This window comes from Nocardia takedensis NBRC 100417, assembly GCF_000308695.1.
Taxonomy (GTDB): Bacteria; Actinomycetota; Actinomycetes; order Mycobacteriales; family Mycobacteriaceae; genus Nocardia; species Nocardia takedensis.
This window is the reverse complement of the sequence record NZ_BAGG01000261.1, coordinates 1-57,036: the sequence shown is the minus strand read 5'-3', so window position 1 is coordinate 57,036 and position 57,036 is coordinate 1. Positions and strand designations below refer to the sequence as shown.

Here is a 57,036-nt window from a genome sequence, read left to right as displayed (position 1 = left end):
GGGACCGGATTCCTCGCTCGCGCCGCTGGTGGCCGCCGCCGTGTTGCCGCTGGCCGTGGCCGACGACCCGGACTCCGCGCTCGCGCTGGCCGGTGTGCTCGCGCTGCTGGTCGGCGCGATCCTGTTGCTCGGCGGTTTCCTGAACCTCGGATTCGTCACCGAGTTGCTGTCCAAGCCGATCCGTCTCGGCTATCTCAACGCGATCGCGCTGGTCGTGCTCATCGGGCAATTGCCGAAACTGCTCGGCTTCTCCGTCGACGCGTCCGGCCTGCTCGGCGAGATCGCCGCGATCGGCCGGGCGCTCGCGGCCGGTGAGATCGTTCCCCTCGCCGCCGCGATCGGCCTGGGTTCCCTGCTGGTCATCGTGGGGTTGCGGTGGTGGCTGCCGATGATCCCCGGCGTGCTGGTCGCGGTCGTCGCGGCCACCGCGCTCGTGGCGGCGGCGGGCTGGTCCGACGCCATCGGCATGGTCGGCGCGCTGCCCAGCGGAGTGCCGCTGCCCTCCTTCGGCGGGGTGGACTGGGGCGAGGTCGGGCGACTGGTCGGCCCCGCCGCGGGCATCGCGCTGATCGCCTTCGCCGACACCGGAGTCCTGTCCCGCACCTTCGCCGCGCGCCGCGGCGAGAACGTCGACGGCAGCACCGAGATGAAAGCGATCGGCGTCGCCAACGTGGCGAGCGGACTGTTCGGCGGGTTCCCGATCTCGGCGAGCGGATCACGCACGCCCGTCGCCGAACAGAGCGGCGCGCACACGCAGGTGGCCGGTGTCGTCGGCGCGCTGGCCGTGCTGGTGTTCGTCCTGGTCGCCCCCGGCGTGACCGCCTACCTGCCGGACGCGGCGCTGGGCGCGGTCGTCATCGTCGCGGCCACCGCACTGGTCGACGTGCGCGGAGTCGTGCGCCTGTGGCGGATGAGCCGTGTCGAATTCGGACTCGCGGTCGCGGCGTTCCTCGGTGTCGCGCTGGTCGGTGTGCTGCAAGGGATCCTGGTCGCCATCGGCTTGTCGTTCGTGGCCGTGATCGCGCGGGCCTGGCAACCGCACCGCGCGGAACTGGTGCGCACCCCCGAACGCGCCGGATTCCACGACATCGAACGCCATCCCGACGGACAGCGGATTCCCGGTCTGGTGCTGGTGCGTTTCGACGCGCCGCTGTTCTTCGCCAACGGCGAGATCTTCGACTCCTACGTCCGTTCGGTGGTCGACCGCGCGCCCACGCCGACCGAATGGGTGGTCATCGCCGCCGAACCCATCACGGGATTGGACACCACCGCCGTCGACGAACTCGTCGACCTCGACACCTATCTGGAGGGCCGGGGCATCCGGTTGGCGTTCGCGGAGATGAAAGGCCCCATCAAGGACAGTCTGATCCGTTTCGGCCTCGGCGACCGTTTCGACGCGGGGCATTTCTTCCCCACCGTCGAAGCCGCGGTCGAGGCATTCGAGCACCGCCACGATGCCGCGCCGGAACACCGAGGAGACGAGAACCGATGACCGAGACACCCGACACCGACCGCCGACCCGTCTCCGCCGCACGGACCTGGTGGGCGCGCGCGGCGTTGCTGTGCGTCGTGGGCGCGGTGGCGATCCCGGTGGTCGCCGCGGGTCTGCGCGGCACGCTCGGCCTGCTGATCGTCGGCATCGGCGGCGTCGCGGTCACCGTCGCCGCCCTGTACTGGACGTTGGCCCATCACGGGCCGCGACGCTGGCTGGCCGTGTGCGCGGTCGTGATCGCGCCCCTCGCCGCCGCCGCGATGTTCATTCGCGCGAATCTGCTGTGGGTGGTGCTGATCTCGCTCGCCCTGGCACTGCTCGCGCTCGCCTGCGCGCGTCGGGCGGTCACCGAACCCGCCCTCGCGACACCGGCGGTCGAACATCCCGCCGCCCCGGCGAAGCGACCGTTCCTGATCATGAACCCGCACTCCGGCGGCGGCAAGGTCGAGAAGTTCGACCTGCGTCGCCGGGCCGAAGCGCTGGGCGCGGAGGTCTTCCTGCTCGAAGGGGCCGAGACCATCGATGTCGAGGCCGTCGCGCGCGAGGCGGTCGACCGCGGCGCGGACCTGCTCGGCGTGGCGGGCGGCGACGGCACCCAGGCGCTGGTGGCGGGCGTGGCCGCCGAACACGACCTGCCGTTCCTGGTGATCAGCGCGGGCACCCGCAACCACTTCGCCATGGACCTCGGACTGGACCGCGCCGACCCCGCCGCGTCGCTGTCGGCTCTCACCGACGGCGTCGAACTGCGCGTCGACCTCGCCTCGATCAACGGCCGACCCTTTGTCAACAACGCCTCCTTCGGCGTCTACGCCGAGATCGTGCGCGACCCCGCCTACCGCGACGACAAGACCGCCACCGTCCTGCGCCTGCTGCCCGACCTGCTCTCCGAACAGACCGGCGCCACCCTCACCGCGCGCATCGGCGACACCGAAATCCCTGGCCCGCAAGCGATCCTGGTGAGCAACAACCCCTACGGCACCGGCGACCTCGCCGGTCTCAGCCGCCGCGCGCGCCTGGACCTCGGCGTCCTCGGCGTCGTCACCGTGCAGGTCCCCAACGCCGCGGCGGCGGTCGGCCTGCTCCGCAGCACCCGCACCCGCGGCCTGACCCAGCACGCGGCGACCACCGTCACCATCGAGGCCGACACCCCGACCATCCCGGTCGGCGTCGACGGCGAATCACTGGAACTCGACACCCCGGTCCGCTGCGTCATCACGCCGGGCGCTCTCCGCGTCCGCGTGCCCAGGGAAAGGCCGGATGTCCGCCCCGCCCAACCACCGCTGACCTGGGCGCGGATCGCCGAACTCGCGGGGTTACGGCGTGGGCGCGCCACCGAGGCGTCGTTCGACTGAGCCGGAGCGCGAGACCTCCCCTGCTCGGCCGCCCCGACCCGCGTCCGTGATCGGTCGGCCACCTCCCCCCCCGTGATGAATCGAAACCCCGCTTGACGGCAGGATCTCCGTGCTACGGTCCAGGACAGATGTCCAAACAGGTATCTCGATGCCGGGTGCCGTCGAGCGTCGAATCACCCGCGCGTGCGGTTTCGGCGGTCGGTGCGCCGCGGCGGGGATCGTCGCGAGCGAAAGAGGCGCGCAGCAATGTCAGAGGATTCGGCCGGCCTATCCCCGCACACACCGGTGCTGGTGGGAGTCGGTCAGGCTTCCGAACGCCTCGGTGAGCCCGGCTACCGGGCGCTGTCGGCGGCCGACCTGGCGGCCGAGGCCGTGCGCGCCGCGTTCGCCGACAGCGGCGGCGACCTCGACGCCCTGGCCGCGATCGTCGACACCTTCGCGGCGGTCCGCGCCTTCGACGACTCCAGCCCCTACGCGTTCGCCGCGCTCGGCGCGCCCGACAACGTGCCCCGCGCGATCGCTTCCCGTCTCGGCATCGACCCGCGCCGAGCCGTCCTCGGACCGACCGGCGGCCAGAGCCCCCAGCAACTGCTCAACGAACTGAGCCGCGACATCGCCGCGGGACGTTGCGAAGCCGCGGTGATCGCGGGCGCGGAGACCATCTCGACCGTCCGTCACCTGGCGGGCCGCCCACGCGAGGAACGCCCCGATCTGACCGAGCGCCACCCCGGCGGACTCGAGGATCGCGGCTACGCGGTCAAGGGCCTGACCACCGCCTACGCGGCCCGACACAACCTGGTGGACCCGGTGGTGGTCTACTCCGCGATGGAGAACGCCCGGCGCGCGCGACTCGGCGTCTCCCGCGCCGACTACGCCACCACCATGGGCGCGCTGTTCGAGCCGTTCACCGCCGTCGCCGCCCGCAACCCGCACGCCGCCGCCCCCACCGAACGCTCCCGCGAGGAACTGGTCCGGGTCGACGACCGCAACCGCCTGGTCACCGACGTCTATCCACGGTTCCTCGTCGCCCGCGACCAGGTCAACCAGGCGGCGGCCCTGCTGCTCACCTCGCTCGGCGCCGCCCGGAGCCTGGGCATCCCCGCCGACCGGATGGTCTTCCTGCACGGCCACGCCGACCTCGCCGAACTGGGCCTGCTCGACCGCCCGGACCTGGATCGCAGCCCCGCCGCCGTCGCCGCCGTGCGCCACGGCCTCGACATGGCCGACATCGCCCTGTCCGACCTGACCACCCTCGACCTCTACAGTTGCTTCCCGATCGCCGTCCTCAACCTGTGCGACGGTCTCGAGTTGGCCCCGGACGACCCGCGCGGCCTCACCGTCACCGGCGGCCTGCCCTTCTTCGGCGGCCCCGGCAACAACTACAGCACCCACGCCATCGCCGAGACCGCGCGCCGCCTGCGCGCGCATCCGGGCAGTTTCGGGCTGGTCGCGGGCAACGGCGGTGTGCTGAGCAAACATTCGGTCGGCGTCTACTCCACCACGCCGAAAGCCTGGCGCGACAGCGACACCTCCGCACTCCAGGCGGAACTGGCCGCCGCGCCCACCGTTCCCGTCGCCCACCGCGCCGACGGGTGGGGCGTGATCGAGACCCACGTGGTCGAATTCGCGCGCGACGGCGCCGCCCGCGGCATCGTCATCGGCCGACTCGCCGACGGCCGCCGCTTCGTCGCGAATCCCGACGACGCCCTGACCACACTGCTGACCGAACACGACCAACCCATCGGGCAGCGCGTCTTCGTCCGCTCCACCGACGCGGGCAACCGCGCCACCCGCACCCGCCCCGCGAACGGCTCAGCGCCCGCCCTGCGCGCCGACTACGACAGCTTCCGGGTCACCGCGTCCGACCACATCCTCGAAGTGCTCATCGACCGCGCCGAGGCGGGAAACACCCTGCACGACAACGCCCGTCGCGAACTGGACGAGATCCTGGCTGCCTTCGACGCCGACGACGACCTCTGGGTGGCGATCCTCGCAGGCGCGGGCGAGCGGACCTTCTGCCTGGGAATGGATCTCGGCGACGTCCGCTCCCCGTTGCAGATTCTTTTCGCGCCGCGCGCGGGGGAGTGGGCGGGCGCGCCGATCCGGTCGCGCACCAAACCGATGATCGCCGCCGTGAACGGACCCGCCGAAGGCGCGGGCCTGGCCCTCGCGCTCACCTGCGATCTCGTCGTCGCCGACGACCGCGCCAGTTTCGCCGTCACCGAACCCGCGCTCGGACTCCCACCCCACGTCGACGTCCTCATCCACCTGCCCCGCCTGGCGGGCGTCGCGCTGGCCAACGACATGATCCTGTCCGGCAGGCGGATCGACCGCGCCGAAGCGCTCGCCGCCGGACTCGTCGCGCGGGAAGCGCCGCGCGGCAAGGCCCTCGACCTGGCCCGGCAGGTCGCCGCCGACATCGTCGCCCGCTCACCGATCGCCCTGCGCGCCGCCCTGGCCTTCCTCGACCCCGCCTCCGCCGCCGATCCGGAACAGCGCAACGCCGCCCTGGCGGACGAGATCATCGCCCGCCGCGACCCTTCCGAAGGCTTCGCCGCCCATCTCGCAGGCAGGCAACCGGATTGGCGCATCGAATGACCGTCGAGACACACTGAGGAACACGATGGGATTCTGGAACCGAGACGTACCCGTCCTCGATTTCGACGAGTGGAGCAAAGGCACCCGCGCGCAGAAACTCGTCCCGATGGCCCGCCACTGGGCCGAAGTCGGCTTCGGCACCCCGGTGGCACTGAACCTGTTCTACGTCGCGAAGATCGCGGTGTATGTGCTCGCGGCCTGGCTGATCGCCGTATCCACCTCGGGCATAGACGGATTCACCGCCGTCACCGACTGGTACGACGAACCGATCGTGTTCCAGAAGGTCGTCCTGTTCACGATGCTGTTCGAGGTCGTCGGCCTCGGCTGCGGCTTCGGCCCGCTCAACAACCGCTACTACCCGCCCATGGGTTCGATCCTGTATTGGTTGCGCCCCAAGACCATTCGCCTCCCACCGTGGCCGAACCGCGTGCCGCTCACCCGCGGCGACACCCGCACCCCCGTCGACGCCGCCCTCTACGCCGCCCTGCTCCTCGCCCTCGTGCTCGCGCTGGCCTCCGACGGCACCGGCCCGCGCCCCGGACTCGGCACCGAGGTCGGCGTCCTGCCGATGTGGCAGATCTGGACCGTGCTCGGCCTGCTGGCGGTGCTCGGCCTGCGCGACAAGGTCATCTTCCTGGCCGCCCGCGGCGAGGTCTACGCGGCGCTGACCGTGACATTCCTGTTCGCGGGCCACGGCGTCGACATGATCGTCGCCGCGAAACTGGTGTGCGTGGTGATCTGGGTGGGCGCGGCCACCTCCAAACTCACCAAACACTTCCCGTTCGTCATCTCCACGATGATGAGCAACAACCCGGTCATCCGCTCCCGCGCCGCCAAACGCAAATTCTTCGAGCACTTCCCCGACGACCTGCGCCCCGGCCGCCGCTCCCGCGTCATCGCCCACACCTCCACCCTCATCGAGGGCCTGGTACCGCTGGTCCTGCTGTTCACCCACGGCGGTTGGCCCACCGCGATCGCCGCCGCGGTGATGCTCTGCTTCCACTTCGCGATCCTGTCCGCCATCCCGATGGGCGTGCCGCTGGAATGGAACGTCTTCATGATGTTCGCCATCCTCGCCCTGTTCGTCGGCCATCCCGAAGCCGGCCTCACCGACCTCGAAACCCCCTGGCCGATAGTCCTGTTCGCGGCCTCCGCTGGAGTCGTCGTCCTGGGCAACCTCTACCCCCGCAAGGTCTCCTTCCTCGCCGGAATGCGCTACTACGCCGGCAACTGGGACACCTCCCTCTGGTGCCTGAAACCCTCCGCCAACGCCAAGATCGCCAACGGCATCGTCGCCGTCGCCACCATGCCCGCCGCCCAACTCGAAAAGTTCTACGGCAGCCCCCAAGCCGCCCAGATCCCCCTCTACCTCGGCTACGCGTTCCGCTCCTTCAACTCCCACGGCCGAGCCCTGTTCACCCTCGCCCACCGCGCCATGACCGGCCACGACGAAAACGACTACATCCTCACCGACGGCGAACGCATGGTCAGCACCGCCCTCGGCTGGAACTTCGGCGACGGCCACATGAGCAACGAACAACTCCTCACCGCCCTACAAAGCCGCTGCCACTTCGCCCCCGGCGAAGTCCGCGTAGTCATCCTCGACGCCCAACCCATCCACCACCAACGCCAGCACTACCGTTTGGTCGACGCCGCCACGGGCGAATTCGAATCCGGATATCTCGAGGTCGCCGACATGGTCACCCGACAACCTTGGGACGACACCGTTCCGGTCCATGTAGACGTCTCCCACTGACCGCGGCGCCGGCGTTCCGAAGCGTCGCGAGGGGGCGCGAGAGGGTGGGGTCATCTGGCGGACAACATCGAACGAACAGGTCGCACTCACGTCGGAGAGTCCCGACCATCCTGCTGATCAGTCCGATCGAGATCGACGCCGAGCTTGTACCCGACCACCGGGCATCGGCCTGGCTGTTTCGCTCCGTGAGGAACGGGCACCACTCGGTCAGCGCGCGAGTCGACATCGTCGCGTGTCGGTACGCGATGATTCCGGGAGGCGATTCGGCATGGCTACGCAGAGCGAGGGATCGCAGCGCCCCGAGGTGACCGATACCGGAGCCCGACCCGATCTCGATCCCGACGATCCCGGCAGCCCCGCCGACCTGTCACGGCCTTCGCTGATCGCGGTGGTCAAACGCGCCGCCCAGCAATTCCAGCGAGACAATCTGACCGACCTGGCCGCGGCGCTCACCTACTATTCGGTGCTGGCGATCGTGCCCGGGCTGATAGTTCTCGTCTCTCTGCTCGGCTTGGTCGGCCCGAACACGGCCGACGAATTGATGAACCAGGCCCAGCAACTCGCGCCGGGTTCGAGCGCAGATTTCGTGCACACGCTCATCACCCAGGCACAGGACAACAAACAGGGAGCGGGTCTCGGCGCGATTCTGGGTCTGGCGATCGCGTTGTGGTCGGCGTCCGGCTATGTCGCGGCTTTCATGCGTGCGTCCAACGTCGTATACGGCATCGGCGAGGGGCGTCCGATCTGGAAGACCGCGCCGATCCGCGTCGGCGTCACCGTCGTCGCGGTGGTTCTGCTGCTGGTCAGCACCGTCATCGTGATCGCCAGCGGTCCGGTCGCGCAGCAACTCGGTGACCTGCTCGGGCTCGGGAGCACTACGGTCACCGTCTGGAACATCGCGAAGTGGCCGGTGCTGTTCGTCCTGCTGTCGATTCTGCTCGCGATCCTTTTCTGGGCATCGCCGAACGCCAAACAGGGCGGCGTGAAATGGATCAGCCCCGGCGGCGTGATCGCGGTCCTGATCTGGGTGGTCATCTCGGTGGGATTCGCGATCTACATCGCGAATTTCTCCTCCTACGACAAGACCTATGGTTCCCTCGCCGGCGTGGTGATCTTCCTGGTCTGGCTGTGGTTGACCAATATCGCCCTGCTGCTGGGCGCGGAGATCAATGCCGAACTCGATCACGGCCGGGCAATCGCCCAGGGCCTGCCGGAGGACGTCCAACCTTTCGCCGAGCCCCGCGACATCCGCAAACTGGACGACTCCGAGAAGAAGGCCGCCGAAGCCGCCCGCGCCGCGCGGCGGGGATGACGCCGATCGCGGCGCACGGCGGTCGATCATCCGTTACTCACACGCGATGCCGTCACGGTCCCGATCCAGATGCGTCCCGTAACCCGGCTCACCACGCCGGATCGGTGCCGCGCCCGCTGACCGCACCGCCGCGCAGTTGGCGTAGTGGACTTCGGGCGCGCGCGTGGGTTCGGGCGCGGGCGGCGTTTGCGGAGCGGGGACGAACGGCACGAGATCGGGTACCCGTGTCGGTGTCGGCATCGGATCGGGAACTCGCGTCTGTGCAAGTACGGAGGTACGGGCGATCGTGGGAGTTGGCGGGGTGGGTATCGAACTCGGCGGCGCGGACGTGGTGGAGGTGGGTGCGACCGATGTCGAACTGGGCGTCGGCGAGGTCCGAGGTGCGACCGTCGTGTTGACGACAGGCTGGGTAACGGAGTCCTCGTCACTTTGTTCGGGTGCGACAACGCCGATCAGGATGAGCACGACGAACGAGGCGGCGAGCCATCCCGCGGCATGCTTGCGGTTTCGTAGCCGCGCCCACTCGACCCGCCCTCGGATCAGACCGATCAGGGCGATAACGACCATCGCAAGCAAAATGAAGAAGAGCAGTACCGCGAACGGCATGGAAGGCTCCCTGGAATTTCATGAGTTGTCGCGCACGCGTGTTTCCGATGGACGGACCCGCTCACTTGTCCTTCCTGTATCGGGCTGGAGCGCGATGTGTTTCATCTATGAAAGCAGGGCGGTCTGTTTTCTGAACTGCGCATACGCACGCGACGATTTCATGCCGATTCGTCGGGAGCGTAGTCGCCCTCGCGTAGTCGGCGGAGTCCGGCGTCCTCGCCGAGTTCGGCGCGTGCCGAGGGGGTGCGCAGGTAGTAGCGCAGCAAGTGGTAGACGAGGGTGGGATCGGTGGCGAGTTGCTTGTGGGTGATCTCGAAGGCGAGATGACCGATGTCGCCGAAGCGTTCGGCACCGGGTACGGCTTGCGGGTTGTCAACGAAAATGGCGATGGTGTTGACACGGGGGTTGGCGACGATGTTGCCGCGGCCTCGATGACTTGCGGCGCGGATATCGGTGATGTAGTCCCAATCGGTCACTGTGGGACCACCGCCGAAATCGGTGGTGATGCCGTCGGCCGAGAGATGGATTCCGGTGGCGGTGCCACGGCTCGACTGGAAACCGAGGTAGGCGAGGAAGATCGCGATGCCGCCGAGGATCGCCGCACCCGCGAAGAGCAGGAACCCGGTCTGTGGATTCGTGCCGGCCATCGCGACCAGCGCGAACACTCCCAGCCCGACGATGTACAAGCCGCCTACGAATGCCGCTACGGAGCCGAGAGCGGACTGGCGATACACCGGTAGCGACAGCGCGCGCCGGTCGTCGGTTGCCGTCGAGGTGGCGGCGACCGGCGCGGTGCGGGGCCACAGCAGCCATCCGTTGATCAGCAACGCCGCGCTGAGCGCTGCGAGCAGTGGCAGGACAACGATGTAGACCGCCACGGGTGGGCGCTCGTCGGCGAACAGGACCGCGCCTGTCCCCACGACCCACAGCAGCAGCGGAACGACCGCCGCGGCGAACGTCGCTATCGCGTATCGGTATCCGTGAAACGCGGCGCGACTCCACTCCGATGGCATCGCCAGGTCCGACGAACTCCGGTAGCTACCCACCCGGCACCCCCTTCACCGTCGGCATCTTAGCGCCGTCGCGATGAGCTGCACCGCGGCGACCATGGGCCGCTCGGACTCGGCCGGTGCGGAGACGATCAGGAGTCGCGTGCCACGGCGATCGAAACGGCTTCGGGAATGGTCGATTCGCAGAATCCGAGGTCGGCGAGCGTGGCGCTTTACGCCACGTCCGCCGAGACGTCGCCAGAAGTCGATCCTGCCGAGGGTTTCCTCGACGCCCCGCGCACGACCCGCTTGAGGCAGTTTGATGGTGGACATGTACATCTCTAGCGGCGGCCGGTAGAGGTCGACGTCGTTATGGTCACCCGCCGACCTCGGGACGACACCGACCCGGTCCACGTGAGTGGCTCCGATTGACCTCCGCGGGCGTTCCGGACTTCTCTTTCTGCGCCGAAAGCTTCTGAGTCAGAACAGGATATGAACCGGAGCATCGTATGCTGGCCCTTCTCGATGGGGTCGTTGGTGCGGCGGCATCTACATCGGGCATCGGGACACTGTGCATTTCAGAGCCTGACGCGGGCGCGAGGTACGGTTGCCGCATGCGTCTGTCGCCTGCCCGAGTGATGGTGCGGCGGGGCGGACGATCATCTGAACGATGGCCTCGGTTTGCCGGAGGCCGTCGGCTCGCCGGTCCGACTCGCTTCGGAACCTGTAGTGCGTGTGAAATCCCCGGTAGGTTCCGAACCGGCGACCTGGGAGAATGTAGTTGCGATGGCTGGCAGATTCCGCATTCTGTGATAGCTGAGTCGAATAATAGCTGGTCATCGAGCGCGCAGCGTCGGGCCGCGAGGTCCGACGAGAATCTCAACTTCGATGACCGCGTAGTCGTCCCCCAGCAACCGCTGCTGGCGCCAGATGGTCGCGTCCGGCGAGAGTCTCAACCACAGCGGATCGATGTAGGCGCAGGCAGATTCGTGGTCCAGCGCCGGACCGCCGCATCCGGCGAGAATCTCAAGGACAGCGACCCTCGTCCGAAGCCTCCTGTCGAACTCTGCGGGACGCCCCCTCAGGGCAGTTTGATGGTGGACATGTACATCTCCAGCGCCGGCCGGTAGAGGTCGACGTCGTCCAACCGTGTGCCGAGGACGATCGAGTCGGTGGTGGCGATCAGTAGTCGGGCGAAGTTCGCGGGCGGGATCAGCGCGGTCGCTCCGAGTCGTTCGAGTCCGCCCGAGATGAATTCGGTCAACGCTTCCACCACTTCCGCCCGCCGGGGCGCGACCCGTTCGCGGGCTTCGGGGTTGCGGAGCAGGTAGAGGGTGAATTCGTAGCCGAGTGCCGCGTGGTCGGCGCCGCGGTCGGCGCCGAGTTGGCGCCAGCGTTCGGCGACGCGGTCCAGGACGTCGGCGCCGACCTCGCTGACGGCGGCGAGGACGTCGGCGAAGGTGTCGAAGTAGCGCTTCCAGTACCAGTCGCTGACGGCTAGGAAGAGGTCTTCCTTGGTGGCGAAGTGTTTGTAGATGGCGCCTTTGGTGTAGCCGGCTTTGTTCGCGATGTCGTCGAGTGTGGCTGCGGTGAAGCCTTTTTCGGAGAAGACCTCTTCGGCGGCTTCCAGTAGGAGCGACCGGGTGTGCTCGAGGCGCCGCTGCACCGTCCATCGCTCAACCATGCTCCGAGTGTATCCGAGGATCTTCAAAACCTATTGGATGACGAGATACTCGGTGGTATCTTGAGTGGGCAGGCCCTCGAAACCCGGGGGAGCAGACGGCTTTTCGTTGATCACCATCGGCGGCGAGCGTGTCCCCACTCGTATGTCCTCTCCCCGTCGAATGCGTGCCGTCCCGGAATCCGATCCGGACGCGCCCGCCTCGGCCGACCCGACGCGTCGACCGACGACCCCTAAGGAGACAGTCGTGACCGAACTGTCCAGTAAGAAGGCGGCCACCGTCACCGAGCCGCTCGGCGCTGCCGCCGGCCTCGGAGCCCAGGTCAAATCGCCGAGTAGACCGGTGCTGATCTGGGCGATCATCGGTGGCGTGATCCTGGCGTTCCAGATGTACATCTGGATCCGCTGGGCGACCGGGCCGCATTTCGAGCGGGTGCCGACGGGGCCGAGCGACCCGCCGACCTGGATGAAGACGGTCCTGATCACCTGGACCTCGGTGATCCTGATCGGCTGGCCGATCGGCGTCTATTACTTCATCGTCCGGCCGTGGCGGCGCGAGCGGCGCATCACCACCGACGGCATGCTGCTGGTCGCGTGCGGTCTGCTGTTCTTCCAGGACCCGCTGCTGAACTATTTCAACACCTGGAGCACCTACAACAGTTGGATGCTGAACCGGGGTTCGTGGGTGGCCGAGATTCCCGGCTGGCGCTCCTACGCCGAACCCGGCGCGATGATGGCCGAACCGTTGCTGATGAACGCGGCCGGCTACTCCTACGGCGTGCTGCTGTGCACGATCCTGGGTTGCTGGATCATGCGGATGGCCAAGAAGAAGTGGCCCAACATCAGCAATGTCGGACTGATCGGCGTGCTGATCCTGTGGACGATCTTCTTCGATCTGGTCATCGAGGGCCTGTTCCTGATGCCGATGGGGCTGTTCACCTACCCGGGCGCGATCCAGTCGCTGTCGATCAACGCGGGCACCTACTACCAGTGGCCGATCTACGAAGGGCTGATGTGGGGCGGTGTGCAGGCGGGGTTGTGCGCGCTGCGCTACTTCACCGACGATCGCGGCCGCACCTTCGTCGAACGCGGCTCCGAGCACATCCGCGGCGGTTTCGTGAAGCAGCAGAGCATCCGCTTCCTGGCCATTTTCGCCGCGTGCAGCGCGTTCTTCTTCTGCTTCTACAACCTGCCCGCCCAGTGGTTCGCGATGAACGCCGACCCGTGGCCCGAGGACATCCAGAAGCGCTCCTACTTCAACATGGGCATCTGCGGGGAGGACACCGGGCGACTGTGCCCCGATCCCGCGTTGCCGCTGCCGGGTCCGAATACGGGCTACGTCACGCCGGACGGCAAGTTCGTGCTCCCCGAGGGCGTCGAACTGCCGAAGGTCGTGCCGCTCGAGCAAGGGAACTGATCATGTCGAGTAATTCATCCGCCACTCTGCTGCCTCCCGTGGAAGCGCCCTACTACCGGGCGGTCGGTGACGAGGCGCGGATCTTCCGCGCCGCCGCCCGCCGCGGACTGCCCGTGTTGCTGAAGGGGCCGACGGGGTGCGGGAAGACCCGGTTCGTGGAGGCGATGGCGCACGAGACGGGCCGGGAACTGATCACCGCGGCGGGCCACGAGGACATGACCTCGGCCGACCTGGTGGGCCGCTTCCTGCTCAAAGGCGGCGAAACCGTCTGGGTGGACGGGCCTTTGACGCGCGCGGTCCGCGAAGGGGCCATCTGCTACCTGGACGAGGTGGTGGAGGCCCGCCAGGACACCACGGTGGTCATCCACCCGCTGGCCGACCACCGTCGCGAACTGCCCATCGACCGACTCGCGACCACCTTGCGGGCGGCTCCGGGATTCCAGTTGGTGATCTCCTACAACCCCGGCTACCAGAGCGTGTTGAAGAGTCTGAAGGAGTCGACCCGGCAGCGGTTCGTGTCGATCGAACTGGACTTCCCGCCGCCGGAGATCGAGATCGACGTGGTCGCCCACGAAGCGGGCATCAACGCCGAAACCGCCGGTGTGCTGGTGAAACTGGGCAACGCGATTCGGAAGTTGGACGGCTCGCCGCTGGGGGAGGCGTCCTCCACACGCCTGCTGATCCTGGCGGGCGGACTGGCGGCGGAGGGGTTGAGTCTGCGCAGCGCGGTCCAGTCGGCGATCGTCGAGACGCTCTCCGACGACCCCGACGTGGTGCGGGCGCTGGGCGAGTTGGCCGACGCGATCCTGCCGCGGTCGTGAACGCCGTGGACCAGCACGGTCTCGAGCGGTTCCGGTTGCTCGCCGCCTTCGTGGCGGGCCGGTCGCTCGAGGTGGTGCGGGTGCGCGCGGGCGAGGCGGCGCACACCAACGGCCGCGCGGTGTTCGTCTCGGCGGACACCGTGGACGGGCAGCGCCGCGAAGTGCTGGTCCAGAGCTCCCTGCTGGGCGCGGGCAGTCTGGATCAGCACCTGGTCAAGGCGCTGCGCGCCCGGCCGGTGATCGCGCGCCGCTACCTGTCGCTGGAAGGGCGTCGGGTCCTCGCCGACCTGGCCCCGCGGATTCCGCTCGCCGCCGACCTGGCGGAACCGCCGACGACGGCCACGGCCGAGGAGTCCCTCGCGCTGGCCCGCGGTCGCACGGCGGTGCCCGACCCGCCGGAGTGGTTCGGCGTGGTGAAACCGTCGCTGCTGCTGCGGTCCGACCCGGGGACGGGCGGTCGCGCCACCGATGCCGAATTGCGTTTGGAATTCGACCTTCTCGACACTCCAGACCCGGAAGAGGAGGACGACGGCGACGACCAGGGGCGCTCCGGGCAGAGCCGGATCATGAAGCTGTTCGAGAATCCGCTGTTCAACTCGAAGACGCTGTCGGACCAGTTGCGCAAGATCCTGGGCACCTCGCGCGGCCCCGGCGACGGCAGCGCGGGCGCGGACACCCCCGCGCGGGCCGTGCGCCGGGCTCGCGAACCCGGGCCGAACGCGCGGCCCGTGCCGACGCGGATCCGGTTCACCGACAACGGAACTCCCGGTGCGGCGACCGGGGTCGGCGGGGCGCTGTTCCCGGAGTGGGACGTGCACAACAACCGGTATCGGGCGGACTGGTGCCGGGTGATCGACTTCCCGTTGACGGTCGCGGCCGATATCGCCGCGGCCGGGGTCGCCCACGACGAGGTACTGCGGCGCAGACTGTCGCGGGTCGGGCTGGGGCCGAAGGTGCTGCGCGGGCGGCCCGACGGCGACGACCTCGACATCGAGGCGCTCATCGACCTGGTCGTGGACCTGCGATCGGGGTATTCGCCGCCGGACAACGTCTACCTGGAACGGCGCAAGCTCTCGCGCAACCTCGGTGTGCTGATCCTGATCGACGCCTCCGGTTCGGCCACCGACACCGATCCAGAGGGGCTGGCCGTGCACGATCACCAGCGCCGCGCCGCCGCGACGTTGGCGCTGACCCTCGAGGAACTCGGGGATCGCGTCGCGGTCTACGCCTTCCGTTCGCAGGGGCGGCACGCCGTGCACCTGCCCGCGATCAAGACCTTCGACCAACGGTTCGGCGCGGTGGGCCGGGCGCGACTCAATCAACTGCAACCCTCGAACTACACCCGGCTGGGCGCGGGCATCCGCGGCGCGGGCGAGATCCTGAAAAACGAAGCGGGAACGCAGAACCGGCTGCTGCTGGTGCTGTCGGACGGCTTCCCCTACGACGACGGCTACGAGGGCCGTTACGCCGAGGCCGACGCCAACAAGGCACTCGAGGAACTGCGCGGTGACGGCGTGGCCTGCCTGTGCCTGACGGTGGGCGCGGCCACCGGGGCCGACGCGCTGGAACGAGTGTTCGGCGCGGCGGGCTACGCGGGCGCGGCGACACTGGCCGAACTCAGCCCGCGCATGGACGAACTGTTCCTGGGACCGCTGCGCGAACTCGCGGCCCCACCCCACGGTCACGATGAGACAGCCGAAGCGACGGCGCGCGCGGTTTCCCTGAGCCCGCCGTCCCGCAGAGAAGAGGTTCGCGGTGACAATGGAGCACCCGACCCCAGCCCCCACGACTCCCACCCCCGGCGCCGAGATCAAACAGTGGTCCAAGGGCTACGCGGACCGACATCCGCTGGCGGCGCTGCGGACGGTCGGCCGACAGGTCGTGCTAGGCCGCGACGCCGTGCGCTACCTGGTCACCGACAGCGCGGCGGGGAAGTTTCCCTTCGGTGAGTTCGTCACCCAGGCCGCGTTCATGGTCAAGACCTCGCTGCTGCCCACGGTGGCGGTGGCGCTGCCGATCAGCGCGACGCTCTCGATCCAGTTCGGGTTGTTGGCCGGACAGGTCGGCGCCACGGCGCTGGCGGGCGCGGCCAGCGGACTGGCCGTGATCCGGCAGTCCGCGCCGTTGGTCACCGCGATCCTGCTCGCCGCGGCGGTGGGGTCGGCGCTGTGCGCGGATCTGGGGTCGCGCAAGATCCGCGAGGAGATCGACGCCATGGAGGTCATGGGCGTGTCGGTGCTGCGGCGGTTGGTGGTGCCGAGACTGGCCGCGGGCATCGTGGTCGCCATGGCGTTGACCGGCGTCAGTTGTTTCGTCGGGTTCCTCGCGGGCTATCTGTTCAACGTCTACGTCCAGGACGGGACGCCCGGCAGCTACCTGGCCACCTTCTCCTCGTTCGCGACCGCGGGCGACCTGTATCTGGCGATGGTCAAAGCCGCGGTGTTCGGGGTGATCGTCACCGTCATCGCCTGCGAGAAAGGGTTGAGCGCCCGGGGCGGACCGGGCGGCGTCGCGAATTCGGTGAACGCCGCGGTGGTGGCCTCGATCGTCGTGCTGATGGTGGTCAACCTCGGGTTCACCGAGTTGTACACGATCCTGTTCCCGAGAACGACACTGTGATGGCCACCGTTCATCGTCCGCGCGTGGTGCGCCCCGTGATCGCGGTGGGGCGGCCGCCGTGGCTGGGCGTCATCCGCCTCGGCCACATGATGACCTTCTTCGTGCGGACCGTGGTCTCGATTCCGTTGGCGCTGCGGCACTATCGCACGGAGACGTTGCGCATCCTGTCCGATGTCACCTGGGGCAACGGTTCGCTGATCGTCGGCGGCGGCACCGCGGGGGTGATGATCATCCTGGGGGCCGCGGCAGGCGGCATCGTCGGCATCGAGGGCTTCAACGCGTTGAAACTGCTCGGCATGGAACCCGCGACGGGCATGATCGCCGCGACCGCCGCGACGCGGGAGTTGGCTCCCATCATGGCCTCGATCGCCTTCGCCGCCCAAGCGGGCTGCCGGTTCACCGCGCAGTTGGGGGCCATGCGGATCGCCGAGGAGATCGACGCGCTCGACGCGATCGCGATCCGTCCGATCCCGTTCCTGGTCTCGACGCGGTTGATCGCGGCGGTGGTGGCCGTGATCCCGTTGTTCCTGGCGGGATTGGCCGCGGACTACATCGCGGTGGAGTTGTTCGTCGGGGTGATCGGCGGCCAGTCCTTCGGCACCTACGAACACTATTTCGATCTGGTGCTCAGCGGCACCGACATCTTGTATTCGCTGGTCAAGGCCATCGTCTTCGTCATCGTCACGACCATGATCCAGTGCTACTACGGCTATTACGCGCGCGGCGGACCGCAGGGCGTCGGCGTGGCGGCCGGGCGGGCGATGCGCGCGAGCATCACCGTGATGATCTCGGTGAATCTGCTGATGACCTTGGCGCTGTGGGGATTCGACGCCGGTTCGAGGATAAGCGGGTGAAGCCATGTCGATAGTCTTCGAGGCCGAGGACCGGAACCTTTCCAACGCGGGCCTTTTCGTGCGGGGTCTGGCGGTGCTGGCGGTGCTGACCGCCACCGTCTCCGCGATGATCGCGCGTTCGGAGGGCGCGTTCGCGCCGACGGTGGAGGTCACCGCCCTGCTGGTCGACGTCGGCGACGGACTGCCGAAGCGCTCGGACGTGAAATACCGGGGCGTGCTGGTGGGCAGTGTGGCCGAGGTCGTGCCCGCGACGGCGGGACGGCCGAACGAGGTGCGCATCGATCTGGTCCCGGCGCACGCGTCGGGGATTCCGGCGACGGTGACCGCGCGGGTGGTGCCCAGCAACGTGTTCGCGGTGCCGTCGGTGCAGTTGATCGACAACGGTCCCGGTCCGGCGTTGACCTCGGGCGCGTCGATCTCCGAGGACCACAGTCGGGCGTCCGTGCAACTGCAGACGTCGTTGACCGCGCTGAGCCGTCTGGTCGCCGCCGTGGGCCGCCCCGACTCCGACCCCACCGTCGGCATCCTGGAGACCGTCGAACGCGCCACCCGCGGTCGGGGCGAGGACGCGCTGCTGGCGGCGAGCCAACTCGACCGGATCGTGCGCGCCTTCAACGCCGAAGCCGACTCCGGCGCGGAATCCTCCCTGCTGGTGGACCTGGCCGACGCGGTGACCGGACTCCAGCAGTCGACCCCCGACCTGCTCTCCGCGCTGCACAGCGCGGTGGGCCCGATGCGCAGCGTGGCCGAACAGCGCCAACGCCTGGCCGACCTGTTGACCGGGAGCATCGCCACCACCACGACCGTGGGCGGGGCGCTGAACAACCGGACCGACACCCTCATCGACCTGAACAGCAGACTCGGACCGGTGCTGGGGGTGCTCGCGGCGGGCAGCGACAACTTCGTGCAGATGACCACCTCCCAGACCCGGGTCGCCCACGTGTTCGCCACCGATTTCTGGAAGGCCGAGACCCAGAGCGGCGCGGCGAAGGTGATCCTCGAGCTCACCCCGCACAAGCAGTACACCCGCACCGACTGTCCCCGCTACGGCGAATTGGCCGGGGCCAGTTGCGCGAACGGTCCCGCGGCGGGTCCGTCGGTGATCGACAGTCTCGACCGGTCGCCCGGCACCGAGGAACAGCGCAGGCGTTTCGCCGAACTGCTCGGCACACCCGTCGAAACCGTCGACCTCGCACAGCTTCTCGGCCTCGCACCGCCCGAAGCCGATCCGACGGGAGAACCGCGATGAAGTACGGACGCGACCTGATCGGCCTGACGGCGTTCCTGCTCGTCGCCGCGCTGCTGACCTGGATGGTGCACGTGACGCTGCAACGTGACGTGACCGGCGACACCGACACCTATTACGCGACCTTCACCGACGTGTCGGGCCTGCGCGTCGGGGATGACGTGCGGGTGGCGGGCGTGCAGGTGGGGCGAGTGGACGCGATCGACATCGACGGCCCGAACGCCCGGGTCGCCTTCCGGCTGCGCCGCGACCAGACCGTGTTCGGCAACACGCTGGCTTCGGTCACGTATCAGAACCTGATCGGCCAGCGCTATCTCGGCCTGAGTCTGGGCGACTTCGGCGATCCCACGCCGCTGCCGCCGGGCGCGCGGATTCCGCTCGAACACACGCAACCCTCCTTCGACATCTCCTCGCTGCTCAACGGTTTCCAACCGTTGTTCAGCACCCTCGACCCCGCCGATGTCGACAACTTGACCTCGGCGCTGATCCGGGCGCTGCAAGGCGACGACGGTGCGGTGGCCGCGCTGATCACCGAGACCGCCACCCTGGCGCAGACTTTCGCGGGACCGGACAAGATCCTCGGCACGCTCATCGACAACTTGGCCGCGGTGATGACCGCGCTGGCAGGCCAGAGTTCGGCGATGGGGGCCACGATCACCCAGACCCGCAAGATCTTCGACGGGCTCGAGGAACGTCGCGACACCCTGATCGAGCAGACCACCGGGATTGCCGCGGTGCTCTCCGACGCCGCCGAAGTGGTCGACGGCGCATCCCCTTCGCTGAACGAATTCGTCCGGCGCGAACCGGGTTTCGCGAACCACTTCGTCGAGGGGCGGGAGAAGTTCGCGTTCCTGGGCTTCAACATCCCGCTGCTGATGCAAGCCATGGTGCGCGCCACCGACAGCGGCGCGTGGGTCAACGCCTACGTCTGCGACATCGGCTTCAGCGTCGTCCCCGGCATCGATTCGATGATCTCGCAGATCCTCGGCGCCTCCTCGCCGACCGGTCGGCCGCAGCACTCCGCGATCTGTAGGTAGGTGGACGATGAGACGACCGAAATCCCTGCTGCCCCGCCGCGCGGCCCCGGCCGGTCGGCCGTCGGAGGTGGACACCTCGCTGCGGATCGGGCTGATCGCGGTGGCCCTGCTGGTCCTGATCACCCTGGTGACGGTCGGTATCCAGTCGCTGCACCTGGGTGAGCGCACCCTGCGCGCCGATTTCGCCCAGGCCGCCGGGATCGGTCCGGGCGACGCGGTCACCTGGGCGGGCATCCCCGTCGGCACGGTGACCGACGTCCGACTGGCGGGCGATCACGTCGAGGTCACCATGAAGATCGGTGACGACGCCGTCGCGCTGGGGGCCGACACCGAGGCCGCCATCAAACTCACCACCCTGCTCGGCTCGCGGTATGTCGAACTGCGCTCGGGCGGGGCGGGGGAGTTGCCCGACGGGCGGATCGCGTTGTCCCGCACCACCGTTCCCTACGATCTTGAGACGGCGTTGCAGGACGCCACCGCCACCTTCGACCAGATCGACGCCGACCGGATCGCCGATTCGATGACCGCGCTGTCACAGGGCCTCGGCGGCGTGCCGACCCTGGTCCCGGGCATCCTGCGCGACGTGCGGTCGCTCTCGGCCGTCATCGCCCAGCGCCGCGAGCAGATCGGCGCGCTGTTGACCAGCACCGGACATCTCACCGACGTGGTCGACGGTCAGCAGGCCGATCTCGCGGCGGTGGTCGGGCGCGGGCGCACCCTGCTCCAGCAGATCAACGCCCGCCGCGACGCCTTGCGGCGACTGCTGGAGGCGACCACGGCCCTGGTCCGGCAACTGGAACCGATCGTGGTCGGCGAGCACGCCGAGATCGAACAGCTTCTGGTCGACCTGCACGACATGACCGCGATGATCGCCCGGCACGACGACCTGCTGCGCAACACCTTGCAGATCCTGCCGGTGCCGTGGCGACTGTTCGCCAACGCCACCGGCACGGGCGTCGAACTCGACGCCAACGCCCCCGACGGGGCCTTCTTCGACTCCTGGATGTGCGCGCTGAGCGCCACCGCCGTCTCGGCGGGCCGAGCCCCCTACCTCGAGGACTGCCGATGAGCGTCAGCCTGCACACCCTCAAACTCGCCGCTCTAGCCCTGGGCGCCGCCTGCCTGGCGGGGTGCGCGGGTGGTCCCGGCGCGGACACCACCACCGTGACCGCCCATTTCGCGACCGCCAACGGCCTCTACGAGGGCAACGCGGTCTCGGTGCTCGGGATGCGCGTGGGGAAGATCGTGCGCATCCAGACGCGCGGCGCGGACGTCGAGGTCGAGATGCGCGTGGACGGCGCGATCCGTCTGCCCGCCGACGTGCAGGCGGTCTCGGTGTCGGATTCGGTGCTCACCGACCGCCACATCGAATTGACGCCCGTCTATCGCGACGGCCCGACCCTGGCCGACGGCGCGGTCCTGGACACCGCGCACACCAAGACCCCGGTCGAATTCGACGCGTTGCTGTCGATGACCCAGAAACTGGCGACCTCGTTGGGCGGCGACGGTGACGGCGCGGGTCCGGTCGCGGACCTGATGAACCTGGGCGCGGCCGCCGTCGAGGGCAACGGCGCGGATATGCGCACCGCCCTCGGCGAACTCTCCACCGCTCTGCGGCAGGGGCCCGACGGGGGTGCGGCCACCCGCGACGCGATCACCGAAGTCGTGACCAACCTCGACTCGCTCACCGCGACCGCCGCCCGCAACGACCGGACGTTGCGCGAATTCGGCTCCGCGGTGGCCTCGTTGAGCGATTTCCTGGGGGAGCAGGGGTTGGGCTCCGGCGATACCGGCGCGGCGCTGAACCGGATCATCGCCCAGGTCACCGACCTGCTGCGCCGCCACCAGCCCACCATCGCCGGCCTGCTGGGCAACGCCGACACCGTGACCTCCTCGTTGGCCGCCTACGACTACAACCTCGCCGAATTCCTCGACATATTCCCGATGGTCACCGACAACGCCTACAACGCCATCGATCACGAGGTCGGCGCGCTGCGCGCCTCGGTGGACCTCAACCGCGTCCTGCTCGACGGTCAGATGCTCAAGGAGGTCTGCAATCTGTTGCAGCTCACCAGCATGGGCTGCGCGACCGGCGACATGCGCGACATGGGGCCGGATTACGGACTCACCGCGATCCTGATGGGTCTGGCGCAGAAGGCGGGGCGATGAGAAACCGAAACCTGGTGGCCGCGAGCGTCGTCCTCGCGCTGTCGTGCACCGGATGCGCTACCGGTCTGGACCAACTGCCGCTGCCCGCACCGGGACTCGGCGGCGACACCTACACCCTGACGGCCACCTTCGGCAACGCGCTGAACCTGCCCGCCGAGGCGAAGGTCAAACTCAACGGCGCCGACATCGGCCAGGTCGAGGCCATGTCCGCGCGCGACTACACCGCCGTGGTCACCCTGCGCATCACCGCGCAGGTCCGCCTGCCGGTCGGCACCGCGGCGCAACTGCGTTCGGCCACGCCGATGGGCGATGTGTTCGTCGCGATGAAACCGCCGCCGGAACCGCCGCCGGGCGGTGCGCTGTTGGCCGACGGCGGCACGATCCCGCTGGAGTCGACCTCGGCCGCCTCGACCATCGAGGAGATGCTCACCCGCGCCTCGCTGCTGGTCAACGGCGGCGCGATCGAGCACCTCACCGCCGTCATCTCCGCACTCGGCGAACACGTCGGCGGGCGCGGCGACCGACTGGCCGAACTGCTCGCCGAGACCCGCGCGCTGCTGGGCACGCTCACCGCCCGCTCCAACCGGATCGACCAGGTGCTGAACTCCGCCGCCGACCTCAGCGGCGTCCTGGCCACGCAGAAGACCACGCTCACCGACACCGTCACCGCCGCGGGCCCCGCCTTGGCGGTGCTGGCCGAGGAGACCGACTCCTTCGCCACCCTGACCGACCGCCTGCACACCATCACCACCCAGGTGGCGCGGTTCCCCAGCGTCGCGGGCGCCAACGATCAGAGCATGGCGGCCAACGTGAATCGGCTCGCGGCCGGACTCAACGCCGCCGCGATCAATCCCGAAGCCGATCTGGACGAACTCAACACCATGCTGAAGGTGGTGCTGAAGATGATCAGCGGCCCCAACGGGCACGTCCAGGTCGATCTGGCGCAGCTCGCCGTCGGCGCGGTTCCCGATCCCGGATTCCCGGGAACGCCCGGCGGCCGACTGCCCGACGCCAACGACTGGACGGCTTTCGTCGGTTCGCTGCAGCACATGCTCGCCCGTCTCGGCGACCGATGGCAAGGAGCGCCGCGATGAACGGTCCACTCGGTCTGCTCGTGGGCGCGGTGCGCCGCGTGCACCGGCACCGCACGGCGGCCTCGCTGCTCGGCTTGGTGGTGATCCTCGTCGTCGGCAGCGGCTACCTGCTGATCGGCATCCTCGATATCGACCCGCTGGACCGGCCCTACCGGGTGCGGGTGGAACTGGCGGCCTCGGGCGGACTGCTGCCCGGTCAGGACGTCACGCTGCGCGGCGTGCGGGTCGGCCGGGTGGAGAGCGTCGAGGTCGCCGGGGACCGGGTGGTGGCGGTGGCCGCGATCGAGCAGCGCGTGCGCATCCCGGTCGCCGGGCAGGTCCGCGCCGCCGCCCTGTCCGCGGCGGGGGAGCAGTACCTGGATTTCCTGCCGTCCTCCGGCGCGGGCCCCTACCTCGCCGACGGCGCGGTGATCACCGCCGACCGCACCTCGACGCCGGTCCCGCTCTCGGACATGCTCGAAAGTCTCAGCGCCACACTGGTCCAGATCGATCCCGTCCGCCTGGCCGCCATCTCGCGCGAACTCGGCGTCGGTCAGGCGGGGCCGGACAAACTCGCCACGATCATCGACGGCGGCACGTTCCTGATCTCGACGCTGGACTCCGTGCTGCCGCAGACGGTGAGCCTGCTGCACAACAGCAGGGTCGTGATGAACACCCTCGACGACGGGCAGGACGCGCTGCGCGCCACGGGCGCCGACCTCTCGGCCACTCTCGCGGGCGTGTCCGCCATGACTGGCGGCTACGAACAACTGCTGGCCCGGACCCCGCCGATGCTGGCGGGCTTCGACGCCGTGCTCGCCGAGAACTCCCCGACCATGGTCCAATTGCTCGGCAACCTCGTCACCATCTCCCAGGTCGCCTATTCCCGGATTCCGGCGTTGAACGAATTCTTTTTCCCCCAGCAGCGCGCGGGTTCGGCGCTCGACGCCGTGACCTCGGCGTTCCACGACGGCGGCGTCTGGGCGCTGGCCAGCATCTACCCCCGCTACTCCTGCGATTACAACCTGCCGCGCCGCCCCGGTTCGGTTCCCGACTACGCCGAACCGTATCTGCACGCCGACTGCGCGGACCCGGACACCTCCCTGGTGCCGCGCGGCGCTCGCAACGCCCCGCGCCCGCCGAACGATCCCGTTCCCCGTCCGCCCGAACCGGATCCGCTCCAGACCGCCGATCCGGCGCCCGTCGGTCCGTATTCGGTTCCGCGCCCCTACGGCGGCCCCTACGTCCCCGGCGCACCGCGCTGAAGCCTTCGCGTCGGGCGGGAATCAGGGCAGCGGCATCAGGGCAGCGGCCCGCGCAGCCCTTCGAGCACCGCCCGGCGCACGGCATGATCCTCGGGTAGTCGTTTGGCGATGCGTCGCCAGGCATTGCGCCCGGCGATGGGCGCGGCGCGCACCGATTCGGCGATCGCCGTCGCGTCGGCGGCCGCGAGCGCCGACACCTCGGTCGCCGCGCAGTCCAGTTCGTCCCACATGGCGATCCGCGTCGTGATGACCTGCCCGGACACGCCCTCGCCCGCCCCGCCCGACAGCGGGATCAACAGGTCCGCGGCGGTGTCCTGACCGACCGGGTGGACCCGGACGAAGTCGACGGCCGACGGATGACCCGGCAGGCCGCGCACCGCGATCCTCGTCTCGAACCGGCCGCTGGGCATCCGGGTGTATTCCAGGCCGCCGTCACGATCGGTCACCTTCTGGATCGGGGCCGAGCGCGCCGAGGCCGCGGCGCGAACCGTGGTCGTCCAGGCGGGAATTCGGGTCCGCAGTCGGACGGGCCGTGCGGCGGATTCGGCCCACAGACCCGTCAGGCGCGCGGCGATGCGGTCGCCCGCCGCCCGCGCCCGGTCGTCGAGGTCGTCGTCGAGCGCGTCGTGCAGCACGGCCACCGGGATCGGCCCGCCGCGGTTCGGGGAGTCCGTGCTCATGTGTCACCGTGCCTCTCGATGCCGGACCCGTCCGGGTCGAGGGTCCGCCGAAGGATCGACACGCCCGCGGCCCGCAGACGTTTGACCTTGGACCGGCTCATCCCGAGCAGTTCGGCGACCTCGCCCGTGGTACGGACATCGTACTCGTCGGAGGAAGTCGGGATGACGAACGTCGCCACCAGCACATCGCGGGTCTCGGCGTCGGCGACGCTGCCGATCGCCGAGCGCAGTTCCTCGCGCGCCACGACGCGCTCGTGCTCGTCGACCGGCGGATACGCGCCGACCTGCTCGGCGAGATCGTCGTAGGGCACCGGCCGCCCGGGATAGCGCTTCTGCGCCAGGCGTTCCCGGCGCAGGTGTTTGACCCGCCATTCGACCAGTCGCAGAATGAGCCCGCGCCAGTGGCGGATCGGCTCGTCGGGCAGGCGTTCGGTCAGCGCGAGCAGCACGTCCTGCGCGATGTCCTCGGAGGTGCACGACATCTCGGGGTCCAGCGCGGCGATCGCGTAGCGGGCCTTGAGTTCCGCGTAGGCGGCGGCCTCGGCCAGGCCGACGCCGAGCACGTGCTCGAACAGGAGATGGTGCAGTTCGCTCGGCGCCTGGGTCAGCGGTCGTCCGAGCCACTCGTCGTACGAGGTCGCTGTCGTCACGAGACTGACCCTCCAACCGGCGTTCGTGCGAATGCAAGTACATCTGCACGAACAGACTTGTATATCCAGAGGATTCGCCCCACCGGCGAACGACCGTGGAATCCGGCGGGACCGCGCGGTAGAGTCGGCGTCGCGATCGGCGACCGGAAGTGACGGGGAAGTCTGTGGGGCGGTATTCCTCGAGCTCCGATGCTACCGCCGTCGGGGACGAAGAGCTGCTCGCGGCGCTGACCGGCGTCGAACAGCGCTGGTTGGCGCTGTGTCGCGCGGCCGTCGAATCGGGGGACACCGCCGACCTGCTCGACACGCGGGCTGCGGAAGTCCTGGCAACCCAGTCGCGTTCGCGTTGGCAACGCGACTCCGAGGATCTGCTGCTGGACGAGGAGGGCGACGGCTCCGCCGACTCCGACCGGTTGGCAGCCGACTTCTCGGCCGCGCGGGCGATGGCCGCGATGGCGGGCGCGGTCGCGGCGGCGACGCCTGTCGAGGACGCCTGCGCGATCTTCCTCGACCACGGCGACCGCGCCGGCCTGCATTCCACGGGCTCCCAACTGGTCTCGGCCGACAGCCCGATCATCCGAGGCGATGCGCGGACGCGCGAGATCGCCCTGCACCTGCTGGCGGCGGTGTCCTCCCCGTCGCGCGGTCACTGCATCCTGCTCGCGCTGGAACTGGCCGACCGTCGCCCGCCCACCCGACGGGTCGCGCACGCCCCGGTCCTGTTCGCCGGTTACACCGCGGGCGCGCCGCACGGGGAGATGGGTTGGCTGCGGGTCGAACTGCTCGGGCACGGACCCTCCGGCCTGCACCCCGACCCGGCGCGCATGGGGTTCCTGCAATCGGACGCCGAGTTCACCGACGGGCTCGCCGAGGCGTGGAACAGCAGTCGCCTCGCCGAATCCGACGCCTGCGCCGTGTGGTCGATCGCCCTGGAACAGGGCGCGCCCGCCAACGCGATCGTCGGCGGGTCCATCGCCGCGGCGCTGGCCGTCCTGCTGGACGACCTCGCGCCGCGCTACCGCATGCTGCGCCCGGTGCGCCCGCGCAAACTCGACCCGCGCTGCGCGGTCACGGCTGGTCTGGTCGACGGCGACCTGCGCCCGGTGCGCGGTTACGCGGCCAAACTGGAGGTGGCCCGGCGTCACTCGCTGCGCGTGGTCGTGGCGGCCGACGCCCACGAGACGGCCACCCGGGAGGCCCCGCACGATTTCGCCGATCGCGTCGCCGCCGCCGCGACGCTCGCGGACGCGATCCGGGCGGCGCGCACCGGGATCAACCACCGGCTGTGGTTGATCTTGGCGGCCGTCGCGGTCGTGGTGGACACGGTCGTCGGGATCGGCGTGCAGTCCGCCCGGGTCCGCGCGGCGCACCAGATCGAGCGGGCCGAATCGGCGTCCTGGTTCTACGCCAGCGTCTCCCGCCTGGTCGAGGGCCGCGATCCGGCTTTCGCCCAACAACTCGCGCTGACCGCCCTGCACACCCACGACACCCTGCCCGCGCGCTCGGCGCTGCTCGATTCGACGGCCAGGAACACCCCGCTGCGCATCGTCCCGCCGGGTCTGCGCGCCCCCGTGGCCTTCGAGGAGGCCTCGCAGTTGGCGGCCGGCGCGAACGGTGACCTGTTCGCCGTCGGCGCGGCCGACGGCACGGTCCAGATACCCGCATCGACGATGTCGGCGCGCGCGGGTTGCCGCGCGTGGACACCGGTTTGGGACATCTGCGTGGTCTGGCGGCAACCGCGCAGGACCGGCTGCTGCTGGCCGCGGGCGACGCGGGCGTCGGGCTGTGGAGTATGGCCGATCCCGCGGGAGCGACGCGTCTGCGCGACCTGTCCGTGGACGGTCACGCGCCGTGGAGCGCCGCGATCTCGCCGAGCGGCCGTTTCCTCGCGGTCGGCTGTCGCGACGGCGCGCTGTTCGTCTGGGAGCTCACCGACGACGCGCAGGTGGTGCGGCGGACCGAATTCACGGTCGAGGGCGGCGTGGAACCGATCGTCGCGCTGAGTGATCGGATGCTCGCGGCCTATGACAACCGCGTCGGCCGGGACGGTTTCGGCACCAGGGTGTGGGGCTGGCGGCTCGACGACCCCGAGCGAGGCGAACCGGTCCTGCGGTCGTCGGTCGAACGCGGCGACCGCAGCGTGGGCCGCGCCCTGAGTTTCGGACCGGACGGCCGCACGCTCGCCTTCGCCGTCGACCCGCCCGAGATCCTGCGCTGGCATGTCGAGGACCCGGCCGCGCCCGCGCCGATGCCGTCGGTTCCGGGATTCGGTGTGCGACTGCGACACCTGTCGTTCAGCGCCGACGGGAAATATCTCGCCACCGTGGACGACGAGCAGCGGGCCGGGTCGGCTGGGATCTGTTGCGCCGCTGGCGCGGTTTCGGGCACGCCTCACCGACCGAACAGGTCGGCCGCGATTTCGATCCGGCCTCGATCCGGCGCATGGTGCTGGCCTCGCCCGATCTGACCCGCGCGGTCACCCTGGACACGACCGGCATCCAGGTGTGGGCGATCGAAGGCCCCGACCGCCTGCGCGAGCTCGGCCCGCCGATCGCGGATTTCTCCCTACTGGACTGCGCGGCGGTCGAATTCCACCCCGACGGGCGACTGGCGCTCGCGCGCGACCGATCCGGCCAGGTCGAACTGTGGAACATCGCGGGCGAGACGGCCCGCCGAACGCATCACTGTGATGTCGGCGCGGGTCGGTCGACGCACGCTGGAGGGGAGCGGGCGAGACCGGCCCGCGACGGCCCGCACCGGCACACGACAGGAGATTTTCGGTGACAGCTCTGTTGCCCATCGGCCGCTCACTCGGTCGCCTCGACCGCGACGATCGGTGGCTGGTACAGGCAGGCGGCCGCGAGCACACCCTCGACTCGCGCGAATATCGGCTCTGGACATGGGCGTTGACCGGCGGCGGCCCCTGCGAACCGTCCACGGGAGCCGACTCCGGGCCGCTCGTCCGCTCGATGATCGGCCGAGGTCTGCTCCTGGACTTCCACGAGACCGACCGCGGACACGTCTTCGACACCCACACCCTCGCGCCGGAGGGGTCCGGCCACGGCAACCGCCACGGCGCTCCCGACGAATTCGTGCTCACCGACCCGGCGGGCCGATCCACCGTCGTCGTGTCCGGCGCGACCTATTTCGTCTGGGCCCACGCCGATCCCGCGCGCTCGCTGAGCGCGTCCTGCCGCGCGGCCGCCGCCCATCTCGGCCGGACCGTCACCTCCGTCGCCGCCGCTTTCGCCGCCGACCTGGCCTCGCTGCTCCGTTAGGGCTGCGTGACACTCGATCTCGTCGGTGGCGACGATGCTTGACACCGTCGTGCCGGTCGGGCGCGCGCTGGGCACCTTGGACGAAGGCGCGAGTTTCACCATCAGGGTCGGCGCGCGACTGGTCGCCACCACCCGCGCCGACTACAGCCACTGGCTCGCGGTCTGCGCGGGCGCGGCGGGCGACACCGCCGGATTCACACCGGTGATCCCGGCGTCGCTGCGCCGCGCCGGACTGGTCCTGCGCCTCACCGAAACCGACGCTCCCGCGGTGCTGTCGCGTCACCACCTGCTCGCCCAGGGCCACGGCCTCGGCTACGACAGTCGCACCGACACCTTCGTCATCGGCGACAGTCGCGGCGAACCCCGCGCCCGCGTCTCCGAAGCCGCCTACCGCCTGTGGTCGCGCCCGTCGACCGCCACCCTGTGGGAGCACTGCCGCCCGCTGGTCCCCGCCCACTCCGCCTCCGCCACGGACGCGCTGATCACCACGATCACCGACCTGCGCGCCCTGCTCACCGCCCGCGTGGCCGTCCTCGATCGACGCTGAGACTCAGTCCAGGCGTTGGACGGCGAGCCGGGCCGCCGCCGCGACCAAGGCGTTGTCCGCGGTGGCGTCGCGGTCCGGTTTGGTGGTGAGCACCGTGAGGACCAGGGGTGCGCGGCCGGGCGGCCAGGTCACGGCGACGTCGAGCGCGGAACCGTAGGCGGGCGAGCCGGTCTTGTCGCCGACGCGCCACTCGGCGGGCAGGCCGGCGCGGATGCGTTTGTCGCCGGTGGTGTTGGCGACCAGCCAGGAAGTCAGCCGCTCGCGTTCGGGTGCGCCGAGGACATCGCCCACCACCAGCGCCCGGTAGTCGGCGGTGAGCGCGGCGGCGGTGGTGGTGTCGCGCTCGTCGCCCGGGACGGCGGTGTTCAATTCGGTCTCCCAGCGATCCAGCCGCGAGACCTGGTCGCCCAGCGAGCGCAGGAACGCGGTGAAACCGGCGGGGCCGCCGAGCAGTTTCAGCAGTTGATTCCCGGCGGTGTTGTCGGACAACGTGATCGCCGCCTCGCACAGTTCGGCGACGGTCATCCCGGAGTCGAGGTGTCGCGAGGTGGCGGGCGAGGCGTCGACGATCTCGTCCGCGCCGTAGCGGATCACCTGGTCGAAATAGCCCGAGGACAGCGGGTGTTCGCGCAACAGCGCCCCGCACGCGAGCCCCTTGAACGTCGAGGCCATCGGGAAACGTTCGTGTTCGCGGTAGGCGAGGACCTGCCCGTCGGCCGTGTCGACCGCGTGGACGCCGAGACGCGCGCCCGCACTCGTCTCCAGATCCGCGAAGGCCGCGGCGGCGTCGGTGGTCGGCGGGTGAGTGGCGGCCGATTCGGTGTCGGTCCCGCACGCGGTCAGTACGGCGGTCGAGACCGCGAGCACCGCGAGGAACTGTCGGGGGCGGATCGCTGCTGAGGAAGTCACCGTCGCACGACACCACCGCGACCAGGTCCGGCGCCAATACCGCACGGCCTCGCGCGCGAGTCGCATCGGATATCGCTCCACCCAGACCGCCCCGCATCCGTCACCTTGCCGGTCGCCGCGCACCGGGCCGAATCCCGAGCCCGCCTCGCCTTGGTTCAATGGCCCGATGGACCTGATCCGCCACCTGCGCTTCTTCGTCGCCGTCGCCGACGAACGCCATTTCGGCAGGGCGGCGGCCGCGCTGGAGATGACCCAACCGCCGCTGTCCCAGGGTTTGCGCAGGTTGGAACGTCATCTGGGCGTCGATCTGGTCCATCGCACCCGGCAGGGCGCGGTGCTCACCCCGGCGGGCGCGCACCTGCTGCCGCGTGCCCGACTGCTGGTGGACGACGCGGCGCGTCTGGTCGCCGAATCCCAGCGCCTCGCCGAAGCGCGCGGAACGGTCCACTGGGGCGCGACGGCGGCGCTGCCCGACCGACTGGTCACCGCCTGCGTGGCCGAACTGCGCGCGACCGGCGCGACGGTCTCCACCGTCGTGGACACCACCGTCGACCTCGTCGCGCGGGTGCGCGAAGGACTGTGCGACGTGGCGGTGATCGACCATCCGGCCCTGACCGACGGCGTGCGGGCGGGCCCGGTGGTGAAGGTGCCGCGATGGCTGGTCGTGCCGTCGGACCATCGCGCCGCGCTCACCGAACGCTCCACCTTTCCGATGCTGGCCGGACTCGCCTTCGCCCACCCGCCGCGCTCCGCGAACCCGCCCGCCCACGACACCGTCGTCGACCTGCTGCGCGAACGCGGACTCGACGCGCGGATCGTCACGGTACGCGACGACCGGGCGCTCTTCGCCGCGGTCGCGGCGGGCGGCGCCTTCGGCCTCACCACCGCACCGCCGACACCGACCCCGGGCGTGCGCTGGTTACGTCTGGCCCCGCAAGCCCTGGCCCTGCGCGTGCGCGTCCTGCGCGGGCCCGGAGCCGACACCGCCGCGGCGGCCGTGGACCGGGTCCTGTTCAAGGAGCGCGTCCGGTGACCGTCGAGCAGCGGATTCGCGCGGTCTTCGCCGACGCGGGCTGCACCGGGTGGCTGCACGCGCGCCGATGCGACGGGTCCCCGGAGGAGATCACGGTCGAGGGCCGTTCCCGCGTGGTGACCGCCTCGGTCTACAAACTGCCGCTGTTCGTCGCCTTCTGCCGCCTGGTCGACGTGGGCCGCCTCGACCCGCGCGCCCCGCTGACCGTCGTGCCCGCCGAGTGCACGCCCGGACCGACCGGCTTGGCGGTCCTGCGCGATCCGGTGACGATGAGTCGCCGCGACCTGGCGACCTCGATGATGACCGTCTCCGACAACGCCGCCGCCGACGTCCTGCTCGGCGAGGTCGGCCTGGGCGCGGTCGAGGACCTGCTCGCCGATCTCGGACTCACCGAGACCCGGGTGGTCGGCGGCACCGCGGACCAGCATCGAAGTCTGGTGCGCGACACCGACACCCACAGCACCGCCGAGGCGTTCGCCGCGCTCGCCGACAACGACGAAGCCTGGTCGGTGTCGGCCTACGACCCCTCCTACACCAGCGCCACCACGCCCGAGGAGATGACCCGCCTGCTGCGCGCGCTGTGGTCCGGGGCCGTCCTGTCCGTCGACCAGACCGAATTCCTCGCCTCGGTCATGCGCAGACAACCCTGGGCGCACCGCATCTCCTCCGCCTTCCCGCATCGCGGCGTGAGTGTCGCGGGCAAGACCGGCACCATCGGCGTCATCCGCAACGAGGTCGCGGTGATCGAATTCCCCGACGAACATCCGGTGGCCGTCGCCGTCTTCACCCGCGCGGCCCGCGCCGACCCTGTCCTGCCCGCCGTCGACGCCGCCATCGCCGAAGCCGCCCGCCTGGCCGTCACCGACTTGCGCCGCCCTCGCGACAACTGACCGTTGCGGCCCCGTCACCGTGCACGAGGTCGGCTATGACGTTCGGGCTCACGTTCGGCGGCGGTGCGCAATCGTGCTGTTCCTGACATCCCGGCATTGACATCACCGGTGTCCGGCGTCACAATTCGCTAGTTGACATGACTGTCACGTCAAGAAAAGCGGTAGGCCGGAGGAGGCACGATGACGACAGGCGGGACCGATATGCGCGAGTTGGGGCGTCGGTTGAGCAATTGGGGGCGGTGGGGGCCCGACGACGAGCGGGGCACCACCAACCTGATCACCCCCGAGCGCATCGCGGCCGCGGCGTCGCTGATCCGTACCGGCGCCGTCTACGAATTGGGCATCCCGCTCGACGCCGACGGACCGCAACCCGGCGGCAACCGGATCAACCCGATCCGCCTGATGGCCGAGAACGGCCAGGAGCAGGTGCTGCCCGGCGGCTTCAAATGGGCCGACGACTACGTGTTCATGCCCTTGCAGGCCGGCTCCCAGTACGACGCGCTGTGCCACGTGCACTACGATGGTCAGCTCTACAACGGGCACCCCGGCGACGGCGTGACGGTCAAGGGCGCGGACAAGTGCGGCATCCAGACCCAGTCCAACGGGATCGCCGGTCGCGGCGTCCTGCTCGACGTGGCGCGGGCTCGGGGCGTGCCGTGGCTGGAATCCGGCTCGGTGATCACCCCCGAGGAACTCGACGCCGTGGCCGCGGGCCAGGGCGTCGAGGTCGGTCCCGGCGACATCCTGCTCATCCGCACCGGGTACCGTGCGAAATTCCTCGAAGAACGCGATCCGGCCGCGTTCATGGCGGGCGAACCAGGTCTGGGGCTGGCCTGCGCGCAGTGGCTGCGTGAACGCGACGTCGCGGTGGTCGGCTCGGACAACTGGGCCGTGGAGGTGCTGCCGGGGGAGAACCCGGGCGCGCTGTTCGAGTTGCACATGATCCTCATCCGCGACATGGGGATGACCCTGGCCGAACTGCTCGACTTCGAGGAACTGGCCGTCGCGTGCGCCGGCGACGGCGTCTACGACTTCTTCTACGCGGGCCCGCCGTTGCAGTTCACCCGCGGCGTCGGGTCCCCGATCAACCCGCTCGCCATCCGATGAGCACCGCTCGCACACTGTCGTCGAGGAGAAATTGACATGCTGGTCAGCGATATCGTCGAGTTCGGCGCGCGCAAACACCCGGACCGGATCGCGCTGCGTTTCGAGGACGAGACCCTCACCTACGCCGACCTGCGCGACCGCAGCCGTCGCCTGGCCCGCGCGCTGCACGGCGTCGCCGCGCCGGGGGACCGGGTGGCGATCCTGTCGGCCAACCGCACCGAGTACTTCGACTGCTACTACGGCGTCCCGATGGCCGGGATGGCGTTGACCATCCTGAACTTCCGCCTGCACCCCGACCAGATCGCGGCGCTGATCGAGCACTCCGGCGCGACGGTGCTGGTCGCGGCCGCCGAGTACGCCGACGTCGTCGCGCGCATCCGGGACCGGATTCCGTCGGTGCGCACGGTGGTCTGGCTCGGGGACGCGCCCGACGGGGTCGCCTACGCGGATTTCGTCGCGGGCGACGCGCCCGTGCCGGCCCACCGCCCCGCCGTGGACGACACCGCCTGGCTGGTCTACACCAGCGGCACCACGGGCATGCCCAAGGGCGTGATGATCAGCCACCGCAACCTGGTCGCGGGCATCACCTCCTCGGCCCTGCACTGGTCGCTGCCCGAGGACGCCTTCTTCCTGTTCTGCTTCCCGCTGTGCCACGTGGGCGGTTACGTGACGCTGTTGAACCACCTGGTCGGCAGCACCGTCGGCATCCTGCGCGGCTACGACAACGCGACCTTCCTGCGCCTGGTCGAACAGTGGGGCGTCACCCAGACCGGTCTCGCGCCGACCATGATCAACCTGCTGTTGCAGGACCCGACGCTGGACGACCACGACCTGAGCTCGTTGCAGGCCATCGGCTACGGTTCCTCCGCCATCCCGACCCAGGTGCTGCGCACCGGCCTGCAACGCCTCGGCTGCGATTTCTACCAGGGCATGGGCATGACCGAACTCGCGGGCAACGTCCTGCACCTGGACGAGGCCGCGCACCGCCGCGCCGCCGCGGGGGAGAGCGGACTGCTGGCCGCGGCGGGCAAACCCATGCGGTTGGCCGATCTGCGCATCGTCGACGAGGATCTGCGCGACGTCGGCCCCGGCGAGGTCGGTGAGATGGTGGTGCGCGGCGATCAGGTCATGTCGGGCTACTGGCAGGACCCGGCGGCGACCGAAGCCGCCTTCACCGACGGCTGGTTCCACACCGGCGACCTGGTGCGCCGCGACGAGGAAGGGTTCGTCTACATCGTCGACCGCAAGAAGGATCTGATCATCAGCGGCGGCGAGAACGTCTCGTCGCTGACCGTCGAACAGGCCCTCTACCGGCATCCGGCGGTGGCCGAGGCCGCCGCGATCGGCGTCGCGGACGACACCTGGGGCGAACTGGTCTGCGCCGTGGTGGCGTTGCGTGCGGGGGTCGACGCCTCGGCCGAGGAGATCATCGCGGGCTGCCGCGACCATCTGGGCGGCTTCCAGGTGCCGCGCCGGGTCGAATTCGTCGACGCCCTGCCGAAGAACGTGACCGGCAAGATCCTCAAACGCGAACTGCGCGAACGCTTCTCCGGCGTGCGAGTCTGACGAGGAACAATCGCCCCGGTGACCAGAAGGTCACCGGGGCGATTCGCTGTTGTCAGCGCGCGAGATGGCGCGGATTCGAAACGCTCACCCGCGCGAGCACCGCGGTCGAGACCGCCCGCAGGACCCGCTCGTCGCGATAGGGCAGCGTCGCCTCGCGCAACCGCAGCGCCAACTCGGCCTCGTCGGCGCAGCCGAGCGCGTCCAGTTCCACCCGAACCCGGGCGTCGGCCGCGTAGTCCACCGCGAGTTGCCTTCCGGCCGTGCGCAACAGCCCGACGCACACCCGCGTCAGATACCGCTGCCGTTCGGCACCCGGTCCGTCCAGGGCCGGGCCGATGTCCTCGCCCAATGCCTCGGCCACGAGGTCGAGGATTTCCGCCAGGTCCGGCCGGTCGTGCACGGTCGGTTCCGGTTGAACGGCTTCCGGCGCGGTCACCGACCGATCGAACAGGCCGAGCACGGTGAGCAGGTCGTACTCCGATTCGCACACTCGCCGCCCGATGGCGGCCAACTCGAGCGACCGTTCGGCGCCGGACAGGTGTCGGTCGGCCTGGAAACGACTCAGCACCAACCATTTCAGCGTGCCGAAGCTCTCCCACCAGTGCAGTTCCGCCTCCGACGGGCGGGTGCCGGTGGCGCGTTCGTAGCCGTCGAGCAATTGCGCGCGCTCGCCGAGACCCGCGACCGGCAGCGCGCCGCCGAAACGCCACGCCCGCACGCACAGCCAGCCCAGATCCTCGATCGGATCGCCCAGGTGCGCGAGTTCCCAGTCCAACACCGCCCGCACGCCGGTCGCGTCGACCAACACGTTTCCGAGTCGGAAGTCCCCGTGCACCAGTGCCTTCGGGCGCGGCGGCGGCCGGTGTTCGCACAGCCAGCGCAATCCGATCTCCACCGCCGGGCGCGGATCGCGCAGATCGCGGTAGATCCGCTCCAGGGCGTCGACCGGATCAGCGTCGTCGAGCATGTCCAGGGTGTCCAAGGCGGTGTGGTGGATCAGACCCACCGCATACCCCATCTCGGCCGCCAAGCCGCCCCGCACGGCATCGAACGCGCTGTCGCGCTGTACCTTCCGTGGCAGCGCCTCGCCCTCGACCCGGTTCATCAGCAGATAGGGCGCGTCGACGCCGGGTGCGGTGTCGCCGGAGGCGAGGACCTCGGGCACCGGAACCCCGGTCGCGGCGGCGGCGCGCAGGCACGCGGCCTCGGCGCGCATCCTGCGGGCGTCACCGTGACCCGGCGGATCGCGGCGCAACACCACGGGACGTGCGCGTCCCTCGGCGTCGGTGACCTCGACGGCCCACACCTCCCGACTCGCCCCGCCGGTGAGCCTGCGCGGCTCGCCGACGGTGAGACCGGGACCGTAGACCTCGGTGAGCAGGGCGGCGAGCCCATCGCGAAGACTCATCGCCACGGCGCGGCCTCGGGATCGCGCAGCAGCCTGCGCGCGGTGGACATGCGGTGCACCTCGTCGGGTCCGTCGTAGACGCGCGCGTAGCGGGCCTGCCGATACATTCGCTCGAGCGGCGTGTCGGCGGTCAGGCCGAGTGCGCCGTGCACCTGGATCGCGCGGTCCACCACGTCGTGCAGCATCCGCGCGCCCCAGAACTTCACCAGTCCGATCCGCACGCGCGCGTCCTCGCCCGCGTCCATCGCGCGCGCCGCGTCCAGGGTCATCAGCCGCGCGGCGTGGATCTGGGCGGCCGATTCGGCGATGTAGCGGTGCACCTCGCCTTTCTCGGCGAGCAGCGAGCCGTGGGCGTAGCGGGTGTTCGCGCGCTCGCACATCAATTCGTAGGCGCGCTGGGCCTGCCCGAGCCAGCGCATGCAGTGGAAGATCCGCCCCGGCCCGAGCCGGTCCTGCGCCACCGCGAACCCCGCGCCGCGCTCGCCCAGCAGCGCCGCGGCGGGCACCCGCACGTCGGTCAGCCGGACCTCGTAGTGGTCACTGGGGTCGTGGCCCATGGTGGGGATCGAGCGCACGATCTCGAAGCCGGGCGTGTCGGTGGGCACGATGATCGCGCTGATGCGCGCGTGCCGGGGCGCGTCCTCGGATTCGGTGCGGACGAAGACCGTGCAGTAGCCCGCGTCCCGCACGCCGGTGGTGAACCACTTGTGGCCGTTGAGAACCCAGGTGTCGCCGTCGAGTTCGGCCCGCGACCGGATCAACGTCGGATCCGAACCCGCCGTCTCCGGTTCGGTCAGCCCGACCGAGGGCAGCGTCTCGCCCGACACGATCGGCGGAATCCAGCGCGCCCGCTGTTCGGGGGTGCCGTGCCGGTGCAGCATGATCGTGTCCTGCATCGACACCGAACCGACCGCGAGCTGGCCGAATTCGGAACGCCCGATGATCTCGTTGAGGTGCACGAAATCCAGGAACGCCACCCCGCCGCCGCCGACTTCGGCGGGATGCCCCAGCGCCCACAGACCCAGGTCCTTGGCTTCGGCGCGCAATCCGTCGAGGGTGCGGCGCGCGTCGTCGTCCTCGGCGGCCAGTGCGGCCTCGACCGGGATGACCGAGTCGTCGATGAACGCGCGCATGCGCGAACACAATTCGTCCAGCGTCGTCATCTCACCGCTCCTTCGGTCGAGCGGCCAATGCGCGCAGGGCGCCGGTGGCGGCGGAGTCGACGTATTCGTCGATGCGGGTGATGCGGCCGTCGACCACCCGCACGAACAGGCTCGCGGGCACCTCCAGCGGGCCGTGCCCCGGCAGCGTCGCGCGCAGCACGTGCTGCTGGGCGAACCCGTCGGGCAGGTCGTGGCGTCGGATGTCTTCGTAGCGCATGTCCTCGAGGGTGCGCGAGAGCCAGCGCAACACGCGCAGGTTCTCGGCCACGGTCTGCTCCTGCCCGTCGTCGTTGTGCCAGATCCTGGCCTCGGGGGAATACAGGTCGGTCAGCGTCCGCACGTCGCCGCCGCAGACAGCGGCGAAGAATCGATCAGCCAAGTCGTTCAAGGGTTTTCCGCTCCTCCGGCGAGCGCCGGATCGGTGTGGGAGGAGTTCAGCGCCGGGTGTTCTCGGCGCGCAGCAGCCTGCTCGGCATGGGCTTGCCCAGCAGACGTTCGGCCACGCGGGCGGCGTCCAGGGCGGCGTCGAGGTCGATACCGGTGGCGATACCGCTGTCCTCGAACATGTAGACCAGTTCCTCGGTCGCGATGTTGCCGCTCGCGCCGGGGGCGAACGGACAGCCGCCCAGCCCGCCCACCGAGGCGTCGAAGCGGCGGATGCCGAGATCGTAGGCGGCCCAGGCGTTCGCGATGCCCTGACCGCGGGTGTCGTGCAGATGCACGCCCGGCTCGGTCTCGGGCACGGCCGTGATCACGCGGGCGAGCACGTCGCGGGTGCGGCCCGGTGTCGCGGTGCCGATCGTGTCCGCGACGCAGAGTTCGTCGGCTCCCGAATCCCATGCGCACCGCGCGATCTCGGCGACACGGTCCGGGGGAGTCGGCCCGTCGAAGGGGCAGTCGAAGGCTATGGCGACGATCACCTCGAGGTTGCCGCCCGCCGCGTGCACGAGGTCCGCGATCGGCGCGATCAGCTCGATCGACTCCGCGCTGTCGCGGCCCACATTGGCCCGACTGTGCCCGTCGGAGGCCGAGACGACGTACTCCAGATCGGTGACGCCCGCCGCCAGCGCCCGCCGCACCCCGCCCATGCCCGCGACCAGGGCCGAGAACCGCACCTCGGGCCACCGCCGCAACTCGGCGGCGACCGCTTCGGCGTCGGCGAGCGCGGGGACGGCCCGCGGCGAGACGAACGAGGTCGCCTCGATCCGGCGCACGCCCGTCGCGGCCAGTGCCTCGAGGAGGGCGAGTTTGGCCTCGGTGGGAATCGGCTCCTCGATCTGCAGGCCGTCGCGCGGCCCGACCTCGCGGATCTCGACCGCGGTCACGAGATCGTCCCGGCCGCACGCAGCGCGGCCAACCGGTCCGCGTCGTAGCCGAGCAGTTCGGTCAGCACCTCGTCGGTGTGGGTGCCGGGGCGACTCGGCCCGCCCCACCGGACGCCGCCGGCGGTCTCGCTGAGCCGCGGGATCACCCCGACGCCCTTCACCGGTTCCGGGTCGTAGCCGGGATCGCCCGGCCGCACCGACGGGTCGACATGGTCCACGAACAGTCCGCGCGCGTTGAACTGCGGATCGGCCATGACCTCGGCGACCGTGTTCACCGGCCCCGTCACCACCTCGAACTCGTTCAGCACCGCCACCAGATCCGCGGCCGTCAGGCTCGCGGCCCACGCGCCGATCAGCTCGTCCAGTTCGTCCTGGTTGTCGCCGCGCGCCGTGTGGGTCGCGTACCGGGGGTCGGCGGCCAGTTCGGGGCGACCCATGGCCGCCGCCAGTCGCGCGAACAACGTGTCCTGATTGGCCGCGATGATCACCCAGACCCCGTCCGCGGACCGATACAGGTTCGAGGGCGCGACCCGATCGAGGCGGGTGCCCGACGGCTGCCGCACGTGTCCGGTCTTGTGGTAGTCCGGCACGGTGGACTCCTGGATGGCCAGCGCCGCCTCCGACAGCGCCGCGTCCACGATCTGCCCTCGCCCGGTGCGTTCCCGGGCGAACAGCGCCGCCAGCACGCCCTGGAAGGCGAACATGCCCGCGAGGCTGTCACCGAGGGACAGCGCGATCCGCGGCGGGGCCTGCCCCGGGAAGCCGTTGAGGTGGCGCAGGCCGCTGATTCCCTCGGCGACCGAGGCGTAGCCGGGCCGCGCGGCATAGGGGCCGTCCTGGCCGTAGCCGGAGATCCTGGCCAGCACCACCCTGGGATTGCGTTCCCGCAGCACCTCGTATCCCACCCCCCACCGCTCCAGGGTGCCCGGCCGGAAGCTCTCGACGATCACGTCGGCGTCCGCGGCCAGATCCAGGAAGATCTCGCGACCGGCGTCGGTGCGCAGGTCGAGGTTCACGCAACGCTTGTTGCGCGCGTGCACGGTCCAGAAGTACTGGTGTCCGCCCTCGGCCTGCCCCCAGTCGCGCAGCGGATCGGGCCGGTCGGGCGCCTCGATCTTGACGACGTCGGCGCCCATGTCGCCGAGCAGACGCCCGCAGTAGGGACCGGCGATCAGGGTGCCCAGTTCGAGAACCCGCAGGCCGTCGAGTGCGCCCGGTGGCGGCTCGGCGGTGTCGGAATGCGATGTCATGCAGCGTGCCTCGGTGGAGTCGTGGTGATGAATTCGGCGGTGGCGAAGTCGAAGCCGTGGCTCGGGGCTAGGTCCGGATGCCGAGCGCGCCCAGGCACATCCGGTCGAGGGTGTCGAGCAGATCCGCCTCGTCGGCCTTCTCGCCCTGGATCAACCACAGGTAGAGCGTGTGGTCGACCATGGCGGCCATGGTGCGCGCGGCCAGTACCGGGTCCAGCGCGCGATCGGCCAGCCCTTCGGTCTGCCACCGGGTGATCGCGCGCGCGGTGCGCTCGATCAATTCCGTGCGGTGCTCGTGGCGCAGCGCGCGGAATTCCTCGTTGAACGTGGCGACCTGTTCGATGATCGCCATCAGGCGGGCGTTGCGGCGATAGTCCCGGTAGTAGGCGCGATTGGACGCGATCAATTTCTCGGCGGGCGACAGTCCGGCGTCCGAGGGTTCGCGTCGGTGCATATCCTCGAACAAGCGCGTGCTCAGTTCGCGGAAGATGTCCTCTTTCGATTCGAAATAGCGATAGAAGGTGCCGTAGGAGACGGCCGCTTCCTGCGCGATGAGTTCGACCCTGGTGTCGAGGAAACCGTGCCGCTCGAACACCGTGCGAGCGGCGTCGAGCAGCGCGTTGCGGGTCTTGAGGCCGCGAGAGGTCAGGGTCTCGATCGACGCCGTCGAGGTCGAGGTATTGACAGATGACTTGGCCACGGACACACTTTCCCAGTAGTTGACATGACTGTCAAGTCAGTATTGGTCGGCTTTCGTCACCACCTCATCACATCGGAAGGACGGCAATGGGCACTTCCAATCCCAAGTACGAACTGCGTGGCATCAACCACCTGGCCCTCGTCTGCGCGGATATGCGTCGCACCATCGACTTCTACTCGGGCGTCCTGGGCATGCCGCTCATCAAGACCATCGAATTGCCCGGCGACCTCGGCCAGCATTTCTTCTTCGACTGCGGCAACGGCAACACCATCGCCTTCTTCTGGCTCGCCGACGCCCCCGACGCCGCCCCCGGCCTGTCCGCCCCGAAGGGCCTGCCCGACGAAGGCGAACTCGTCAGCGCGGTCGGCTCGATGAACCACGTCGCCTTCGCCGTGCCGCCCGAGCGGTTCGACGAATACTACGAGCGCATGAAAGCCGAAGGCGTCAAGGTCAGCCGCATCCTCAACCACGACGACAGCCGCGCGGGCGTCTCCAAGCACGTCCACCCCGGCACCTTCGTGCGATCGTTCTACTTCCAGGACCCCGACGGCGCGCTGCTCGAATTCGCCTGCTGGACTCGCGAATTCACCGATGCCGACGTCTCCCACGAGCCCAAGGTCGCCGCCGACCGCCGCGTCCCCACCGCCCCCTGACCCTTTCGAAAAAGGACCGCACCAGTGCCACGCCTCCGCGAAGTACCCCGCGCCGAAGTCACCGACCCGAAGATCCTGTTCTTCTACGACCGCCTCTTCGGCCCCGACAAGGACCCGGCCGTCGACCACGGCACCATCCACGCCACCCCCGGCGACTGGTGGACCGTCTTCGCCCAGTCGCCCGAGGTCTTCCGCCACGCCGTCCGTGGCTTCGCCCTCTACCGCAACGCGAGCCTCGACCCATTGCTGCGCGAACTCGGCCAAGGCCGTGCGGGTTACGCCCGCGGTAGCCAATTCGTCTTCTCCCAACACTGCAAACAGATGCGTTCGCTCGGCATGCCCGAGGACAAGATCGCCGCCGTCGCCCACTGGCAGGTCAGCGACGCCTTCACTCCCCTCGAACGCGCCGTCCTCGCCTACACCGACGGCCTGGTCCTCGACGGCGGCCGCGTCCCCGACGAAGTGTTCGACGTCCTGCGGGGCCACCTGTCCGACCCCGAGATCATGGAACTCACCTACATCACCTGCATGTACGACATGCACGCCACCATCTGCCGCGCCCTGCGCCTGGAATTCGACGACATCCCCGAACGCGTCACCGAAGTCCAGATTCCCGAAGGCGTAGAAGTAGCCGACCTGTCCGCCGACCTCTCCGGCGAATGACCCACGCCGGTCGGGCGTCCCCGCGCCCGACCGGCTGATCACAGTGTTGTGGCCGGACTCGCCTGCGACCGTTGCCGCAGCGAGAACATCACCCCTCGGTCATTACCCGGAATGGAATGATGCTGGTGAGTGCGGTCTTCCGCGCCGAATACGTCCCGATTCAGGACAGCCGCCCCCGCGCCCACGTCCACCCGCCGGTCGACCACAGCGCGATCGCGATCAGCACGGGCTGGAAGAACAGACGCACCAACCGCTTGGCGTCGGTGTCGAGCCCGAACGCGTCCACCCCCTCGACGTACTGACCGACATTCCCCGGGAACACCGCCACGAAGAACAGCGCGGCGACCACACCGACGATCGGGCGCAGGCGCGCACCGGCGAACAGCAGCGCCGCGCCGAGTCCGATCTCCACCACCCCGGAGGCCAGCACCACGAAATCCTCACCGACCGGAACCCATTCCGGCACCTGGGCCCGGAACTCCTCCCGCGCGAAACTCAGGTGCGAGATCCCGGCGAACACCAGGCTGACGCCGAGCCAGACCCGCGCGAGCGTGCGCAGGCAACCGGCCGAAGATTCGGCGGACGAGTCGACAGTGGGGGAGCCCATGCCTCGATGCTGTCAGATACATCGTGCACGATCAGTACCCGCCGCGACACCGACGGGCACAGCGCAGTCACTGTGGGACTCCGACGTTCGACCACGATGAGGTCAGCGGATGGATCGATGCGGCACCGGCAGTGGGCTGTGGATCGCCCGTCGCGAGGACGACCTGATCGTCTACGACCACGATGCCGCCACCCGGCACGCGCAGCACATCGTCCTGCACGAGATCGGGCACATGCTGCTCGAGCACGACCGTCCGCGACTCGACGACGGCCGGTGGGCGGACGCGCGCGAGGACGCCCTGATGTCCGGGCTGCTGGGGTCGATCGACCCCGACACGGTCCGAAGCGTGCTGTGCCGCAGCGACTATCGCACCGAGATCGAGCAGGAGGCAGAGGCTTTCGCCGACGCCGCGATGCTGGCCGCGGCGGGGCGAGCGACCGGAAGCACCATGCGGCAGTCGCTGCTCGGCGGCGGGACGCGGTGACCTCGCCCCTGCCGGTGCAGGTGACACTGCCGGTGATCGCCGTCGCCGTCGTGGTGACCTTCGCCCGCTGCCGACTGCTCCGCGATTCGCCGGCCGACCGCTTGATCAATCGATCGCTGATCTGGGTTCTGGTCGGCTTGGTATTGCATCCGCGTCACCTCGCCCCGACTCCCGAATACCGAAGTCTGATACACCAATTGGGACTCGGCGCGAGTCTGGCGATCCTGTCCGGCACCTTCGGGCTGACGCGGTTGTGGACAGGAGTCGATCCGAGGACCGCCCGGCCACGACAGCGCCGCTACGACCTCGTGGTCGTGATCTCGTTCGCCGTGATGTTCCTCGCGGGAACTCCGGCCAGAGACGCGGGACTGCTGATCGATCAGGCCGTCGGCCCACTGGTGATCGTCTTCTGGACCGCGTTCGGCCTTCCCCATGCGATCGCCTCGGGAGCCATCCTGTACATCTGCGTGCGCGAATCGCGTGCCGAAAAACTGTCACCCCGCGAGAAGTTCGTGTACGCGGTCGTTTTCATCGCCGCAGGAGCGATCTTCCTCGATGTGCTCACCCAACCGGTGGTCGCGGCCCTGTGTACCTACGCCGATTTCACCATCGTCGACGATCAGATGGTTCGCAAGGCCGCCACGTTCTATGCCACCGCCTTCGCCGCCACCTCGGTCAGCGCTCTGTCGGTCCTGAGACTGTTCGCTGCCCGCATGCAGTGGGATCGTGACGGTCGTCGGGCGCGTCGGCTCGTTCCGCTGTGGAGCGACCTGGCCGCCGCCTTCCCACAGCTTTCCCTCTACACCGCCGACGAACTCGCGCGCCAACCCGCCGCGCATCGCATGCATCGGATGAGCATCGAGATCCACGACGTCTTGCTGCGTCTGCGAGCGCACATGCCCGCCGCCGCGCCCCCGGTCACCGACGATCTCGACACGCGCATCCAGCACTATGCGGGCGTAGTCGCGCGCGCCGCCACCACGATGAAGGCCGGCGCGGCGCCCGACATCGGTGCGATCCCGCACGCTCCGCGCATTCCCACGGGCCCCTCCGACCTCGACGTGCTGCTGGCCCTGGCTCGCCACTTTGCCGCGTGTTCGGCCCTCGACCGACGACCGACCGACGATCGAGCGTTCGACGGCGGCGATGGCCCTCCCGCGGGATTCGGCGTAGTCGTGGTCGGTGATCTCGATTGGTCTCGTTTTTCGAGCAGCAACAACTACCGACATCTGTCCGGGGAGTCCGCACCTGCTACCGGCTCGATGTAGTGCTCGAGCGAGGGTGTCGCGATCCCGCAGATCGAGCCCGAGCCCGAGCCCGAGCCCGAGCCCGAGCCCGAGCCCGATCCCGCAGCCCGGCCCCGAACCCGCAGCCCGCGAGCGCTGCCTCACCCCGGCTACGCTGGGAGGGGTGTTCTTCCTCTTCGGATACGGCCGCAAACAGAAGCCGCTCGGCCCGGGCTCGACCCGGACCTGCCCGCGCTGCCACAACACCACGCAGTGGACCCGGCTGCGCGAGTACACCCAGCTCACGATCTTCTTCATCCCGGTGCTGCGCTGGGGTCGCAAGCAGTTCGAGTCCTGCGGGATCTGCGGCGCGGCCATCGCTGTCTGAAGTACGCGGCAGGACGCGTACACTCCTGCCCTACGCCGACGACCGCTCGCGGTCCGACTCGATCCGCCTATCAGAGTTACCTGAGTAGAGGGGTTCGAAGAATGAAGTTCGGAAAGACGACCGCCGCTGTTCTGTTGACCGCCTCGGCCATGGCTGTCACGACGGCGATCGCGCATACGGTCCCCGCTGCGCCGTCCGAAATCGGCAGTGCGGCAACGATTTCTGGCGTAGACAACGGGATCGACTACCGGATCACGGTTTCGTCGGTGGACCAGGCCGTCACCGCCACCGTGGCGAACGGCAGTTTCGATCTCGCGGACGACGGTGCGGTGATGCTCGAGACGAGCGACGGCGCGGCGGTCCTGGAAGTGCCGCGGTCCTACGCCGCCGACGGCCGCTCGATCACCATGACCCACCACATCGCCCCCGACGGCCGCACCCTCACGCTGACAACGCCGGTGAAAGACGTTGCGGAGCCCAAGGACATCAGCTCCTACGACCGGCTCGTGGAACAGATCGACAAGAACTTGCCCGGCGTCGTCGGCGGGGCGATCGTGGGTGGCCTCCTCGGTGCGTGCCTGGTCCTGATCTGGGGTGTCAGCATCCCCGTGGGCGTGCTGGTCGGCGGCACGGTCGGCGGTTCGATCATGGGTGGCCCGGATTTCTTCAACGCCGTCCAGGCGTTCGTCACCGGCCAACCCTGATCGGCGGTTGTTCCATCGGCCGACCGAGTCAGAAACCGGGCACCGGCGAAATGACCCGCACCCACTGCGAGGACCTGGACGACCAACCTCCGGCCCTCCTGAATCGCGTGCTGCTGTGGAGCACCCGCACAGCGGCGGCCTTGCAAACTGGCCACCCCAGAGCGAACTGGCTGTCCTGTTCGCCCTGGTCAGACCTGTTCGCTCTGGTCGGAGAGCGGCGTATCGGTGCGGCACTCACGCACTGGCCGCCGTAGCCCGAATCGCGTCGATGGTGCGGGTCCAGCCGTCGGTGCCGTGTCCGTCCTCGATGGCACGGCGGTAGAGCGCGCGAACCGCCCGAGGGAGTGCGGTGTCGATGCCGGCCGACTCGGCGGTGGTGAGGATGTGGTCGGCGGTGGCGCCCATCATGATGTTGTTGCTGTCCGTGCCGGGATGTTCGCCGGCGTCGATCAGAGCAGCGAGTGCCGCCGCACCGTCGGGGGCGATCATGTCGGGGATCGCGGCGATCAGTCGCATGGCTCCGGGCAGGAAGGTCTCGGTCGCGATGCCCGCGGAGCCCGTCAGCGCTGTGGCGTGGGCGATTCCGGCGAGCGCGGTCAGGAAGACGTCGAGGTTCGCCTGGTACATCAGCTGGGCGAGGCCCGGGTCCTCACCCAGGAACCGTGGATCTCCGAGGTGGGTGAGGGCGTCGTGATGCAGCTCGAACCCGCGCTGGTCGCCGCTGTAGTAGACGTAGGCGAAGTCGGTGCCGACCATCGCGGCGGGCACCATGAGACCGCCGGTGACGAAGGACGCGCCGTGGGCGGATGCCCAGGTCGCGGCCTCGCGGGTTTTGTCCGGCGTGTCCGAGCTCAGGTTGGCGAGTGTTCGGCCGGCCAGTTCCGCGTCGACGTCGGCGAGGACGTCCCACATCGCTCGGTAATCGGTCAAACTGAGGATGACCAGTTCACCGGCCGCCACTGCCTCGGCGGGTGATGCCGCCCACCGGGCTCCGGCCGCCACGAGGTCGTCGGCGCGGCTCGGCGTGCGGTTCCACACCGTGACCTGGTGCCCGGCACGCAGCAGAACCCTGGACATCGCCTGCCCCATCGGGCCGAGGCCGATCACGGTGACCGCCGAGCCGCTCATCGCCTGCCACCGACCGTCGTCTCGGACGCGCGGAAGCTCTCGTAGATCCGCGCGAAACCTTCGGAGCCGTGTCCGGCGGCGACCTGCCGGGTGATCAGCGTCTGAACCGCGTCCACGGTCGCCGGATTCACGCCCTGCTCGTCGCTGGCGCGCACGATGGGGGACAGATCGGAGAAGTCCAGGCTCTGCTGGCCGGGCACGGTGTAGTCGCCGCCGTCGACGACCTGCGCGTAGCCGGCGAAACCGCCGGTCATGGCACTGATGAACGGGGTCGCGCGAGCGGCGAAATCCGTCGCGGTCATCCCCTCGGAACCGACCATCGCGGCGCCGTGGAGGAAGCCCGCGAACATCTGATACATCCCGGACAGCAGGGCGAGGTCGATCAGCGAGGCCCTACCGGCGTCCGTTCCGTCGAAGATGCTGGTCGCCCACGTGTCGAAGACTTCACGATGCCGGTCGAAGACGGTCCGGGAGCCGCTGTAGAAGACCTGCGCGTCGGCGGTCCCGATCATGGCGGGTACGGCCAGGATCGCGCCGTGCAGATAGTCGATCCCGTGCTCGTCGGCCCACGCGGCCGTCTCGCGCGCCTCGTTCGGAGTGGTGGTGGTGAGGTTGACCAGTGCCTTGCCGCGCAACTGATCGACGACGGGGTCGAGGGTTTCGTGCACCGAGGAGTGTCGGAGCAGGCAGGCGACGATCAGCGGCCGCTCGGTGACGGCGTTCGCGACGGTCGCGCCGGGCCGTGCGCCGCGGTCGACCAAGTCGGCGTCGCGGCCCGCAGTGCGGTTCCACACGGTCACCGGGTGACCGGCGTCGAGTAGCCGGGCGGCGAGGGAGCCGCCCATCGCCCCCAGCCCGAGCATCGCCACACCTGGGGAGGTCGGGGTTGTGGTCGGTGAAGTCATGCGTCCATGATGGACAGCGACATCCGCGCCGGACAGTACCCACTATTTACTGCGGTACTTACATTTCGGTCAGTGAGGAGGCAGCGGTGGCGAAGGGACCGAGGTCGGGGCCGTACATCTGTGGCATCGACGCCGCACTGGACGTCGTGAGCGGCAAATGGAAGGCCCTGGTCCTGTGGGAGCTCCACGATCACGGCACCCGGCGCTTCGCCGAACTGCGTCGCGCGCTGCCAGGGGTCAGCGAGAAGATGCTCACCCAGCATCTGCGCCAGATGGAGGAAGACGGCTTGCTTCACCGCGAGGTCTACGCCGAAGTCCCACCGAAGGTCGAATACTCCCTCACCGAAACAGGTGTCTCCCTCAACGAAGCCCTCCAACCTCTCGGCGAGTGGGGGCGGGAACGACTCCGCCGCGAACGTCTCGAGGTCACCGAAATCCCACAGACCGTGCCGTCGACAACATCCTGACCATCGACAATTACTCACCTGCTGTTGAGCGCGTCGAAACGGTTACTCGCCGCGGTGGCCGCCGCCGTGCGCGCCGCCCCAATTTCGCCCGAGGCATTTCGACGGATTCCTGCGCCTGCCGATCCTCGACACCGCCCGGGCCCGCGCGGACCTCGGTTGGACCCCGCGGACTCCCTCGACCACCGTCCTCCGCGAGTTCGTCGTCGGCCTCGTGGAAGGCGCGGGAGCCCCCACCCCACCCTTGCGCGCCGACGCCGGCGGCCCCTGGCGCGTCCACGAATTCACCTCCGCCGTCGGCAAGAAGGACCCTGTAGACACCCGGCGGTAGCGGACGGGCCGGCGGCCGCGGTCCGAGCCGCTACGACGAAACCGCCGCGCCGGTAGCGACAGGGCAGGTGGAGTGCCGTGACGCCCGACGGGCCGACCGACACTGTTCTCGACTCGAACTTCTGCTACCTCCACGACGGCAAGTGCCACGCCCACCTCTGTGCCGAGATACTGCCCCACTCACGATGTTTCAAAGGTTACGACGACTCCAGGCGGCAGTACGGTTGCTGGTGTCAAAGCATCGAGTGACGGTCCTGGTCTTGCGAGCATCCGCTCCTCGGCGAGGAGGCTAATCACGTGGGCGAGCGGTGGGGGAGGAGTGCGGTGAGGATGGCTCGGTCGGCGGCGGGATCGCCGACCGCGACTCTGGCGCTGCCGTCGGGATAGCACTTGGCGTGGATTCCCGCGCGGCGCAGGAGGGTCGCCGGGCCGGGGCCGGGCAGGTACAGGAAATTGGCTCGGCTGGGCGGGACGGCGATGCCGTGGCCGCGCAGTGCGGTCCGCAGACGGTCGCGGGCGGTGTCGATCGAGCGGATTCGGGTGCGGAGTTCGGGGAAGGCGGCGTAGCTGGCGGTGACCGCCGCCACGGCGAGGGTGGGGGTGCCGAAGGGGAGTTGTTGGGTGCGGACGCGGGCGATCAGGTCGGGGTGGCCGACGACGTAGCCGATGCGCAGGCCCGCCAGTCCGTACGCCTTGGAGAAGGTGCGCAGGACGAGCAGATTGGGGTGGCGGCGCAGTAGCTCGATGTGGTCGAGATGGTCGGCGGCGGCCAGGAATTCGACGTACGCCTCGTCCAGGATCAGGGGTATCCGTTTCGGGACGGAGGTGAGGAAGGCGCGCAGGTCGTGGGCGGGGACGACGGTTCCGGTGGGATTGTGTGGGCGGCATACGATGACCAGGCCGGTGCCCTTGTGGATCGAGCGGCGCAGGGCGTCGAGGTCTTGGGCGCCGTCAGCGGCGAGCGGTACCGGGACAAGTCGGAGTCCGGCCATCGTGGCCATGATGGGGTAGCCATCGAATGTCGGTGAGCTCAGGACGATCTCGGTTCCGGGTTGCGGTACCGAACGCAGGATCTGCATCGCCACGCCGGTCGCGCCCGCACCGACCGCCACCCGCTCGGCATCGACGCCGAGCTGTCCGCCGATCAGAGCCGGGAGACGATCGGGCACGAATTCCGGGTACCGATTCGACCGCGTCACTTCGTAGTTCACCGCCGCCACCACCGAAGGCAGGGGCGGGAAGGGGTTCTCACTCAGACTCAGATCGAAGATGGGCGCGGAGGGTCGGGACGTCCGCCTGCGTGAGGAGGGCGCGCTGTCGAGCAGGTCCAGGCTCATCCGGCCGCGCCCCAGCGCACCGCCGCCGCGGCCGCGAAGTCACCGGCGTGGGCGAAGGCCGACAGGAGCACGACCGAGCCGTTGGCCAGGCCGCCCGCGCGATTGGTCAGGTCGAGAGTGACCGGAATGCCTGCCGCGAAGAGGTTTCCGCATCGGTCGAAGGTGTCGGGGTGCCGTTCGGCGGGGAGTTCCAACGCGTCGTGCCAGTTGCGCAGGAACAGGCGATTGGGCTGATTGGTGACGAAGGTGTCGATGTCTCGGCTCTTGACCCCGATCCGTTCGCACACGGTGAGCGCGACTTCGGGAACCAGGCGGTTGCCGCGGGCGAACACTTTGGTGACTTTGGATTCGGTGAAACTCACACACGGTTGTCCGGGGCCGGGCTCCCAATATTTGCGGTCGCTGTTGGTGGTGAACTCCATGTCGCCCGCGAATTCGGGATAGGTACGGCATTCGACGTCCAGGATCGGCGCGCTGTCGTCTTTGACCAGCAGCGCCGCGCCGCAGCCGTCACCGGGCACCGGCGCTTGGGCCAGACCGCGGATCTCGGTCTGGGTGAAGATCGACCCGGCGGTGTTCTGGCAGGCCACGATGAGCGCGGTGCGGGCGTCGGTGGTCCGCAACACCATGCGCGCCAACGACATCATGTGCACGAACGCCGCGCAACCGCCGTTGTGCACGTCGTAGACATGGTCGGGGCGCGCGCCGAGTCGACGCGCGAGTTCGGGTCCCGCACCCAGAACCGGATTGTCCGGGAGTTGCGTGTGGGTCAGCAGAACGTCGATGTCGGCGAGGGTTTGCGCGCCGTGGCGTTCGATGAGCGGGGCCACGGCGCGTTCGGCCATGTCGACGGCGGATTCGTCGGCTCCCGCGTGGTGGCGGGTGCGTGGCGACCGGAACATCACGTTCTTGGCCATCCGATCCGACCGGGAGTATCGGGTGAAGTATTCGGTGGTAACCGGTTCGCCGGGCAGGTAGCTCGCGACGTCGAGCAGGCTCACGGTGGTGTTCATCGCATCCACTCCGGGGTCAGCGGCAACCCGCGGGCGGCGCGGAATTCGCAGATCGCCTTGAGGTTGTCCATCTCGAGTTGGTGCCCGGCGGAGAACATGTCCCAGAAATCGCCCACCCACACCGGTCGTTTCGGTGGCGCGGTGTGCGGATAGGGATTCTTGTCGTAGAAGGGGTGGCGGCAGTTGTTCCAGAGCACGACCGAGCCGGGCTTGTCGAAGACGACTTTCGCGTCCACGACGCGCATCAGGTAGATCATCCAGAGGTGTTCGCCCTGATCCCAGGCACAGTGGTAGTCCACGGTCATGGCGTCGGGATTGGCGACGGTGCGGGTGAAGATCTCGGTGGCGTCGCCGAGGCGGTCGTAAGCCCGCCACAGTCCGGGAGTGTCGGTTTCGGTGAATCCGCGCAGGCTGTATGTCCACTCCTCGAGGGAGCGGGTATCGGCCAGGTACTCGTAGACCTCGCGGGCGGGTGCGTCGACATAGGCTTGCACGGGGCAGTATTCGCCGAAGACCTGGTCGTGCGGATACACCGAGCGCAGCATGTCCATGATGATCGGCGTGGTCGCCTCGCGATCGGAGTTCTCGATCCGCAGGACGCCGGGGATCACCTCGTCGGCGATGTCGCTGAGGGCGGGCAGGACTGTCACTGATTCCTCCTGAGGGTTTCGGGGGACGGGTGGGGCGACGACGCTGAACGCGACAGCGAAACCGCCTCGCGGGGTGTCGCTTCCAACGCGGACAGGAAAGGGACGAACGGCGGGATCTCGTCCGGATCACACTCGATCGACAGGAACGCGGGCCCCGAGACGGCCAGACAGCAGGCGAACGCGTCGGCGAGTTCCTCGGACCGCCGCACCGAGCGCACGGGCAGGCCGGGGAACATCGCGGCGATCCCGTCCCCGAGCTCGGTGCGTCGAAACCGATTGAAGCTGTAGCGATTCCGGTAGTACAGCTGTTCGCGGGTCACGCACATGGCGTGCGCGTTGTTGTTCAACACGACGAAGGTGACGGGCAGGTCGTACTCGACGGCGGTGTGCACCTCCATGCCGTGCATGTAGAACGCGCCGTCGCCCGCGACCACGACGGTGCGTCGCCCGCGCGCGAACGCCGAACCGATGCCCCCGCCGAAGGCGTAGCCCATGCCGCCCATGCCCAAGGCGACCACGAAACGTCCCCCGCGCGGCACCCGCAGATGGTGGACCACCGACGCGCCCGTGTTGCCCGCATCGGCGAAGACGTCGGTTTCCTCGGGCAGCGCGCGGTCGAGGGTTTCGACCACCTGGCGATACCGCGGGCCGGGTCCGTCGGCGGCCGGGACGTCCAGGATCGCGGGCGATGCGGTCGCCGGTGGGCGCGCGGGCGGGTCGGCGGTGAACCCGGCGGTGAACCCAGCGGCGAGTTCGGCCAGGTCGGCGGCCAGATCGGTGCTGTGGGCGTGCAGTGCGAGCGGATGCGGCCGGACCGCGCCGATGCTGACCACCTCGGTCTCGCCCACAGCGTCGTCCAGGCCCGCGCGGGCGGTGACCGGCAGTGCGGTGCCCACCAACAGACACAGCGTCGCCGAACGCAGCGCGGCCACCATATCGGGATGGCCCATGGTGCCCGCGACACCGCGGAAGCCGGGATCGGTGTTGTCGAAGGCGTCCTTGGCGTCCGGCGCGACCCCGACCGAAGCGTCGAGAACCGCTGCCAGCTCCGCGAATTCGACGCGCGCGTCATCGCGGGCGACCTGATCGCCGACGATGACCGTCACCTTCCCGACCCGGCGGGCCTCGATCAACCTCTCCCGCACGCGCTCGAAGGCCGCGTGGTCACGGTGGTGTTCCGGCGGTGCGGGTGGTACGTACGGGTGATCGCATACTGCCTGTTGAATATCTTTGGGGAGCAACAACACCGCCGGTCCACCCCGGCGCGCGGCGGTGATCGCCGCGGTTACCAGCGTGGGCAGTTCGGCGGGATCGGTGACCCGCGCGCAGAACCGGCTGATCGTGGCGAACAGCGCGGTCGCGTCGATGGTGTCGGCCTTGCCGCTGGTGTCCTGGAACGCGCCCCCGCCCTCCTGAGCGGTCGGCGGCTGGCCGACCAGCGCCAGCACCGGAACGCGCGAGGCGAACGATTCAGCCAGTCCGGCAACGAGATTCATCGCGCCTCCGCCGGAGGTGGCGGCCACCACGCCGAGTCGTCCGCTGGTGCGCGCGTAGCCGTCGGCCATCGTCGCGGCCGAGAACTCGTGTTTGGCGATCACCCCGGTCACCTCGGCCCGCGCATCGAAGATCGCGTCGTAGAGATCCTCGATATTGGCTCCGTCGACGCCGAAGACGTGCCGTGTCCCCGCGGCGGCGACCGCCCGCACCAGATAGTCCACGACCCTGTCGGGCATGACACTCCTTCCTCGCCTCCGAGCGTGTCGGCCGTGCCGGACACTGCGTACCGGTGACTGCGACCGGGCGATACCCGCGATTCGACGATCGTCGGGGGCTTCCTGGGCAACGCTTCCCTGAGTAATCGCTACGGGTCGCGAAAACGTTCTCATCGGCGTGCGGACCACGGCACGGCCTCGGCTACACCCTGCGACCGGGGCGGACGGGCTGTCCTGAGATTCTGTCCGCTGGGTTGTGACGGCGTGTGGGCTGGTCGGTTGTCAGGACACGACCTCGACTCGCAGATGGAGGCCCTGCTAACAATCGACGCGCGACGTTGTCGAGCAGATACTCGACACGATTCCCGTCGACGACAGGTGGTACCGCCTCACGGCCGAATTCACCGCCCACGCTCTGCGCAACCCGTCGCTCAAACGGGTGGTGGCCGCGCGTGAGGAGACCATCCTCACGACACTGATGCCCCTGCTCGAGCTACTCGTCGCGCAATTGGGGCGTGAAATCACCGACGCCGCGGCGTTCGGTTCCGCCTTGGTCGCTGTGCACGACGGCACAACCGTGCAATGCCTCATCGACTCCGACACCGACGCCGCGCGAGCCCGTCGGACCGATCTGTTCGTCCTGCTCGTCGAGCACCACACCAGAGAGATCCCATCATGACCGACACGTTCGAACCCGATGTCATCGTGGTCGGCGCGGGCCTGGCAGGCCTGGTCGCCACCCATGAGCCGGCCGCCGCGGGGCACCGGGTGCTGGTCCTCGACCAAGAGAACCGCGACCAGGAGCTGCCCCTGGACCATCGCCTTCGCGTGCTCGGGTTGCCGACGCTGGTGATCCGAGGATTCGCCGACGCTGACCGCTGACCGGCGGATGCAATTCGGCGCGCACACCCACAGCGACATCTACCAGCAGGATCGAGAGCTGCATGACGAAAGCAACCCTGGCCGGGCGTATCGTGGCCGTCACCGGCGGCGCGCAGGGCATCGGGCGCGAGATCGCGCGCCGGCTCGCCGAGGCCGGTGCCCGGGTAGTCATCGGCGACCGCGACATCCAGGCAGCCGAGGCCACCGCGAAGGCACTCCCGGGGCAGGTGCATGCGTTCACTCTCGATGTGACCGATACCGCGTCGTTCCGCCGGTTCCTCGGCCAAATCACCGCCTTGTGGGGTCCACTCGACGTGCTGGTCAATAATGCCGGTGTCATGTGGGTCGGGGCTTTCAACGACGAACCCGAGACCGCGACCGAGCGCATGCTCGCGGTGAACCTGCACGGCGTGATCCGAGGGGTGCGTTTGGTCGCACCATCGATGTGCGAGCGCGGCCGCGGTCACATCGTCACCATCGCCTCGGCCGCCGCCAAACTGGCCCCGCCCGGAGAAGCCACCTACGCCGCGACAACACACGCCGTCTTGGGCTACCTCACCGGCGTGCGCGAGGAACTGCGCGGCAGCGGCGTCCAGATGTCGGTGATCATGCCCGGCGTCGTAGACACCGAACTCGCGATCGGCACCGACAGCGGCGCGACGTCGCTGTTGCAGCCCGGCGAGGTCGCCGCCGCCGTCGTCGAGGTTTTGCGCCGCCCGCGTTTCGAGGTCACCGTCCCGGCCTCGATCGGTCTGCTGGTCCGCATAACCGCTCTGCTACCGCAGTCGATCCGAGATCAGTTATTGCGACGCACGGTGCCCAACCAAGTCCAAGCAACACGGGATTCGAAGACCCGCGCACGCTACGAACACCGCGCCCTGACCGAGACCACCGACCCGAACAAGTCCTGATGACCGACATCGAATCCGTCACCGTTCGCCCGATCCCGGAGTTCTCCGGCCTCCACGGCATCTGGCGCCGGGGCAAGCGGCTCGACGCCGTTCGCGAAGCGGCACTGAGCTACCGGGAACGGTTTCTGCGCCGGGGGCAGGCTAGAGCGGTCGAGAGTCTCGACATCGCCGCTGCGCCGTATCCGGCCCAGCCCGCACTCGGACACCGCAGGTGCGGACGGACCTCCGTCTGCACCCCGATCTCGAGGAAACCCCATGAACACACCCGATCCGGTCAGCGCCTCGACCCGGCCGACCGAATTCGGCACACCGCACCCGGCAAACGGTCGGTCAGATGATCAAGTGACGGCGGTGCCGCGATCCTTCGCCGCGTGGCTGACCATCTGGGCGTCGCGAATCTTCGTGCGGCCCACACTGTGGCTACTGCCGCTGCATACGCCGATAGGGGTGCTCGGCTACCGCTTCACGCAGATCGTGGCCTGCCGGATGTGGTTCGCTGCGACGCTCGCGCCCACGAGAGTCGATGCCGCAGGACCCGGGGGCCGGACCGTCGGAGAATGGGTCGGCGGACAGGCAGAGCCCGGCACCCGGGTGATCTATTACATCCACGGCAGCGGATACATCAGTTGCAGCCGCTGGACCCACCGTGGGCTGGTGTCGGAACTCTCACGCCGACTGCGCCGACCCGCCTACGCTGTGCGCTATCGGCGAGCACCGAAATACCGCTTCCCCGCCGCCCACGACGACATCCTCAACGGCTACCTGTGGCTGATCGACCAAGGGCACACAGCGAGCGACATCATCGTGATGGGCGATTCGGCCGGCGGCCACCTCGCCCTGGGCTTGTGTGGCCAACTCCGTGAACTCGGAGTCGACCAGCCTGCGGCGTTGATCGGATTCTCCAGCCTCGTCGACCCGACCTGGCAGCTCGCGGCGGCCCACAACACATGCGTGCGGGACCAGTTCATCTCCGCCCGCACCGGTCGACGGATCACCCAAACCTATTTCGTGGACGCCGATTTCAGTGACCCGCGCCTGGATGTCCTCGCCGCGGTCGGACCCGACCTGCCGCCGATGCTCTTGCAGGCGGGCAGCAGCGAGGTTCTCGGCTCGGATTCGCAACACTATGCCGCGGCACTGCGCGCGGCAGGCGGGCGGTGCGAACTCGAGCTGTGGTCCGGGATGTTCCATGTGTTCCAGATGGGATACTCGCGGCTGTCGGAGGCGCGTAGCGCACTCGACAGCGTTGAACGGTTCGTTAAGAGCATCGACGCGACAACGGCCCGACCGACTGAGTGAACCGTCACAGGTTGGGGGCCGGTTTGGGCTGTCCCCTGTGATTGAGGCCGTCTGGTTCTACAGTCTTTGTTGGCCCTGGTCAGGAAGGGACACCGAAGGACATGGCTGGACGTAAGCGGCATTACGCGGAGGACATCGTGCGGAAGCTGCGCCGTGCCGACGAGCTCGCCGCTGCTGGGCAGACCGGTGAGCAGATCGCCGCTGATCTGGGAGTTTCGGCGGCGACGTTGTACAACTGGCGCCGCCAGTACGGTGGCGTGGATACCGACGCGGCGCGCGAGCTCAAGGAACTGCGCGAGCAGAACGCCCGCTTGAAGCGGCTGCCGGCCGATGCCGAGCTGGAAACGGATGCCCTGCGGGAGTTCGCGAAAGGCAAATTCTAGGCCCAGTCGCCAAGCGGCGGGCAGTCGAGATGCTCGTGCAGCAGCCACACCGATTCCTGCCACCGACCGCCCCGATTTGGTTCCGGAGGGGGGTGGTGGGGTAATCTTCTCAAGCACCCGCGGAAGCGGGAGCCACGGGCTGTGGCGCAGCTTGGTAGCGCACTTGACTGGGGGTCAAGTGGTCGCAGGTTCAAATCCTGTCAGCCCGACGTACGCGAAACCCTCTCCGACCTGGTTCGGAGGGGGTTTCGTCATTCCCACCACCCGCAGAGCGGGACCATGAGCTAGACAAGCCACTCGCCTCAGGACATCTAGGTCGTCGCCAACAATGCGCTCTACATCACGAGTTCGGGTTCTATGGGGACCCCCGAGCAGAAGAGAGCCGCCGTGCGAACCGCGCATAGGCTAGTGCGCTCAACACCACGCCGACCGGCGCTGGTCTGACACCGAAGCCGGTCCCCAACCCGTGACGGTTCACGGTCCGAGCGGGCGTACGGGTGTTAG

Annotated in this window: 53 protein-coding genes, 1 tRNA gene and 3 pseudogenes (1 of these 57 only partly in view); 38 read left to right on the top strand and 19 right to left on the bottom strand. The window is 69.3% G+C overall.

Annotation, left to right across the window (positions count from 1 at the left end; translation table 11 throughout):
- From ON30_RS32970 to ON30_RS32950, 5 genes are all read left to right on the top strand, one after another.
- Positions 1-1,492, top strand: partial view of a SulP family inorganic anion transporter gene (locus ON30_RS32970; protein WP_051030328.1) — the 3' portion only. 227 nt of this gene lie to the left of the window's left edge; the window shows 1,492 of its 1,719 coding nt (coding positions 228-1,719); its start codon lies beyond the left edge, outside the window; its stop codon occupies positions 1,490-1,492.
- Positions 1,489-2,844 carry a diacylglycerol/lipid kinase family protein gene (locus ON30_RS32965; RefSeq protein ID WP_051030327.1) on the top strand — a complete coding sequence of 452 codons (1,356 nt, stop codon included), beginning with the start codon at positions 1,489-1,491 and terminating at the stop codon, positions 2,842-2,844. The genes ON30_RS32970 and ON30_RS32965 overlap by 4 nt, the downstream gene beginning before the upstream one ends.
- A gap of 246 nt (positions 2,845-3,090) precedes the next feature.
- Positions 3,091-5,442 carry an acetyl-CoA acetyltransferase gene (locus ON30_RS32960; protein WP_040714068.1) on the top strand — a complete coding sequence of 784 codons (2,352 nt, stop codon included), beginning with the start codon at positions 3,091-3,093 and terminating at the stop codon, positions 5,440-5,442.
- 25 nt (positions 5,443-5,467) lie between these two features.
- Positions 5,468-7,198 (top strand): DUF3556 domain-containing protein, encoded by a 1,731-nt coding sequence (locus tag ON30_RS32955; RefSeq protein ID WP_040714065.1) that lies wholly within the window; start codon positions 5,468-5,470, stop codon positions 7,196-7,198.
- Positions 7,199-7,466: 268 nt separating this feature from the next.
- On the top strand, positions 7,467-8,510 hold the full coding sequence (locus tag ON30_RS32950; protein ID WP_040714063.1) for a YihY/virulence factor BrkB family protein: 1,044 nt from the start codon (positions 7,467-7,469) through the stop codon (positions 8,508-8,510).
- A 33-nt stretch (positions 8,511-8,543) separates the two neighbouring features.
- Here the strand turns inward: ON30_RS32950 and ON30_RS38270 are convergent, their stop codons facing one another.
- From ON30_RS38270 to ON30_RS32940, 3 genes are all read right to left on the bottom strand, one after another.
- On the bottom strand, positions 8,544-9,116 hold the full coding sequence (locus ON30_RS38270) for an excalibur calcium-binding domain-containing protein (protein WP_218006336.1): 573 nt from the start codon (positions 9,114-9,116) through the stop codon (positions 8,544-8,546).
- A gap of 158 nt (positions 9,117-9,274) precedes the next feature.
- Positions 9,275-10,129, bottom strand: a complete 855-nt coding sequence (locus ON30_RS32945) for a hypothetical protein (protein WP_040714061.1) — start codon at positions 10,127-10,129, stop codon at positions 9,275-9,277.
- 1,057 nt (positions 10,130-11,186) lie between these two features.
- A complete protein-coding gene (locus ON30_RS32940) occupies positions 11,187-11,789 on the bottom strand; it encodes a TetR/AcrR family transcriptional regulator (RefSeq protein WP_040714059.1) in 603 nt (200 codons plus the stop codon).
- 244 nt (positions 11,790-12,033) lie between these two features.
- Between ON30_RS32940 and ON30_RS32935 the strand changes: the two genes are divergently transcribed.
- The 11 genes from ON30_RS32935 to ON30_RS32885 are packed head-to-tail and all read left to right on the top strand — an operon-like array spanning position 12,034 to position 24,287.
- Positions 12,034-13,203 carry a spirocyclase AveC family protein gene (locus tag ON30_RS32935; protein ID WP_040714057.1) on the top strand — a complete coding sequence of 390 codons (1,170 nt, stop codon included), beginning with the start codon at positions 12,034-12,036 and terminating at the stop codon, positions 13,201-13,203.
- A gap of 2 nt (positions 13,204-13,205) precedes the next feature.
- Positions 13,206-14,024, top strand: a complete 819-nt coding sequence (locus ON30_RS32930) for a CbbQ/NirQ/NorQ/GpvN family protein (protein ID WP_040714054.1) — start codon at positions 13,206-13,208, stop codon at positions 14,022-14,024.
- Entirely contained in the window at positions 14,021-15,973 is a 1,953-nt protein-coding gene (locus tag ON30_RS32925; RefSeq protein ID WP_245554322.1) for a nitric oxide reductase activation protein NorD, read from the top strand. Before ON30_RS32930 ends, ON30_RS32925 begins: the two co-directional genes overlap by 4 nt.
- Positions 15,873-16,643: an MlaE family ABC transporter permease gene (locus tag ON30_RS32920; RefSeq protein ID WP_245554324.1), complete on the top strand. Its 771-nt coding sequence runs from the start codon at positions 15,873-15,875 to the stop codon at positions 16,641-16,643. The genes ON30_RS32925 and ON30_RS32920 overlap by 101 nt, the downstream gene beginning before the upstream one ends.
- Positions 16,643-17,497: an ABC transporter permease gene (locus ON30_RS32915; protein WP_040714051.1), complete on the top strand. Its 855-nt coding sequence runs from the start codon at positions 16,643-16,645 to the stop codon at positions 17,495-17,497. Before ON30_RS32920 ends, ON30_RS32915 begins: the two co-directional genes overlap by 1 nt.
- Before the next feature lie 4 nt (positions 17,498-17,501).
- On the top strand, positions 17,502-18,746 hold the full coding sequence (locus ON30_RS32910) for an MlaD family protein (protein WP_051030326.1): 1,245 nt from the start codon (positions 17,502-17,504) through the stop codon (positions 18,744-18,746).
- The gene (locus ON30_RS32905) at positions 18,743-19,780 is read left to right on the top strand and encodes an MCE family protein (RefSeq protein WP_040714049.1); all 1,038 of its coding nucleotides are present in this window, start codon (positions 18,743-18,745) and stop codon (positions 19,778-19,780) included. Before ON30_RS32910 ends, ON30_RS32905 begins: the two co-directional genes overlap by 4 nt.
- 7 nt (positions 19,781-19,787) lie before the next feature.
- The gene (locus tag ON30_RS32900; RefSeq protein ID WP_083911870.1) at positions 19,788-20,849 is read left to right on the top strand and encodes an MCE family protein; all 1,062 of its coding nucleotides are present in this window, start codon (positions 19,788-19,790) and stop codon (positions 20,847-20,849) included.
- Positions 20,846-21,949, top strand: a complete 1,104-nt coding sequence (locus tag ON30_RS32895; RefSeq protein WP_040714048.1) for an MCE family protein — start codon at positions 20,846-20,848, stop codon at positions 21,947-21,949. The genes ON30_RS32900 and ON30_RS32895 overlap by 4 nt, the downstream gene beginning before the upstream one ends.
- Positions 21,946-23,043, top strand: coding sequence for an MCE family protein (locus tag ON30_RS32890; RefSeq protein WP_040714047.1), 1,098 nt, complete (start codon positions 21,946-21,948; stop codon positions 23,041-23,043). The genes ON30_RS32895 and ON30_RS32890 overlap by 4 nt, the downstream gene beginning before the upstream one ends.
- Positions 23,040-24,287, top strand: a complete 1,248-nt coding sequence (locus tag ON30_RS32885; protein ID WP_040714046.1) for an MlaD family protein — start codon at positions 23,040-23,042, stop codon at positions 24,285-24,287. Before ON30_RS32890 ends, ON30_RS32885 begins: the two co-directional genes overlap by 4 nt.
- Before the next feature lie 35 nt (positions 24,288-24,322).
- On the opposite strand, the gene ON30_RS32880 is transcribed toward ON30_RS32885, so the two are convergent.
- Together ON30_RS32880 and ON30_RS32875 are read right to left on the bottom strand one after the other, a co-directional pair.
- Positions 24,323-24,967, bottom strand: a complete 645-nt coding sequence (locus ON30_RS32880; protein WP_040714045.1) for a hypothetical protein — start codon at positions 24,965-24,967, stop codon at positions 24,323-24,325.
- Positions 24,964-25,617, bottom strand: coding sequence for a sigma-70 family RNA polymerase sigma factor (locus ON30_RS32875; protein ID WP_040714042.1), 654 nt, complete (start codon positions 25,615-25,617; stop codon positions 24,964-24,966). Before ON30_RS32875 ends, ON30_RS32880 begins: the two co-directional genes overlap by 4 nt.
- 1,792 nt (positions 25,618-27,409) lie before the next feature.
- Here ON30_RS32875 and ON30_RS42465 point away from each other — a divergent pair.
- The 5 genes and pseudogenes from ON30_RS42465 to ON30_RS32850 all read left to right on the top strand — a co-directional run.
- Positions 27,410-27,499, top strand: a pseudogene (locus ON30_RS42465) (hypothetical protein); the annotation flags it as partial.
- A 99-nt stretch (positions 27,500-27,598) separates the two neighbouring features.
- Complete coding sequence (locus ON30_RS32865; RefSeq protein ID WP_245554321.1) at positions 27,599-28,084, top strand: WD40 repeat domain-containing protein; 486 nt, start codon at positions 27,599-27,601, stop codon at positions 28,082-28,084.
- Entirely contained in the window at positions 28,060-28,401 is a 342-nt protein-coding gene (locus ON30_RS32860) for a hypothetical protein (protein WP_040714036.1), read from the top strand. The genes ON30_RS32865 and ON30_RS32860 overlap by 25 nt, the downstream gene beginning before the upstream one ends.
- Positions 28,398-28,895 carry a hypothetical protein gene (locus ON30_RS32855; protein ID WP_157184030.1) on the top strand — a complete coding sequence of 166 codons (498 nt, stop codon included), beginning with the start codon at positions 28,398-28,400 and terminating at the stop codon, positions 28,893-28,895. The genes ON30_RS32860 and ON30_RS32855 overlap by 4 nt, the downstream gene beginning before the upstream one ends.
- Before the next feature lie 34 nt (positions 28,896-28,929).
- The gene (locus ON30_RS32850) at positions 28,930-29,442 is read left to right on the top strand and encodes a hypothetical protein (protein WP_040714031.1); all 513 of its coding nucleotides are present in this window, start codon (positions 28,930-28,932) and stop codon (positions 29,440-29,442) included.
- Positions 29,443-29,445: 3 nt separating this feature from the next.
- Here the strand turns inward: ON30_RS32850 and bla are convergent, their stop codons facing one another.
- Positions 29,446-30,333: a class A beta-lactamase gene (gene bla, locus ON30_RS32845; RefSeq protein ID WP_040714117.1), complete on the bottom strand. Its 888-nt coding sequence runs from the start codon at positions 30,331-30,333 to the stop codon at positions 29,446-29,448.
- A gap of 184 nt (positions 30,334-30,517) precedes the next feature.
- Here bla and ON30_RS32840 point away from each other — a divergent pair, with 184 nt between their 5' ends.
- From ON30_RS32840 to ON30_RS32825, 4 genes are all read left to right on the top strand, one after another.
- Positions 30,518-31,384, top strand: coding sequence for a LysR family transcriptional regulator (locus ON30_RS32840; protein WP_040714028.1), 867 nt, complete (start codon positions 30,518-30,520; stop codon positions 31,382-31,384).
- The gene (locus tag ON30_RS32835; RefSeq protein WP_040714026.1) at positions 31,381-32,274 is read left to right on the top strand and encodes a serine hydrolase; all 894 of its coding nucleotides are present in this window, start codon (positions 31,381-31,383) and stop codon (positions 32,272-32,274) included. The genes ON30_RS32840 and ON30_RS32835 overlap by 4 nt, the downstream gene beginning before the upstream one ends.
- A 180-nt stretch (positions 32,275-32,454) precedes the next feature.
- The gene (locus ON30_RS32830; protein ID WP_040714024.1) at positions 32,455-33,381 is read left to right on the top strand and encodes a cyclase family protein; all 927 of its coding nucleotides are present in this window, start codon (positions 32,455-32,457) and stop codon (positions 33,379-33,381) included.
- Between the two features lie 36 nt (positions 33,382-33,417).
- Positions 33,418-34,947: a long-chain-fatty-acid--CoA ligase gene (locus ON30_RS32825; protein ID WP_051030324.1), complete on the top strand. Its 1,530-nt coding sequence runs from the start codon at positions 33,418-33,420 to the stop codon at positions 34,945-34,947.
- A gap of 52 nt (positions 34,948-34,999) precedes the next feature.
- Here ON30_RS32825 and ON30_RS32820 read toward each other — a convergent pair whose 3' ends face one another.
- From ON30_RS32820 to ON30_RS32795, 6 genes are all read right to left on the bottom strand, one after another.
- Complete coding sequence (locus ON30_RS32820; protein WP_040714113.1) at positions 35,000-36,355, bottom strand: phosphotransferase family protein; 1,356 nt, start codon at positions 36,353-36,355, stop codon at positions 35,000-35,002.
- The gene (locus ON30_RS32815; RefSeq protein WP_174387629.1) at positions 36,352-37,518 is read right to left on the bottom strand and encodes an acyl-CoA dehydrogenase family protein; all 1,167 of its coding nucleotides are present in this window, start codon (positions 37,516-37,518) and stop codon (positions 36,352-36,354) included. Before ON30_RS32815 ends, ON30_RS32820 begins: the two co-directional genes overlap by 4 nt.
- A 1-nt stretch (position 37,519) precedes the next feature.
- On the bottom strand, positions 37,520-37,906 hold the full coding sequence (locus ON30_RS32810; protein ID WP_040714022.1) for a nuclear transport factor 2 family protein: 387 nt from the start codon (positions 37,904-37,906) through the stop codon (positions 37,520-37,522).
- Positions 37,907-37,952: 46 nt separating this feature from the next.
- Positions 37,953-38,843, bottom strand: coding sequence for a hydroxymethylglutaryl-CoA lyase (locus tag ON30_RS32805; protein ID WP_040714019.1), 891 nt, complete (start codon positions 38,841-38,843; stop codon positions 37,953-37,955).
- Positions 38,840-40,093 (bottom strand): CaiB/BaiF CoA transferase family protein, encoded by a 1,254-nt coding sequence (locus ON30_RS32800; RefSeq protein WP_051030323.1) that lies wholly within the window; start codon positions 40,091-40,093, stop codon positions 38,840-38,842. Before ON30_RS32800 ends, ON30_RS32805 begins: the two co-directional genes overlap by 4 nt.
- A 67-nt stretch (positions 40,094-40,160) precedes the next feature.
- Positions 40,161-40,793, bottom strand: coding sequence for a TetR/AcrR family transcriptional regulator (locus ON30_RS32795; protein WP_040714107.1), 633 nt, complete (start codon positions 40,791-40,793; stop codon positions 40,161-40,163).
- Between the two features lie 86 nt (positions 40,794-40,879).
- Here ON30_RS32795 and ON30_RS32790 point away from each other — a divergent pair, with 86 nt between their 5' ends.
- On the top strand, positions 40,880-41,446 hold the full coding sequence (locus ON30_RS32790) for a VOC family protein (RefSeq protein ID WP_040714017.1): 567 nt from the start codon (positions 40,880-40,882) through the stop codon (positions 41,444-41,446).
- A 24-nt stretch (positions 41,447-41,470) separates the two neighbouring features.
- Positions 41,471-42,109: a carboxymuconolactone decarboxylase family protein gene (locus ON30_RS32785; RefSeq protein WP_040714015.1), complete on the top strand. Its 639-nt coding sequence runs from the start codon at positions 41,471-41,473 to the stop codon at positions 42,107-42,109.
- Between the two features lie 160 nt (positions 42,110-42,269).
- Here ON30_RS32785 and ON30_RS32780 read toward each other — a convergent pair whose 3' ends face one another.
- Positions 42,270-42,716 (bottom strand): DoxX family protein, encoded by a 447-nt coding sequence (locus ON30_RS32780; protein WP_040714012.1) that lies wholly within the window; start codon positions 42,714-42,716, stop codon positions 42,270-42,272.
- Between the two features lie 109 nt (positions 42,717-42,825).
- Between ON30_RS32780 and ON30_RS32775 the strand changes: the two genes are divergently transcribed.
- From ON30_RS32775 to ON30_RS32760, 4 genes are all read left to right on the top strand, one after another.
- The gene (locus ON30_RS32775; RefSeq protein ID WP_051030322.1) at positions 42,826-43,200 is read left to right on the top strand and encodes an ImmA/IrrE family metallo-endopeptidase; all 375 of its coding nucleotides are present in this window, start codon (positions 42,826-42,828) and stop codon (positions 43,198-43,200) included.
- Positions 43,197-44,468: a DUF6545 domain-containing protein gene (locus tag ON30_RS32770; protein WP_040714009.1), complete on the top strand. Its 1,272-nt coding sequence runs from the start codon at positions 43,197-43,199 to the stop codon at positions 44,466-44,468. The genes ON30_RS32775 and ON30_RS32770 overlap by 4 nt, the downstream gene beginning before the upstream one ends.
- A gap of 142 nt (positions 44,469-44,610) precedes the next feature.
- Positions 44,611-44,814 carry a zinc-ribbon domain-containing protein gene (locus ON30_RS32765; protein ID WP_040714008.1) on the top strand — a complete coding sequence of 68 codons (204 nt, stop codon included), beginning with the start codon at positions 44,611-44,613 and terminating at the stop codon, positions 44,812-44,814.
- A gap of 101 nt (positions 44,815-44,915) precedes the next feature.
- Complete coding sequence (locus ON30_RS32760) at positions 44,916-45,518, top strand: DUF8020 domain-containing protein (protein WP_040714006.1); 603 nt, start codon at positions 44,916-44,918, stop codon at positions 45,516-45,518.
- A 234-nt stretch (positions 45,519-45,752) separates the two neighbouring features.
- Here ON30_RS32760 and ON30_RS32755 read toward each other — a convergent pair whose 3' ends face one another.
- Complete coding sequence (locus ON30_RS32755; RefSeq protein ID WP_040714004.1) at positions 45,753-46,646, bottom strand: NAD(P)-dependent oxidoreductase; 894 nt, start codon at positions 46,644-46,646, stop codon at positions 45,753-45,755.
- Positions 46,643-47,551 (bottom strand): NAD(P)-dependent oxidoreductase, encoded by a 909-nt coding sequence (locus tag ON30_RS32750; protein WP_051030321.1) that lies wholly within the window; start codon positions 47,549-47,551, stop codon positions 46,643-46,645. The genes ON30_RS32755 and ON30_RS32750 overlap by 4 nt, the downstream gene beginning before the upstream one ends.
- Positions 47,552-47,637: 86 nt before the next feature.
- Here ON30_RS32750 and ON30_RS32745 point away from each other — a divergent pair, with 86 nt between their 5' ends.
- Complete coding sequence (locus tag ON30_RS32745) at positions 47,638-48,018, top strand: winged helix-turn-helix transcriptional regulator (protein ID WP_040714002.1); 381 nt, start codon at positions 47,638-47,640, stop codon at positions 48,016-48,018.
- A gap of 620 nt (positions 48,019-48,638) precedes the next feature.
- On the opposite strand, the gene ON30_RS32740 is transcribed toward ON30_RS32745, so the two are convergent.
- Genes ON30_RS32740 through ON30_RS32725 form a run of 4 tightly spaced genes read right to left on the bottom strand, consistent with a single transcriptional unit; the run spans position 48,639 to position 53,078 of the window.
- Positions 48,639-49,682, bottom strand: a complete 1,044-nt coding sequence (locus tag ON30_RS32740) for a pyridoxal phosphate-dependent aminotransferase (RefSeq protein WP_083911869.1) — start codon at positions 49,680-49,682, stop codon at positions 48,639-48,641.
- Positions 49,679-50,695, bottom strand: coding sequence for a 3-oxoacyl-ACP synthase III family protein (locus ON30_RS32735; protein WP_040714000.1), 1,017 nt, complete (start codon positions 50,693-50,695; stop codon positions 49,679-49,681). The genes ON30_RS32740 and ON30_RS32735 overlap by 4 nt, the downstream gene beginning before the upstream one ends.
- The gene (locus ON30_RS32730) at positions 50,692-51,345 is read right to left on the bottom strand and encodes a DUF8713 domain-containing protein (RefSeq protein WP_040713996.1); all 654 of its coding nucleotides are present in this window, start codon (positions 51,343-51,345) and stop codon (positions 50,692-50,694) included. The genes ON30_RS32735 and ON30_RS32730 overlap by 4 nt, the downstream gene beginning before the upstream one ends.
- Positions 51,342-53,078: a thiamine pyrophosphate-binding protein gene (locus ON30_RS32725; RefSeq protein WP_063719998.1), complete on the bottom strand. Its 1,737-nt coding sequence runs from the start codon at positions 53,076-53,078 to the stop codon at positions 51,342-51,344. Before ON30_RS32725 ends, ON30_RS32730 begins: the two co-directional genes overlap by 4 nt.
- A 322-nt stretch (positions 53,079-53,400) precedes the next feature.
- On the opposite strand from ON30_RS32725, the pseudogene ON30_RS32720 reads away from it, so the two are divergent.
- The 6 genes and pseudogenes from ON30_RS32720 to ON30_RS32690 form a co-directional block, all read left to right on the top strand.
- Positions 53,401-53,736: pseudogene (locus tag ON30_RS32720) on the top strand (TetR family transcriptional regulator C-terminal domain-containing protein); the annotation flags it as partial.
- Positions 53,733-53,855 (top strand): annotated as a pseudogene (locus ON30_RS38265) (FAD-binding protein); the annotation flags it as partial. The pseudogenes ON30_RS32720 and ON30_RS38265, both read left to right, overlap by 4 nt.
- Before the next feature lie 146 nt (positions 53,856-54,001).
- A complete protein-coding gene (locus tag ON30_RS32710; protein ID WP_040713994.1) occupies positions 54,002-54,850 on the top strand; it encodes an SDR family oxidoreductase in 849 nt (282 codons plus the stop codon).
- 255 nt (positions 54,851-55,105) lie between these two features.
- Positions 55,106-56,149, top strand: coding sequence for an alpha/beta hydrolase fold domain-containing protein (locus tag ON30_RS32700; RefSeq protein WP_083911867.1), 1,044 nt, complete (start codon positions 55,106-55,108; stop codon positions 56,147-56,149).
- Between the two features lie 101 nt (positions 56,150-56,250).
- The gene (locus tag ON30_RS32695; protein WP_040713990.1) at positions 56,251-56,532 is read left to right on the top strand and encodes a transposase; all 282 of its coding nucleotides are present in this window, start codon (positions 56,251-56,253) and stop codon (positions 56,530-56,532) included.
- A gap of 135 nt (positions 56,533-56,667) precedes the next feature.
- Positions 56,668-56,741: transfer RNA gene (locus ON30_RS32690), tRNA-Pro, on the top strand.
- The last annotated feature ends 295 nt before the right edge of the window (positions 56,742-57,036 follow it).

Bases quoted from the DNA above. Each gene is read 5' to 3' on its own strand.
- ON30_RS32965 (WP_051030327.1), top strand. From the start codon at position 1,489: ATGACCGAGACACCCGACACCGACCGCCGACCCGTCTCCGCCGCACGG.
- ON30_RS32960 (WP_040714068.1), top strand. From the start codon at position 3,091: ATGTCAGAGGATTCGGCCGGCCTATCCCCGCACACACCGGTGCTGGTG.
- ON30_RS32955 (WP_040714065.1), top strand. From the start codon at position 5,468: ATGGGATTCTGGAACCGAGACGTACCCGTCCTCGATTTCGACGAGTGG.
- ON30_RS32950 (WP_040714063.1), top strand. From the start codon at position 7,467: ATGGCTACGCAGAGCGAGGGATCGCAGCGCCCCGAGGTGACCGATACC.
- ON30_RS38270 (WP_218006336.1), bottom strand. From the start codon at position 9,116: ATGCCGTTCGCGGTACTGCTCTTCTTCATTTTGCTTGCGATGGTCGTT.
- ON30_RS32945 (WP_040714061.1), bottom strand. From the start codon at position 10,129: ATGCCATCGGAGTGGAGTCGCGCCGCGTTTCACGGATACCGATACGCG.
- ON30_RS32940 (WP_040714059.1), bottom strand. From the start codon at position 11,789: ATGGTTGAGCGATGGACGGTGCAGCGGCGCCTCGAGCACACCCGGTCG.
- ON30_RS32930 (WP_040714054.1), top strand. From the start codon at position 13,206: ATGTCGAGTAATTCATCCGCCACTCTGCTGCCTCCCGTGGAAGCGCCC.
- ON30_RS32915 (WP_040714051.1), top strand. From the start codon at position 16,643: ATGGCCACCGTTCATCGTCCGCGCGTGGTGCGCCCCGTGATCGCGGTG.
- ON30_RS32910 (WP_051030326.1), top strand. From the start codon at position 17,502: ATGTCGATAGTCTTCGAGGCCGAGGACCGGAACCTTTCCAACGCGGGC.
- ON30_RS32905 (WP_040714049.1), top strand. From the start codon at position 18,743: ATGAAGTACGGACGCGACCTGATCGGCCTGACGGCGTTCCTGCTCGTC.
- ON30_RS32900 (WP_083911870.1), top strand. From the start codon at position 19,788: ATGAGACGACCGAAATCCCTGCTGCCCCGCCGCGCGGCCCCGGCCGGT.
- ON30_RS32895 (WP_040714048.1), top strand. From the start codon at position 20,846: ATGAGCGTCAGCCTGCACACCCTCAAACTCGCCGCTCTAGCCCTGGGC.
- ON30_RS32890 (WP_040714047.1), top strand. From the start codon at position 21,946: ATGAGAAACCGAAACCTGGTGGCCGCGAGCGTCGTCCTCGCGCTGTCG.
- ON30_RS32885 (WP_040714046.1), top strand. From the start codon at position 23,040: ATGAACGGTCCACTCGGTCTGCTCGTGGGCGCGGTGCGCCGCGTGCAC.
- ON30_RS32880 (WP_040714045.1), bottom strand. From the start codon at position 24,967: ATGAGCACGGACTCCCCGAACCGCGGCGGGCCGATCCCGGTGGCCGTG.
- ON30_RS32860 (WP_040714036.1), top strand. From the start codon at position 28,060: ATGGTGCTGGCCTCGCCCGATCTGACCCGCGCGGTCACCCTGGACACG.
- ON30_RS32850 (WP_040714031.1), top strand. From the start codon at position 28,930: ATGCTTGACACCGTCGTGCCGGTCGGGCGCGCGCTGGGCACCTTGGAC.
- ON30_RS32840 (WP_040714028.1), top strand. From the start codon at position 30,518: ATGGACCTGATCCGCCACCTGCGCTTCTTCGTCGCCGTCGCCGACGAA.
- ON30_RS32830 (WP_040714024.1), top strand. From the start codon at position 32,455: ATGACGACAGGCGGGACCGATATGCGCGAGTTGGGGCGTCGGTTGAGC.
- ON30_RS32825 (WP_051030324.1), top strand. From the start codon at position 33,418: ATGCTGGTCAGCGATATCGTCGAGTTCGGCGCGCGCAAACACCCGGAC.
- ON30_RS32820 (WP_040714113.1), bottom strand. From the start codon at position 36,355: ATGAGTCTTCGCGATGGGCTCGCCGCCCTGCTCACCGAGGTCTACGGT.
- ON30_RS32815 (WP_174387629.1), bottom strand. From the start codon at position 37,518: ATGACGACGCTGGACGAATTGTGTTCGCGCATGCGCGCGTTCATCGAC.
- ON30_RS32800 (WP_051030323.1), bottom strand. From the start codon at position 40,093: ATGACATCGCATTCCGACACCGCCGAGCCGCCACCGGGCGCACTCGAC.
- ON30_RS32790 (WP_040714017.1), top strand. From the start codon at position 40,880: ATGGGCACTTCCAATCCCAAGTACGAACTGCGTGGCATCAACCACCTG.
- ON30_RS32780 (WP_040714012.1), bottom strand. From the start codon at position 42,716: ATGGGCTCCCCCACTGTCGACTCGTCCGCCGAATCTTCGGCCGGTTGC.
- ON30_RS32775 (WP_051030322.1), top strand. From the start codon at position 42,826: ATGGATCGATGCGGCACCGGCAGTGGGCTGTGGATCGCCCGTCGCGAG.
- ON30_RS32760 (WP_040714006.1), top strand. From the start codon at position 44,916: ATGAAGTTCGGAAAGACGACCGCCGCTGTTCTGTTGACCGCCTCGGCC.
- ON30_RS32755 (WP_040714004.1), bottom strand. From the start codon at position 46,646: ATGAGCGGCTCGGCGGTCACCGTGATCGGCCTCGGCCCGATGGGGCAG.
- ON30_RS32750 (WP_051030321.1), bottom strand. From the start codon at position 47,551: ATGACTTCACCGACCACAACCCCGACCTCCCCAGGTGTGGCGATGCTC.
- ON30_RS32740 (WP_083911869.1), bottom strand. From the start codon at position 49,682: ATGAGCCTGGACCTGCTCGACAGCGCGCCCTCCTCACGCAGGCGGACG.
- ON30_RS32735 (WP_040714000.1), bottom strand. From the start codon at position 50,695: ATGAACACCACCGTGAGCCTGCTCGACGTCGCGAGCTACCTGCCCGGC.
- ON30_RS32725 (WP_063719998.1), bottom strand. From the start codon at position 53,078: ATGCCCGACAGGGTCGTGGACTATCTGGTGCGGGCGGTCGCCGCCGCG.
- ON30_RS32710 (WP_040713994.1), top strand. From the start codon at position 54,002: ATGACGAAAGCAACCCTGGCCGGGCGTATCGTGGCCGTCACCGGCGGC.
- ON30_RS32700 (WP_083911867.1), top strand. From the start codon at position 55,106: ATGAACACACCCGATCCGGTCAGCGCCTCGACCCGGCCGACCGAATTC.
- ON30_RS32695 (WP_040713990.1), top strand. From the start codon at position 56,251: ATGGCTGGACGTAAGCGGCATTACGCGGAGGACATCGTGCGGAAGCTG.